Origin of the sequence: Streptomyces gobitricini (genome assembly GCF_039532985.1) — a bacterium.
Lineage (GTDB): Bacteria > Actinomycetota > Actinomycetes > Streptomycetales > Streptomycetaceae > Streptomyces > Streptomyces gobitricini.
This window is the reverse complement of sequence record NZ_BAAASR010000002.1, coordinates 226132-282179: the sequence shown is the minus strand read 5'-3', so window position 1 is coordinate 282179 and position 56048 is coordinate 226132. Positions and strand designations below refer to the sequence as shown.

Below are 56048 nucleotides of genomic sequence, written 5' to 3'. Positions count from 1 at the left end.
CCGTGGCCCCGGGCTGGAGCGCCGCCCTGCGCAGACACCGGGTGCCGCCCCGGCTCGCGGAGGCACTGGCCGCGACGGCCGCGGCGCAGGCGGTGTGCGCCCCCGTGGTGGCCGTCTTCGCCGCGCGGGTCAGCCTGGTGGCGATCCCGTGCAACCTGTTGGCCGAGCTCGCGGTGGCCCCGGCGACCGTGCTCGGTTTCGCCGCCCTGGCCGCGGCACCGGTCGCGATGCCGGTGGCCGGGCTGCTCGCCGCCTGCGCGGGATGGCCGGCCGGCTGGATCGCGGCCGTCGCGCGCGAGGGAGCCGCGCTGCCCGGGGCCGAGGCCCAGTGGCCCGGCGGCTGGCGCGGAGGGCTGCTGCTCGCCGCCGTCACGGGACTGCTGGTGGTGTGGGCCCGCCGGGCGCGGCACCGGGCGTGGCTGGCCGGAGCGTGCACCGTGCTGTTGATGCTCGCCGTGGTGCGGCCGCCGCCGCTCACCCGGCTGGTCACCGGGTGGCCACCACCGGGCTGGGTGTTCGCGATGTGCGACGTCGGCCAGGGGGACGCGACGGTTCTCGCGGCAGGCGGCGGCTCGGCGGTGGTGGTGGACGCCGGCCCCGATCCCGCCCTCGTGGACCGGTGTCTGCGCTCGCTCGGCGTCAGCCGGGTGCCGCTCGTGGTGCTCACACACTTCCACGCCGACCATGTGGCAGGCCTACCCGGCGTCCTGAGGGGCCGGGACGTGGGGGCGATCCAGACCACGCCTCTCCATGACCCGCCGGATCAGGCGGCGTTCGTGCACAGGACCGCCGCCGGGGCAGGGGTGCCGGTCGTTCGGGCGGGAGCCGGTGAGCGCCGGCGCCTCGGGCCGCTCGACTGGCGTGTGCTGTGGCCGGGCTCCGCAATCGCCGGCGCGGCGCCGGAGGGGCCCAACGACGCCAGCGTCTCTCTCCTCGTCCGCACCGGCGGCGGCACGACCCTGCTGCTCCTCGGCGACCTGGAGCCGCCGGCCCAGCAGGGCCTGCTGCGGGCCCACCCGGACCTGGCGCCGGTCGACGTCCTGAAGGTCGCCCACCACGGCTCGGCCCATCAGGACCCGCGCCTGCTGAGCAGGGCCCGGCCACGGCTGGCCCTGGTGTCGGCCGGACGCGACAATCCGTACGGCCATCCGTCACCGCGCACGGTCGGCGCCCTGCGGGCCGGGGGAGCGGTGGTGCTGAGCACCGACAGGCACGGCGCGATCGCCGTGACGGGGAGGGGGCGGGAGCTGCGTGCCACCACGGAGGAGGAGCGGGGGCCGGGGCCGGAACCGTAGGGGGGCGCGGGAACAATGGCTGGTGTGAGCGATGTGAGACATGTGCTGGTGCTGCCCGACCGGGACGCGGCCGAGGAGGCCGCCGAGGAGCTCGGTGAGCGTTTCGGGATCACGGAGGAACCTCAGCTGGTGCGGGACGCCCTGGCCGGCGAGGACGACGCCGAGGACGCCCAGTGGCTGGTGGTGGTCGAGGACCCGGACGGCCGACTCGCGGCCGCCGAGCTGGACGAGTTCGCGGCCCGGTGGGAGGGGTGGCGGGAGGCGCCGTAGGGAGGTCGTGGGGAGGTCGCCGGACAGGGCTTTCCGGTCGTGTACGCGTTGTCGGTGGGCCGTGCGATGCTGGTTCGCGATGGCCACCAGAAAGAACCAGACCGACGACCTCCTCGCGCCCGTCACCCTCGCCGTGGGGCAGGAGGACCTGCTCCTCGACCGCGCGGTGCAGCAGGTGGTGGCGGCCGCCCGCGCGGCCGACGCCGACACGGACGTCCGTGACCTGACGCCCGACCAGCTCCAGCCCGGGGCGCTCGCCGAGCTGACGAGTCCCTCGCTCTTCGCCGAGCGCAAGGTGCTGGTCGTGCGGAGCGCCCACGATCTCTCCGCCGACGCGATCAAGGACCTCAAGGCGTACTTCGGCTCGCCGGTGGAGGACATCAGCATCGTCCTGCTCCACGCCGGCGGCGCCAAGGGCAAGGGGCTGCTGGACGCGGCGCGGAAGGCGGGGGCGCGGGAGGTCGCGTGTCCGAAGACCACCAAGCCGGCGGAGCGTCTGACGTTCGTGCGCGGCGAGTTCCGGGCGCTGGGGCGGTCGGCGACGCCGGAGGCGTGCCAGGCGCTCGTCGACGCGGTCGGCAGCGATCTGCGGGAGCTCGCATCCGCGGTGTCGCAGCTGGCCGCGGACGTGGAGGGCACCATCGACGAGGCGATCGTCGGGCGGTACTACACGGGCCGCGCCGAGGCCTCCAGCTTCAACGTCGCCGACCGGGCGGTGGAGGGCCGGGCGGCCGAGGCGCTGGAGGCGCTGCGGTGGTCCCTGTCGACCGGAGTCGCGCCCGTGCTGATCACGAGCGCGCTGGCGCAGGGTGTGCGGGCGATCGGCAAGCTGTCGTCGGCGCGTGGCGGACGTCCCGCGGACCTCGCCCGCGAGCTCGGTATGCCGCCGTGGAAGATCGACCGCGTGCGTCAGCAGATGCGCGGCTGGACGCCGGACGGCGTGGCCGTCGCGCTGCGCGCGATCGCCGAGGCCGACGCGGGGGTCAAGGGCGGGGGCGACGACCCCGGATACGCCCTGGAGAAGGCGGTCGTCACCATCGCCCGGGCGGCCCGTTCCCGCCGCTGAGCCGCTGAGCCGCTGAGCCGCTGAGCCGCTGAGCCGCTGAGCCGCTGAGCCGCTGAGCCGCCGAGCGACGCCCGTGCCCGGGTGGTACCTGGTCGGGGGCGATGCTTGTCCTCGGGCGGTGGGTGCCTGGTCGGGCGGGCGGTGCATGCCTCCGGGCTGTGCCGCCCCCGGTGGTGCCCGTCACCGGGTCCCTTGCCCTCCGGGTGGCACCCGTCCCTGGATGGCCGCGTGTCCGTGGCGCGTGGCCAGGGTGGTGGCCGCGCCCGGGTGTCGCCCGCGTCCGGGTGGTTTGGCCCGCTGAGCGATGCCCCCCGGGTGGTGCTCGTCTCCGGATGGTGCCCGTCCCCGGGTGGAGCTTGCCTCCAGGCGGAAGATCGTCCCTCAGTGGCCCCGTGCTCGGGTGGCCGCATCCCTGGGTGACCGACTGCGCGGGTGGCGCTGACCCTCCGAGCGATGCCGGGTGTGCCCGTCTCCGGGTGGTGCCCGCGTCCGGGTGGCGCTGACCCGCCGAGCGACGCCCGCGCGGGGCGGTGCCTGGTCGCGGGTGGTGATGCCCACGGGGTGGTCGGCCCGGATGGTGCTCGGCTCCCGCAGGGCGCGGTGCCTGCCTCCGGTGAGGTGCCTGCCGTCATGGTGGTGGCCCTGGGCGGCGCCCAGGCCTGGGGCGGCGCCCAAGCCGAGGGTGCCCCGTCCTCGGGGCCGCACCCGGCTAGTGCCGGCCCGTCCGGCTCCGTGCCCGTCCCGGGGCCCCGAGGGCCGGCCCGTCCCGGGGCCCAACCCGTCCCGGCCCCCAGGGCCCCCCGGCGCCCAGGGCCCAGCCCAGCCCAGCCCGTCCCGGGGCCCGGCATGGCGAAGGCCCCGGTGCCGTGTCCTGGGGAAGAACGGGCGACGGGGCCTTCGGGTGATGCGTTGGTGAGCTCGTACCCGCGTGGCGAACGCAGGCCGCGTACGGGCTCGGGGTGCCGGTCAGGAGCGGAAGAGAGGGCCCGCTGGATCCGTCCCGGCGATCAAATCAAGAGCACTCAGCCCTGGAGGGAGGCAACCTTGGTGGCCAGCGCCGACTTCTTGTTGGCGGCGGCGTTCTTGTGGATGACACCCTTCGAGACAGCCTTGTCGAGCGCACGGGAGGCGGCGCGAGCGGCCACGGTGGCCTTCTCGACGTCACCCGCGGCGGCGGCCTCACGGGCCTTGCGGATCGCGGTCTTGAGCGACGACTTGACGGCCTTGTTGCGCAGGCGCGCCTTCTCGTTGGTCTTGTTCCGCTTGATCTGGGACTTGATGTTCGCCACGAAAGAGCCTTTTCAGGTTCGTAAGGATTTCTCTGATGCGTGCCACGTCTCCCCCGTAGCCCTTCGGACACGGGAGACGACCCGGAGAGGGCCACGAGACACAGCTGCCCAGGCTACCAGCCGCCCTCCGAGCGGCCCAAACCGAGCGCCCGTCCCCGTCCGTGGGACCATGGAGCCTACGTATCGATCCGACGTCGACCCGAGCAGAGACGCCCGGCGTCTCGAGAATCAGGACCCTGCGTGCCCGCGACCCCTATCCACGTGCCCGAGCCGAGCCGTACCGACCCGGCGCTGATCCGCAACTTCTGCATCATCGCGCACATCGACCACGGCAAGTCCACCCTTGCCGACCGGATGCTCCAGCTGACCGGTGTGGTCGAGCAGCGGCAGATGCGCGCTCAGTACCTCGACCGCATGGACATCGAGCGCGAGCGCGGCATCACGATCAAGTCCCAGGCGGTGCGTCTGCCGTGGGCCCCCACCGAGGGGCCCGGCCAGGGCAGCACTCACATCCTCAACATGATCGACACCCCTGGTCACGTCGACTTCACCTACGAGGTGTCGCGCTCCCTGGCCGCCTGCGAGGGCACCATCCTCCTCGTCGACGCCGCCCAGGGCATCGAGGCGCAGACCCTCGCCAACCTGTACCTGGCGATGGAGAACGACCTCGCCATCGTCCCCGTGCTCAACAAGATCGACCTGCCGGCCGCCCAGCCGGAGAAGTTCGCCGAAGAGCTGGCGAACCTGGTCGGCTGCGACCCCGACGACGTACTGCGGGTGTCCGCCAAGACCGGTCTCGGGGTCGAGGCGCTGCTGGACCGCGTCGTCAGGGAGGTCCCGGCCCCGGTCGGCGTCAAGGACGCCCCCGCCCGCGCGATGATCTTCGACTCGGTCTACGACTCGTACCGCGGTGTCGTCACCTATGTGCGGGTCATCGACGGCCAGCTCAACAAGCGCGAGCGCATCCGCATGATGTCCACCGGCGCGACCCACGAGCTGCTGGAGATCGGGACGAACTCGCCCGAGATGCTCCCGGCGGACGGCCTCGGCGTGGGCGAGGTCGGGTACCTGATCACGGGTGTGAAGGACGTCCGGCAGTCCAAGGTCGGTGACACCATCACCACCCTGCACAAGGGCGCCACCGAGGCCCTGGGCGGCTACAAGGACCCCAAGCCCATGGTGTTCTCCGGCCTCTACCCGCTGGACGGCTCCGACTACCCCGAGCTGCGCGACGCCCTCGACAAGCTCCAGCTCAACGACGCCGCGCTCGTCTACGAGCCGGAGACCTCCGCGGCGCTCGGCTTCGGCTTCCGCGTGGGCTTCCTGGGCCTCCTGCACCTCGACGTGATCCGTGAGCGGCTGGAGCGCGAGTTCGGGCTCGACCTGATCGCCACCGCCCCCAACGTGGTCTACCGCGTCCTCATGGAGGACGGCACCGAGCACACGGTCACCAACCCGAGCGAGTTCCCCGAGGGCAAGATCAGCGAGGTGTACGAGCCCGTCGTACGCGCCACGATCCTCGCCCCCAGCGAGTTCATCGGCTCCATCATGGAGCTGTGCCAGACCCGCCGCGGCACCCTCCTCGGCATGGACTACCTCTCCGAGGACCGGGTGGAGATCCGCTACACCCTCCCCCTCGCCGAGATCGTCTTCGACTTCTTCGACCAGCTGAAGTCCAAGACCCGCGGCTACGCCTCCCTCGACTACGAGCCCACCGGCGAGCAGGCCTCCAGCCTCGTCAAGGTCGACATCCTGCTGCACGGCGACAAGGTCGACGCCTTCTCCGCCATCACCCACAAGGACGCGGCGTACGCGTACGGCGTACGGCTCGTCGCCAAGTTGCGCGAGCTGATCCCGCGGCAGGCCTTCGAGGTGCCGATCCAGGCGGCCATCGGCTCGCGCGTCATCGCCCGCGAGACCATCCGCGCCATCCGCAAGGACGTCCTCGCCAAGTGCTACGGCGGTGACATCTCCCGTAAGCGGAAGCTGCTGGAGAAGCAGAAGGAGGGCAAGAAGCGGATGAAGATGGTCGGTTCCGTGGAGGTTCCGCAGGAGGCCTTCATCGCGGTGCTGTCCAGCGACGACTCCGCCGGCGGCAAGTCCAAGAAGTGACGGCCGGTATCACCCGGAAGCAGTAGCGCCCGCAGAGCGCCCGTTCGGTTCACGGACGGGCGCTTTTGCGTGCTTGCGACGTGCCGAGAGGCGCCCCAGTCGTTATGAAGCGGGTATGAACCGTGGGGCCGTAGCCCCTTACGTGGCGGAGCGCGGCGCTCTAACCTGATCCCGCCCGAGGGTTACTCGCCAGTTAAACAATCATCCCGTCGTGCAGCCCTGCCGCAAGCCGCCCGGAGGACGTCGTGAGCGACACACACACCCCGATCGAGACCCGCCCGCCCTCCGTGGCCAACCTCTTCCTGGAGCGGGTGGCGAAGACGCCCGACGCGGAGGCCTACCGCTACCCCGTCCCCGCGCCCTCCGGCCAGGGCCCCGACGACTGGAAGTCCCTCAGCTGGGCGCAGGCCGCGGAGCGCGTCTACGCCATCGCCGCAGGCCTGATCGACCTGGGCGTGCGGGCCGAGGAGCGGGTCGCCCTCGCCTCCGCCACCCGTGTCGAGTGGATCCTCGCCGACCTGGGCGTGATGTGCGCCGGTGCCGCCACCACGACGGTCTACCCGCAGACCAACGCCGAGGAGTCCGCGTACATCCTCGCCGACTCGGGCAGCCGCGTCCTGATCGCCGAGGACGCCGCCCAGCTCGCCAAGGCCCGCGAGCGCCGCGCCGACCTGCCGCACCTCGCCCACGTCGTGGTCGTCGACCCGGCCGGCGTCGAGGCGGACGCGGCCGACCCCGAGGGCTGGGTCCTCTCCCTCGCCGAGCTCGAGGAGCGCGGCCGCGCGTACCTGGAGAAGCACCCCGACGCCGTCAAGGACCGGGTCTCCGCCATCACCGCCGACCAGCTCGCCACCCTCATCTACACCTCCGGTACCACCGGCCGCCCCAAGGGCGTACGGCTGCCGCACGACAACTGGTCGTACATGGCCAAGGCCATCGCCGCGACCGGCCTCGTCGCGGCGGAGGACGTGCAGTACCTCTGGCTGCCCCTCGCGCACGTCTTCGGCAAGGTGCTGACCTCCGGACAGATCGAGGTCGGTCACGTCACGGCGGTCGACGGCCGCGTCGACAAGATCATTGAAAACCTGCCGGTCGTCCAGCCGACGTACATGGCCGCCGTGCCCCGCATCTTCGAGAAGGTGTACAACGGGGTCGCCGCCAAGGCGCGCGCCGCGGGCGGCGCCAAGTACAAGATCTTCAAGTGGGCCGCCGAGGTCGCCCGCGAGTACGCCAGGACCAGCCAGGACAACTTCCGGCGCACCGGCAACGCGAGCGTCCCCTTCGGCCTGAACGCCAAGCACAAGATCGCCGACGCCCTCGTCTACTCCAAGCTCCGCGAGGCCTTCGGCGGCCGGCTGCGCGCCGCCGTCTCCGGATCGGCCGCCCTCGCGCCCGACATCGGCTACTTCTTCTCCGGCGCCGGCGTCCACATCCTGGAGGGCTACGGCCTCACCGAATCCAGCGCCGCCTCCTTCGTCAACCCGGGCGACGCCTACCGCACCGGGACCGTCGGCAAGCCGCTGCCCGGCACCGAGGTGCGGATCGCCGACGACGGCGAGATCCTGCTGCGGGGCCCCGGCATCATGGAGGGCTACCACGGGCTGCCGGAGAAGACGGCCGAGGTCCTGGAGCCGGACGGCTGGTTCCACACCGGGGACATCGGCGAGCTGTCGGTCGACGGCTACCTCCGCATCACCGACCGCAAGAAGGACCTGATCAAGACGTCCGGCGGCAAGTACGTCGCGCCCGCCGAGATCGAGGGGCGGTTCAAGGCCGTCTGCCCGTACGTCTCCAACATCCTGGTCCACGGCGCCGACCGGAACTTCTGCACCGCCCTCATCGCCCTCGACGAGCCCGCGATCCTCGGCTGGGCGCAGGAGCACGGTCTCGCCGGCAAGTCCTACGCCGAGGTCGTGGCCACCCCCGAGGCCGAGCAGCTCGTCCAGGGCTACGTGGACCGGCTCAACGAGGGCCTCCAGCGCTGGCAGACCGTCAAGCGCTTCCGGCTCCTGCCGCGCGACCTCGACATCGAGCACGGCGAACTGACGCCCAGCCTCAAGCTCAAGCGCCCCGTGGTGGAGCGCGAGTACAAGCACCTGATCGACGAGATGTACGCGGGGGCCAGGGAGGACTGACACCCGGGACGTGGTGACGGGGCCGCGCGGAGGCGCGCGGCCCCGTTCGCATGGGCGAGTTCGATGACTCCGCGCTTATGAGCGTGCTCGATCTGTCACCCTGTCGGTGTCCGACCACGAGCCGACCCAGGAGCCGACGAGGAGCCGCACGTGGGGTCCTTCCCGACACAGCGCGCGACCACGGGCGAGTTGCCGCTGCCGCCCCACCATCCGCCGCCGAGCCAGTCCGTCACGCGCACCAGCCTGCCGGGCAACCCCCTCGCGCCGTCCGCCGCCCGCCGCTTCGTCCGTGCCGCGCTCGCCGACTGGACCGGCCTGGCGCTGCCCGCCGCAGCGGCGATCACCGACCGGGTCGCCCACGACGCGGTCCTGGTCGTCGGCGAGCTCGTCACCAACGCGGTCGTCCACGCGGGCACCACCGTCGAGCTGCTCTTCCGCCTGGAGGACCCGGCCGACGGCCGGCCCGCCGCCGTCGTCCTCGAGGTCTCCGACCACCACCCCACCCGCACGGTCCGCCACGAGCACGTCTCCCAGGAGGACGCGGACGGCCTCGACGAGTACGGTCGCGGGCTCCGGCTCGTCGCCGCCCTCGCCGAGTGCTGGGGCATCACCTACCGGCCCGGCCTCAAGACGGTCTGGGCCCGGCTCCCCCTCGACGGCTGGGACGCCTGCCCCGTACCCGGGCCCGAACCGGCGATGCGGCGCGGACTGCGCGCCGCCGAGATCCTCACCCCCGCCCCGCGCCGGGTCGTCCGCGACGACCACGAGTGGGCCGGCCGCGGAGCGCTGTCGTTTCTCGCCGAGGCGTCCGACCTGCTCGCCGGCCAGCTCGACGAGGACCTGGTCGCCGCGCTCGCCGGCCAGCTCCTGGTACCGAGGCTGGCCGACTGGTGCGCCTTCTGGCTGGAGGGCGACGGCACGGAGGGCGGCGGGCCGAGGCTCGCCCGGGTGTGGCACGCCGACGAATCGGCGCTGGAGACGCTGCGTACGGTGCTGGAGAAGGAACCGCCGCGGATGCCGGAGCCGCCCCGTACCGGGCCGGTGCCGATTCCCTGGCCCTCGGCCGAAGGAGTCCATGGCGGCGGCGGTGGAGGGCACCGGAGCCCGGACGGCCCCGAGGGCCCGGACGGTGACGGTGCCGCGCGTGGTGACGCCGGCGCGGGCGGCGGCCACGCGCCGTACGGCGACAGCGGCACGGGAGGCGACACCGGCGTCGCGGGCGGCAGGGTGCCGGACGGCTTCGGCGGTCCGGACGGGCCCGGGGGTCCGGGCGGTGACGGTGCCGGGGCGGCGGGGGACGGACCGTGCGGTGACGCGGACGCGGGTGGTACGGCGCTCGCGTACCGGCTCGTCGTCGGCGGCCACGGGCTCGGCACGCTGATGCTCGGACGGCGCGGGCGGGCCCGTATCCCCGACGCGGTCACCACGCTCGTGGAGGACTTCGCGCGCCGCGTCGCCCTCGCCGTCGGCGCCGCCCGCCGCTACACCCGGCAGGTCACCATCAGCCGGATCCTCCAGCGCGGGCTGCTGCCCAGCCAGGTGGCCCAGATCCCGGGCGTCGAGAGCCGCGTCGTGTACGAGCCCAGCGACGACGGCCTCGCGGGCGGCGACTTCTACGACGTGTTCCAGGCCGGACCCGGAGCCCGCCGCTGGTGCTTCATGCTCGGCGACGTCCAGGGCAGCGGCCCCGAGGCCGCCGTCGTCACCGGGCTCGCCCGCCCGTGGCTGCGGCTGCTCGCCCGCGAGGACCACCAAGTGGGCCAGGTCCTCGACCGGCTGAACCGGCTGCTCCTCGACGACGCCACCGAGGCCGCCGAAGCAGCCGCCTCCATGGTCGCCGCGGCCGGTGACCTGCCCGGTGGACCGCAGCCCGCCGCCCAGCCCCAGTCGCGGTTCCTGTCACTGCTGTACGGCGAGCTCGTGCCACTCGCCCCCGACGAGGGCGGCGGGGCCCGCTGCACCCTGGCCTCCGCCGGTCACCCCCTGCCGCTCCTCCTGCGCCCCGACGGCTCCGTGACACCCGCCGCGGCGCCCCAGGTGCTGCTGGGCGTCGTCGACGACGTCGGGTACGAGAGCCACACCTTCCACCTCGCACCCGGTGACACCCTCCTGTGCGTCACGGACGGTGTCACCGAGCGCCGCTCGCGCACGGGCCGGATGTTCGACGACGGCGACGGCCTGGCCGAGGCCCTCGCAGGGTGCGCCGGGCTGCCGGCGCACGAGGTCGCCGAAAGGATCAAGCGGGCGGTCCACGCCTTCGGCGAGACACCCGTGTGCGACGACCTCGCGCTGCTGGTCCTCCAGGCCCGGTAGGCGCGGCGGTGAAGGACAATGGGCGGTATGCCTTCCGTACTGCCCGATGGTGAGCCCATGCCCGAGGACGGCGCGCTGCCCGCGTCCGCCCTGTCCGGGTCCGGTGAGCGGCCGCTCGGGTTCTATCTGCACGTGCCGTACTGCGCGACCCGCTGCGGCTACTGCGACTTCAACACCTACACCGCCACCGAGCTGCGCGGCTCCGGCGGTGTCCTCGCCTCCCGCGACAACTACGCCGCGACGCTGACCGACGAGGTGCGGCTCGCGCGGAAGGTGCTGGGCGACGACCCGCGCCCCGTGCGGACCGTGTTCGTCGGCGGCGGCACGCCCACGCTGCTGGCCGCCGCCGACCTCGTGTCGATGCTGGGCGCCGTCCGCGAGGAGTTCGGGCTCGCCGACGACGCCGAGATCACCACCGAGGCCAATCCGGAGTCCGTCGACCCCGCGTACCTGGCGGAGCTGCGCGAGGGCGGCTTCAACCGGATCTCCTTCGGGATGCAGAGCGCCCGGCAGCACGTCCTGAAGGTGCTCGACCGCACGCACACCCCCGGGCGGCCGGAGGCATGTGTCGCCGAGGCCCGCGCGGCCGGGTTCGAGCACGTCAACCTCGACCTGATCTACGGCACGCCGGGGGAGAGCGACGACGACTGGCGCGCGTCGCTCGACGCGGCGATCGGCGCGGGGCCCGACCACGTCAGCGCGTACGCCCTGATCGTGGAGGAGGGCACGCAACTGGCGCGGCGCATCCGGCGCGGAGAGGTGCCCATGACGGACGACGACGTCCACGCGGACCGGTACCTGATCGCGGAGGACATGCTGTCCGGAGCGGGCTTCTCCTGGTACGAGGTGTCCAACTGGGCCACCTCGGAGGCGGGCCGGTGCCTGCACAACGAGCTCTACTGGCGCGGCGCCGACTGGTGGGGCGCGGGGCCCGGCGCGCACAGCCACGTCGGGGGCGTGCGCTGGTGGAACGTGAAGCACCCCGGCGCGTACGCCGCCGCGCTGGCCGGGGGGCGCTCGCCCGGCGCGGGGCGCGAGGTGCTGTCGGACGAGGACCGGAGGGTGGAGCGGGTGCTGCTGGAGCTGCGGCTGCGGGAGGGGTGCGAGCTGTCGCTGCTCCGGCCCGCGGGCCTGGCCGCCGCCGAGCGGGCGGTAAGGGACGGGCTCCTGGACCCCGGTCCTTACGCCGTCGGGCGGGCCGTGCTGACGCTTCGGGGACGGCTGCTCGCCGACGCGGTGGTACGGGACCTCGTGGACTAGACCGGCCCCGGGCCGGGCGTGGCGTGTCACGACCCCGGCGCCTCGCCGCCGCACCTTCGTCCCGCCGCCGGACCCCTGCCCCCGCCGCCGGACCCCCGGCCGCCAGGGCCCCCGTCCCGCCGCCGCGCCCCGGCGCCCCGGCGGGGGTGTGCCGCCTCGTTCCGCGCCGGGCGCGGTCACTCGTCCGCGACGCCGACCGTCACATGGTCGATCAGCTGCTCCACGGCGCCCAGCAGCGCCGGCTCCAGGTCCTTGTACGAGTGGACCTTCGACAGGATGTGCTGCCAGGCGGCGCCCGTGTTCTCCGGCCAGCCCAGGGCGCGGCACACGCCCGTCTTCCAGTCCTGGCCGCGCGGGACCGTGGGCCACGACCGGATGCCCACCGACGAGGGCTTCACCGCCTCCCAGATGTCGATGTACGGGTGCCCCACCACCAGGGTGTGCGCGTCCGTGACGGACGCCGCGATGCGGGACTCCTTGGAGCCCGCCACCAGGTGGTCCACCAGGACCCCCAGGCGGGCGTCCGGGCCGGGGCCGAACTCCCGGACGATGGCCGGGAGGTCGTCGACGCCCTCCAGGTACTCGACGACCACGCCCTCGACGCGCAGGTCGTCGCCCCACACCCGCTCCACCAGCTCCGCGTCGTGGCGGCCCTCCACATAGATCCGCCCCGCACGGGCGACACGCGCGCGTGCGCCGGGAACGGCGATCGAACCCGACGCGGTACGCGACGGGCGCGAGGGGCCGGCCGACGGGCGCACCAGCGTCACCGTGCGCCCCTCCAGGAGGAAGCCGCGGGGCGCCAGCGGGAACACCCGGTGCTTGCCGAACCGGTCCTCCAGGGTCACGGTGCCCGCCTCGCAGCCGATCACCGCCCCGCAGAAGCCGGTGCTCACCTCCTCGACCACCAGGTCCGGTTCGGCGGGTACCTCCGGCACCGGGGCCGAACGCTTCCAGGAGGGCGTCAGGTCAGGGTCGTAAGCGCGCATCCGCCAGACGCTACGACACGCCGAACCGTCGGGCCAGTTCATCGCGTTGGGCGCGTACGAAGCCGGCGCCGACGACGGCCCCGTGCCCCGGGACGTACACGGCGGCCTCACCGCCCAGCTCCAGCAGCCGGTCCAGGGCGGCCGGCCAGCGCGACGGGACGGCGTCCGGCCCCGCCTGGGGGTCGCCCGACTCCTCCACCAGGTCCCCGCAGAGGACGACATCCCGGGAGCCCGGCACCAGCACGGCCAGGTCGTGACCGCTGTGGCCCGGGCCCGCGTCGGCCAGCAGCACCTGCCGCCCGCCCAGTTCCAGCGTCCACTCGCCGCACACCAGGTGGTGCGGGACCACCAGGACGTCCGCCGCCTCCACCGCGTCCGCCTCGGCCACCCCGTGCCGTACGGCGTCGTCCCGCAGCCCGTCCCGGTCCCGTGTCAGGACGGTGTCGATGCCGACCGCGCCGTACACCTCCGTGCCGGAGAACGCCGCCGTACCGAGCACATGATCGAAATGGGGATGGCTCAGTGCGATATGCGTCACTCTCCGGCCGCCCATCAGGGCCTGCGCCTGCGCCCGGATCCCGGCCCCCTCACGGAGCGTCGCGCCCGTGTCGTACAGCAGGGCGCCGTCCTCACCGACCACCAACGCGGTGGTCGCGTCCCACACCGGCAGCCTCCTGCGGCCCACTCCGTCGGCGAGACGCTCCCATCCGAAGTCTTCCCAACAGACGTCCATACCGCGACGCTATCGGCAACCACCGGCGTCAGCGCGCGGTAGCGTGGTCGGCCGCCCTTGCTAGGGGTCAGCCCCGGCGCCGTACACTTGCCGGGGAAGGTTGGCACTCGGGCATCGCGAGTGCCAGCGGAGCAGAAGGAACCACGGCCAGCTGGAGGTGCGCGCGGTGCTCAGTGAACGCAGGCTCGAAGTGCTGCGCGCCATCGTCCAGGACTATGTGGGCACCGAGGAGCCGGTCGGTTCCAAGGCGCTCACGGAGCGCCACAACCTCGGCGTCTCGCCCGCCACCGTGCGCAACGACATGGCCGTGCTGGAGGACGAGGGCTTCATCGCCCAGCCCCACACCAGCGCGGGCCGCATCCCCACGGACAAGGGCTACCGTCTGTTCGTCGACCGGCTCGCCGGCGTCAAGCCGCTGTCGTCGCCGGAGCGGCGCGCCATCCAGAACTTCCTGGACGGCGCGGTCGACCTCGACGACGTCGTCGGTCGTACGGTGCGGCTGCTGGCGCAGCTGACCCGGCAGGTCGCGGTCGTGCAGTACCCGTCCCTGACGCGGTCCACCGTGCGTCATGTGGAGCTGCTGTCGCTGGCCCCCGCCCGGCTGATGCTCGTCCTGATCACCGACACCGGGCGCGTGGAGCAGCGCATGGTCGACTGCCCGGCGCCGTTCGGCGAGACGTCCGTGGCCGATCTGCGGGCGCGGCTGAACAGCCGTGTCGTGGGGCGGCGCTTCACGGACGTGCCCCAGCTGGTGCAGGACCTCCCCGAGTCCTTCGAGGCGGAGGACCGGGGCACCGTCTCCACGGTGCTGGCCACACTGCTGGAGACCCTGGTGGAGGAGACCGAGGAACGGCTGATGATCGGCGGCACCGCCAATCTCACCCGCTTCGGGCACGACTTCCCGCTGACGATCCGGCCGGTGCTGGAGGCGCTGGAGGAGCAGGTGGTGCTCCTGAAGCTGCTCGGCGAGGCCAAGGACTCGGCCATGACCGTACGTATCGGGCACGAGAACGCCCATGAGGGCCTCAACTCCACGTCCGTCGTCGCGGTCGGCTACGGTTCGGGCGACGAGGCAGTCGCCAAACTCGGCGTGGTCGGACCGACCCGCATGGACTACCCCGGAACGATGGGAGCGGTACGCGCAGTGGCACGTTACGTCGGACAAATCCTGGCGGAGTCGTAAGTGGCCACGGACTACTACGCCGTACTCGGCGTACGCCGCGACGCGTCCCAGGACGAGATCAAGAAGGCGTTCCGGAGGCTCGCCCGCGAGCTGCATCCGGACGTCAACCCCGATCCCAAGACGCAGGAGCGGTTCAAGGAGATCAACGCCGCCTACGAGGTGCTGTCGGACCCGCAGAAGAAGCAGGTCTACGACCTCGGCGGTGACCCGCTGTCGACCTCCGGCGGCGCGGGCGCGGGTGGCTTCGGTGCGGGCGGCTTCGGCAACTTCTCCGACATCATGGACGCCTTCTTCGGTACGGCGTCCCAGCGCGGGCCCCGGTCGCGCACCAGGCGCGGCCAGGACGCGATGATCCGCCTGGAGATCGACCTCAACGAGGCGGCCTTCGGTACGACCAAGGACATCCAGGTCGACACGGCCGTCGTCTGCACGACCTGTTCCGGCGAGGGCGCCGCGCCGGGTACGTCGGCCCAGACCTGCGACATGTGTCGCGGCCGTGGCGAGGTCTCCCAGGTCACCCGGTCCTTCCTGGGCCAGGTCATGACCTCCCGCCCCTGCCCCCAGTGCCAGGGCTTCGGCACGGTCGTCCCGACGCCCTGCCCGGAGTGCGCCGGCGACGGCCGGGTCCGGTCCCGCCGGACGCTGACGGTCAAGATCCCGGCCGGTGTCGACAACGGCACCCGCATCCAGCTGGCCGGCGAGGGCGAGGTCGGCCCCGGCGGCGGCCCGGCCGGCGACCTGTACGTCGAGATCCACGAGCTCCCGCACACGGTGTTCCAGCGGCGCGGCGACGACCTGCACTGCACGGTGACCATCCCGATGACGGCGGCCGCGCTGGGCACGAAGTGTCCGCTGGAGACGCTGGACGGGCTGGAGGAGGTCGACGTCCGGCCCGGTACGCAGTCGGGCCAGTCGATCCCGCTGCACGGGCGCGGCGTCACGCACCTGCGGGGCGGCGGACGCGGTGACCTCATCGTGCACGTCGAGGTCCAGACGCCGTCGAAGCTCGACCCGGAGCAGGAACGACTGCTGCGGGAGCTGGCGAAGCTGCGGGGCGAGGAGCGGCCGACCGGCCAGTTCCAGCCGGGGCAGCAGGGGCTGTTCTCCCGCCTCAAGGACGCGTTCAACGGGCGGTGACCGGGGGCGGTGCCCCCGAAAAGGGGGCTCGACCCCCGGACCGCCTGACAGGGGGACGTTGGTCGTACGCGGTGGCCGACGCCCCCGCCCCCGGGTCGCGGCAGCTTCGCGCCGCGCGGGCGTGCACGGCCGCCGGACCGGCACCCCAGCGGCTTCGCGCTCGCGTCGGTGCCCGGGCCTCGGCTCGGCCCCGAAGGCACGCGTACGCGCACGGGCGACCGTCGAAGGCACGCCCCGCCGGGACGGTGACGGCCCGGCGGGGGTACGCGGGCGCGCATGGGCAGGCCCGTGTGGCGGCGCCGTGGGGGCGTGACACCATGCCTGCATGTCCTCCGCACTGACCGATCTCTGCCGGTACCCGATCGTGCAGGCCCCCATGGCGGGTGGCGCCTCCTGTCCGCAGCTCGCCGCGGCCGTGTCCGAGGCCGGCGGCCTGGGTTTCCTGGCCGCCGGGTACAAGACCGCCGACGGCATGTACCAGGAGATCAAGCGGCTGCGCGGGCTGACCTCGCGGCCCTTCGGCGTCAACCTGTTCATGCCGCAGCCCGGGCACGCCGACCCCGCGGCCGTCGACGTGTACCGGCACCAGCTCGCCGGTGAGGCCACCTGGTACGACACGCCGCTCGGCGACCCCGACGCGGGGCGCGACGACGGTTACGAGGCCAAGCTGGCCATCCTGCTGGACGATCCGGTCCCGATGGTCTCGTTCACCTTCGGGTGCCCCACCCGCGACACGGTCGCCGCGTTCGCACGCGCCGGGACGCTCACCGTCGTGACGGTCACCTCGCCCGAGGAGGCCGAGGCCGCGCAGCAGGCGGGCGCCGACGCCGTGTGCGTCCAGGGCGTCGAGGCGGGCGGCCACCAGGGCACGCACCGCGACGACCCGGAGACCGGCGGGTCGGGCACGGGCCTGCTGTCGCTGATCGCGCTGGTCAAGGAGGCCGTGCCGCTGCCGATCGTCGCCGCCGGCGGCCTGATGCGCGGCAGCCAGATCGCCGCGGCCCTCGCGGCGGGCGCCGAGGCCGCGCAGCTCGGCACCGCGTTCCTGGTGTGCCCCGAGTCGGGCGCGCAACCTCTGCACAAGCAGGCCATGACCAACCCCCTGTTCGTCCGCACCGAGCTGACGCGGGCGTTCTCGGGACGCCCGGCCCGGGGCCTGGTCAACCGGTTCATGCACGAACACGGCCCCTATGCCCCGGCCGCGTACCCCGAGGTGCACCACCTGACGAGCGGGCTGCGTAAGGCCGCCGCCGCGGCGGGCGACCCGCAGGGCATGGCGCTGTGGGCCGGGCAGGGCCACCGGATGGCGCGCGAGCTGCCCGCCGGACGGCTGGTGGAGGTCCTGGGCGCCGAACTGGACGCCGCGGTGTCGTCCCTCGCGCTGCGGGGCGTGGCCTCGTGACCGCCCCCGTCTTCCTGGTCGGCCACGTCACCGGCGGGACCGTCACGCTCGAAGGGCCCGAGGGGCGGCACGCGGTGTCGGTACGGCGGCTGCGCGTCGGTGAGGAGATCGTCCTGACGGACGGCGCGGGCTCCGGCGCGTACGGCACGGTCGAGGCCGTCGAGGGCAAGGACCGCCTCCGGGTGGCGGTGGCCGAGGTCCGTACGGAACCCGAGCCCGCCCCTCGTATCACCGTCGTCCAAGCCCTCCCCAAGGGCGACCGGGGCGAGCTGGCGGTGGAGACCATGACCGAGACGGGCGTCGACGCGATCGTGCCGTGGACGGCGTCCCGCTGCGTCACGCAGTGGAAGGGCGACCGCGGCATGAAGGCGCTCGGCAAGTGGCGGGCCACCGCGCGGGAGGCGGGCAAGCAGTCGCGCCGGCTCCGCTTCCCGGACGTCGCGGACGCGGCGTCGACCAAGCAGGTCGCCCAACTGCTCGCCGGGGCCGACTTCGCCGCCGTCCTCCACGAGGAGGGCGCCGAGCCGCTGGCCACCGCCGAACTGCCCGCCGCCGGACGGATCGTGCTCGTCGTCGGCCCCGAAGGGGGCGTGTCGCCCGACGAGTTGGCGGCCTTCGCCGAGGCGGGCGCGAAGCCCTACCGGCTGGGCCGCAGCGTCCTGCGCACCTCCACCGCCGGGACGGCCGCCACCGCCCTGCTGCTGGGGCGCACCGGCCGCTGGTCCTGACCCGGGGACGCCCGGACGGCCAGCGCGTCGAACAGCGGCCAGCCGTCCACCTCGTGGACGCCGTGCGCGGTGGGCAGCAGCCCGCGCGCCGAGGCCTCGTCGAGGAAACGGCGCACCACGCCCGGCTCGTGCAGGTTCAGGTTGTTGCCGTGGGTGTCGCCCAGCGCTCCTGACGGCCAGTAGGCGTCACGGATCAGCCGGCCGGGCACGGCCCGGAAGACCAGCCGCAGTTGGGCGTGGGGGGCGTCGGCGCGGCGCAGGGTCAGCGACTCGCGGCAGTCGTCGTGCCGGTTCCGGTGCCGGTGCCGGACCGACCACAGCCACGTCGTGCCGTCCACGACCAGCCGGCGCGGCACCCGGTCTCGTCTCATCGCCCCACAGTAGGGGCCCAGCGGACCGGTTGTCGTACCGGATCCGTAAGGTTGCCGCATGTCCGACGAGTCTCCTCTCATTCGCAGTCTGCGCGCCGCCGTCGCCGCCGCACCCGGTGACGTCCCCCTGCGGCTGCACCTCGCCGAACTCCTCCTCCAGGCGGGGCGCGTCGACGAAGCCGTGACCGAGGCGGCCGTCGCCCTCCAGCACGCGCCCGGCGACGCGGACGCCCGCGCGCTGATGGGCCGCGCCATGGGCATGCCGCCCGCACCCCAGGCCGCACCCGGGGCCACACCCCACCCCGCGCCCCAGACCTCCCAGCCGCCCCACGCCCTGGCCGCGCCCCAGCCCCCGCAGGACGGCGCCGGCTTCGACTGGGCGGCCGCCGAGCAGGAGGTCGGCGACATCGTCCCGCCCCGGTTCGCCGACGGCACCGAGGCGCCCCTCACCGTCGACGGCCTCGGCGACGACCCCGGGGACGCCGGCGCCTGGGACGTCGACGCGCCCGGTGCCGTACGGCTCGCGGACGTCGGCGGCATGCAGGAGGTCAAGGACCGCCTGGAGGCCGCGTTCCTGGCGCCCATGCGCAACCCCGAGCTGCGCAAGCTGTACGGCAAGAGCCTCCGCGGCGGTCTCCTGCTGTACGGGCCGCCCGGCTGCGGCAAGACGTTCATCGCCCGCGCGGTCGCCGGTGAGCTCGGCGCGAGCTTCCTGTCGATCTCGCTGAGCGACATCCTCGACATGTACATCGGCGCCTCCGAGAAGAACGTCCACGACATCTTCGAGACCGCCCGCGCCCAGGCCCCGTGCGTCGTCTTCCTCGACGAGCTGGACGCGCTGGGCGCCAAGCGCAGCCGCAGCCACCACAGCGGGCTGCGCAACGTCGTCAACCAGCTGCTGACCGAACTGGACGGCATCGCCGCCGACAGCAACGACGGCGTGTTCGTCCTCGCCGCCACCAACGTCCCCTGGGACGTGGACATCGCGCTGCGCCGCCCCGGGCGCCTCGACCGTACGCTGCTCGTCCTGCCGCCGGACGCCACCGCGCGGGACGCGATCCTCCGTTACCACCTCCGCGACCGGCCCATCGAAGCCGTCGACATGGGCAAGCTCGTCAAGGCCACCGAGGACTTCTCCGGCGCCGACCTCGCCCACGTCTGCGAGAGCGCCGCCGAGACCGCGCTGCTCGACTCGGCCCGCACCGGCACCGTACGGATGATCAACACGAAGGACCTGCTGGGCGCGGTCAAGCAGATACGGCCGTCCACCGACCCGTGGTTCTCCGCCGCCCGCAACGTGGCGACGTTCGCCAACGACGGCGGCATGTACGACGACCTCCTCGCGTACCTGAAGAGGAAGCGCAAACTGTGACCACCCCGCAGCCCCAGCCGCAGCCGATGACGCTCGACCGGGCCGAAGCGCTCCACGACCTGGAGCGCTACGACCAGGCCGCGGCCCTCACCGCCCAGCACCTGGCCCAGCACCCGGACGACGCCCGGGCGCTCGCCCTCCTCGCCCGCTGCCGCCGCCACCTCGGCGACCGCGCGGAGGCGCTCCGCCTGGCCGACGAGGCGTTGCGCGCCGACCCCGAGCTGCCGTCGGCGTGGTTCCTCCGCGCCGACCTGCTGGCCCACGGGCCGGCCGGCGGACCCCAGTGGGCCGCCGCGGAGGACTCCGCCCGGCGCGGCCTCGCCCTCGTACCGCACCACTGGAGCGGTTACCACGTGCTCGGCACGATCCTGGTCCGCTCGGAGAACCCGGCGCGGCGCCGCGAGGCGTACGCGCTGGCCCTCCGCTCGGTGGAACTGGGCCCCGAGGAGGACGCCACCCACTTCCTGCTCGGCCTGGTCGCCTACCAGCTCAACGACTACGCCACCGCCGAAAGGGCGTACGAGAACGCCCTGCGCCTCAACCCGGAGAGCAGCGAGGCGCACAACAACCTGTCCCTGCTGCACCTGCGCCGCCGCTGGTACCGGCGCGGCGCGTGGACCAGGGCGGCCGAGGGGTTCGTCGACTCGGCCGCGCTCGACCTGGACGACCGCGAAGCCCGCTTCAACCTGGAGACCATGGCCTGGGGCACCGCCGCGGGCGCGCGCTGGGTGGCGCTCGCCGGGTTCCTGGCCGCCAGCATCGGTTCGGTCCAGCTGCGCACCGGGCGCCCGGGGACGGGCGCGGTGGTGGCCCAGCTCATCGGCGTCGCCGTCTTCCTGGCGCTGTGGGCGGGGTGGTTCCTGTGGATGCGGCGGCGCGTGCCGCCGCGGCTGCGGCGCCCCCTGCTGCTGATCTCCCGGAAATGTCCCCCGGTGCTGTGGATGGCCGGCGCCGTGGGGCTGCTGGGTCTGCACTCGGCGGTGACCCTGGCGCTGCCCACGGCAGGCGCGGGGGTCGTCGCCGGGCTCGGCGGACCGCTGTTCTGGGCCGTGGTCATCACGTACTGGGTCAGCAGGTCCGCCCTCAAGAGGCGCGCACCCGGCCGCCGATAGAGTGCCCCCGTAAGCAGACGGTGACAGAAAGGACCAGGACATGGCCGGAGAGGCGCAGAGCGACTGCCTGTTCTGCAAGATCGTGGCGGGGGAGGTCCCGGCCACCATCGTGCGCGAGTCGGAGACGACCGTCGCCTTCCGCGACATCAACCCGCAGGCACCCACGCACGTCCTGGTCATCCCCAAGGCGCACTACCCCGACGCCGCCTCCCTGGCCGAAGGGGCGCCGGAGATCGCCGCGGACGTGCTGCGCGAGGCCGGTCGGGTCGCCGCGGACGAGAAGGCCGACGGCAGCGGCTACCGCATCGTCTTCAACACCGGCGCCGGAGCCGGGCAGACCGTCTGGCACGCGCACGCCCACGTGCTCGGCGGCCGCGGCCTGAACTGGCCTCCCGGATAGTCAGGCCGGCCATGTCCGTACGGGAATTCGTCGTGCTGGGCACCGCGAGCCAGGTGCCCACCCGACACCGCAACCACAACGGCTACCTGCTGCGCTGGGACGGCGAGGGCATCCTCTTCGACCCGGGCGAGGGCACCCAGCGCCAGATGCTGCGCGCCGGGGTCGCCGCGCACGACATCGACCGCATCTGCGTCACCCACTTCCACGGCGACCACTCCCTGGGCCTCGCCGGGGTGATCCAGCGCATCAACCTCGACCAGGTGCCGCACCCGGTCACCGCGCACTACCCGGCGAGCGGACAGCGCTTCTTCGACCGGCTGCGGTACGCGACCGCCTACCGCGAGACGGTGAAACTCGTCGAGGCGCCGGTCGCCGACGACGGCGTGCTCGCCTCGACCCCCGCGTACACCCTGGAGGCGCGCCGCCTCTCGCACCCGGTCGAGTCGTTCGGCTACCGGCTGACCGAGCCCGACGGGGTCCGGATGCTGCCCGAGAGGCTCGCCGCACACGGCATCAAGGGTCCGGAGGTGGGCCGGCTCCAGCGCGAGGGCGCGCTGGGCGCGGTGCGGCTGGAGGACGTCAGCGAGGTACGGCGCGGCCAGCGGTTCGCCTTCGTCATGGACACCCGGCTGTGCGACGGTGTCCATGTGCTCGCCGAGGGCTGCGACATGCTGGTCATCGAGTCGACGTTCCTCGACGAGGACGCCGTGCTCGCCGAGGACCACGGCCACCTGACGGCCGGGCAGGCGGCCGCGGTGGCCCGCCGGGCGGGCGTACGCCACCTCGTCCTCACCCACTTCTCGCAGCGCTACAGCGACCCCGGCCTCTTCGAACAGCAGGCGCGGGCGGCGGGTTTCGACGGCGAGCTGACCGTCGCCCACGACCTCGTCCGCGTCCCCCTCCCCAAACGCCAGTAAGGCATACGCGCCATGCACCTCCCCGAAGCACTCCCCAAAGCCGAGCTGCACCTCCACATCGAGGGCACCCTCGAACCCGAGCTCGCCTTCGCGCTCGCCGCGCGCAACGGCGTCGAGCTGCCGTACGCCGACACCGAGGCGCTGCGCGAGGCGTACCTCTTCAGCGACCTGCAGTCCTTCCTGGACCTGTACTACGGGCTGATGGCCGTCCTGCACACCGCCGACGACTTCACGGAGCTCGCCGACGCCTACCTGGAGCGGGCCGCCCGGCAGGGCGTACGGCACGCCGAGATCTTCTTCGACCCGCAGGCGCACACCGAGCGCGGTGTCCCCATCGGCACGGTGATCGAGGGGCTGGCGCGGGCGCTGGACCGCGCCGAGGAGCGGCACGGCGTCTCCACGCAGCTGATCATGTGCTTCCTGCGCGACCGGCCGGCCGAGTCGGCGATGGAGACGCTCCGGGCGGCGGAGCCGTACCTGGAGCACATCGTGGGCGTCGGCCTGGACTCGGCGGAGGTGGGCCACCCGCCCTCGAAGTTCGCCGAGGTGTACGCGGCGGCCGACGCGCTCGGCCTGCGGAAGGTCGCGCACGCGGGCGAGGAGGGCCCGCCCGCGTACGTCCGCGAGGCGCTGGACGTCCTGGGCGTCGAGCGGATCGACCACGGGCTGCGTGCCTTGGAGGACCGGGAGCTGGTGGAGCGGCTGGTACGGGAGCGGGTGCCGCTCACCCTGTGCCCGCTGTCGAACGTCCGGCTGCGCGCCGTCGACGTCCTGGAGGACCACCCGCTGCCGTCGATGATGGCGGCGGGGCTGCTGGTGACGGTGAACTCCGACGACCCGGCGTACTTCGGCGGGTACGTCGGCGACACCTTCCACGCCGTGCACGAGGCGCTGGGCATCGGGCAGGAGCAGCTGCGGGAGCTGGCCCGCAACTCGTTCCTGGCGTCGTTCCTGGACCACGACGAGGACCGCCGGGCGCGGTACCTCGCCGAGGTCGAGGCGTACGAGTTCGACTAGGGCCTCCGCGTCCGGGCGGCGCGCCGGCCGTCAGCCCTGCGGACCGGACGGGCCCGCCGTGCGGTAGGCGCGCCGGCGCACCAGGAGGGGCACCACGGAGCGGACCGGGAACTCGGTGACCGGCTGCTCCGGCGCGCCGATCTGCGGGGCGGCGAGACCGGCCGCCGCGCCCGCGGTGCCGGCGACGACCGCCGCGGGGGCTCCGCCGCGGCGGCGGACCGCGCCCGGCACCAGCGGGCGGCCCGAGGTGTGCAGGGCCACGGCGGTCAGCGGAACGGCGAGCAGCAGCAGGGCGCCGCCCAGCAGCATGCCCATGCCGGGGTAGCCCGCCCGCTCCGACAGCACGCTGCCGACGACGGGGCCGCAGGCCACGCCGAGCGAGGACGCCGAACCGGCGAGGACCGCCCAGCGGCCGCGCGGGTCCAGGGAGGCGGCCAGGCCGATCAGGTAGGACAGGACCACCGGATAGCAGGCGTTCCACAGGATCTCGCCGGCCGCGAAGGAGGCCAGGCCCTCGGCCGAGGAGCTCAGGCCGACGCAGCCGGCGATCGCCACCGTGCCGAGACCGATCGGCACCGCCCGCCCGAGCCGGGCACCCAGCGCGCCGGCCGCCGTGACACCCAGCAGCCCGGCGCCGAGCGCCGCCGCGAACACCGCGCCGACCGTCACCTCGCTCAGCCCGGCCTGGGTGACCCCGATCCGGCCGCTGACGCCCCACAGGGCGTTCTGCGCCATCGACCAGCACACCATCGCGCCCGCCAGCACCAGGCCGGCCCGCGGCCGGGGCAGCGGCGTCCCCGCCTCCCGGGCCGCGTCCGTGTCGTGGCCGCTCTCCAGCCGTCCCGTCGTCGGCCACACGGCGGCGGCGACCAGCGCGAGCGACGCGAACGGCAGCGCGTGCCCGCCGCCGAGGTGTGGAAGCGTCAGGTACAGGGCGCCGGCCGTGGCGGACACCGACAGCAGGCCCAGCGTGGAGGCGCGGTGCGGATCGCGCCGCCCCGCGATCCCGGCCGCGGCGACCGCCGTCGCCGTACCGGAGCCGTAGCCGCCGGCCATCGCGCCCGCCACGACGAGCGGTACGGCGGAGGCGAGGGCGGCGCAGCCGTAGCCCGTGACGGCCAGCAGCAGTCCCGCGCGGGCCAGCCGGCGCGGGCCGTGGCGGTCCACGCGCGACGCGAGCGTGAAGCCGGCGGCGGCGGAACCCAGGAGCAGGCCGGAGCCGACCAGACCGGCCTGGGCCGGGGTCAGTCCGAGTCCGGCGGAGAGACGGCCGACGACGGTCGGCAGCAGGTACGCGGCGAGGTAACCGGCCGTGAACAGGGCGACGAGCGGCCACAGGGCGCGCGGGCGCGAGGGCATGGGCGTTCCCGAACAGGGAGAGAGGGAGGAGGGGGAGCGCCCGGTGTCGTACGGGAACGTGCACGGGAACGCGGGGCAATTTGTATCAAGCGGGCCGGTCGAACGAGAAGGCAGGTCGCTGTGATCTGAGACACATAACGTTTGCGAGGCTTGGAGGCGGGTAGTCGCAGCCGTTCCGCCCTGGGTGACGGCCTTCGTGTGCGACGAGAATCGGGCACACTGTCCTGATCCGTACCGCGACCGGGGAGCCCGCCGTGACCACATCCCGAGGAGAGCAGCAGCAACGGCAACACACGGCCGGAGTCGACCCCTTGGGCGCGCTGCGCACGCCCGCCGATCCGGAGTGCGACGTCTTCCTCACCGGCACCGTCTTCCTCGACATCATCTTCACCGGCCTGGACAGCGCCCCCGTGCGCGGCACCGAGACCTGGGCGCGCGGCATGGGCTCCAGCCCCGGCGGCGTCGCCAACATGGCCACCGCCCTGGCTCGCCTCGGGCTGCGGACCTCCCTGGCGGCCGCCTTCGGGGACGACCACTACGGCGAGTACTGCTGGGACGCCCTGGAGCACGGCGAGGGCATCGACCTGTCCCGGTCGCGCACCGTGCCCGGCTGGCACTCGCCCGTGACCGTCTCCATGGCCTACGAGGGCGAACGCACCATGGTGTCGCACGGCCACGAGGCCCCGCCGCTGCACGGCTCCCTGCCCGCGTCACCGCCACGCGCGCGTGCCGCCGTGGCCTCCCTGACACCCGGCCGCCCCGAGGAGTGGGTCGCCGACGCGGCCCGCCGGTCCACCCGGATCTTCGCCGACGTCGGCTGGGACGACACCGGGCGCTGGGACCTGTCCGCCCTGCCCGACCTGGGCCACTGCGAGGCGTTCCTGCCCAACGCCGAGGAGGCGATGCGCTACACCCGCACCTCCTGCCCGCGCGCCGCCGCCCGCGCGCTCGCCGGCAAGGTGCCGCTCGCCGTGGTCACCCTCGGCGCCGAGGGCGCGTACGCCGTCGACGCCGCGACCGGTGAGACCGCCGAGGTCCCGGCCATCGAGGTCGCCGCCCTCGACCCGACCGGTGCCGGGGACGTCTTCGTCGCCGGGTTCGTCACCGGCACGCTCGCCGGGTGGCCGCTCGCCGACCGGCTCGCCTTCGCCGGGCTCACCGCCGCCCTGTCGGTGCAGGAGTTCGGCGGGTCGCTGTCCGCGCCGGGGTGGGCGGAGGTCGCCGCCTGGTGGAACCACGTCCAGGGCTGCTCCGGCCAGGACCGTGAGGCCCTGCGCCGGTACGCGTTCCTGGAGTCGCTGCTGCCCGCCCCCCTCAGGCCGTGGCCGCTGCGGCGGGCCGTCCCCACGATCGGCTTCGGCCGCTCGGCGTAGGGCCGGTGAGGGAAAAGCCTTCTGGGTTGTCAGCGCCACGACGTACGCTGGATGTCCAGAGGTTGTCGAGCAGCGAGAACCCTGCAGCGGGAGGTATGTGCAGGCCTGAGAGCCGGCCCATGACGCAGACACCCACAGCCCAGACCCAGCAGGCACGAGCCCACTTCACCGTCCCTGCCAAGCACCCCATGGTCACCGTGCTCGGCTCCGGCGACGCCCTGCTGCGCGTGATCGAAGAGGCGTTCCCGGCCGCCGACATCCATGTCCGGGGCAACGAGGTCAGCGCGGTCGGACCGGCGGGGGAAGTCGCCCTGGTCCAGCGCCTGTTCGACGAGATGATGCTGGTGCTCCGCACCGGGCAGCCGATGACGGAGGACGCGGTGGAACGCTCGATCGCCATGCTCAGGGCGACCGAGAACGGCACGGCGGAGCCGGGGCAGGAGAGCCCCGCCGAGGTGCTCACCCAGAACATCCTCTCCAGCCGCGGCCGCACCATCCGCCCCAAGACGCTCAACCAGAAGCGGTACGTCGACGCGATCGACAAGCACACGATCGTGTTCGGCATCGGCCCGGCCGGCACCGGCAAGACGTACCTGGCCATGGCCAAGGCGGTCCAGGCCCTGCAGTCCAAGCAGGTCACCAGGATCATCCTGACCCGGCCGGCCGTCGAGGCGGGCGAGCGGCTCGGCTTCCTGCCCGGCACGCTCTACGAGAAGATCGACCCGTACCTGCGGCCGCTGTACGACGCGCTGCACGACATGCTCGACCCCGACTCGATCCCGCGCCTGATGGCCGCGGGCACGATCGAGGTCGCGCCGCTGGCGTACATGCGCGGCCGGACGCTCAACGACGCGTTCATCATCCTCGACGAGGCCCAGAACACGAACCCCGAGCAGATGAAGATGTTCCTCACCCGGCTCGGGTTCGACTCCAAGATCGTCATCACCGGTGACGTCACCCAGGTCGACCTGCCGGGCGGCACCAAGAGCGGTCTGCGCCAGGTCCGGGAGATCCTGGAGGGCGTCGATGACGTCCACTTCTCGATGCTCACGTCGCAGGACGTCGTACGGCACAAGCTCGTCGGCCGTATCGTCGACGCGTACGAGAAGTACGACAACCAAAACGGGAAGTAGAGCGCACGAGCACCATGTCGATCGACGTCAACAACGAGTCCGGTACCGAGGTCGACGAGCAGGCGATCCTCGACGTCGCCCGCTACGCGCTCACGCGGATGCGCATCCACCCTCTCTCCGAGCTCTCGGTGATCGTGGTGGACGCCGAAGCGATGGAGCAGCTGCACATCCAGTGGATGGACCTGCCGGGCCCCACGGACGTCATGTCCTTCCCGATGGACGAGCTGCGCCCGCCGAGCAAGGACGACGAGGAGCCCCCGCAGGGGCTCCTCGGTGACATCGTGCTCTGTCCGGAGGTCGCCGCCCAGCAGGGCCAGGACGCCCCGACGCGGCACTCCATGGACGAGGAGCTCCAGCTCCTCACCGTCCACGGGGTGCTGCACCTGCTCGGGTACGACCACGAGGAGCCCGACGAGAAGGCCGAGATGTTCGGGCTCCAGGCGGCGATCGTCGATGGCTGGCGGGCGGAGAAGGGCCTGACGGGTCCCTCCCCGGCGCCGACCGTCTCATGACCGCACAGCTGATCCTCGGCGCGGTCGCGCTGGTCGTGGTCGCGTGGCTCGCGGCGTGCGCCGAGGCCGGCCTCGCCCGCGTCACCAGCTTCCGCGCCGCCGAGGCGGTACGGGCCGGGCGGCGGGGCGCTGCCAAACTGGTCCAGGTCGCCTCCGACCCCACGCGCTACCTGAACCTGGCGCTGCTGGTCCGGGTGGCCTGCGAGATGGCGGCCGGCGTCATGGTCACGTACGTCTGCCTCAGCGAGTTCGACGAGACGTGGTCGGCCCTGCTGGTGGCGATAGGCGTCATGGTGCTCGTGTCGTACGTCGCCGTCGGGGTGTCGCCCCGCACCATCGGCCGTCAGCACCCGCTGAACACGGCGACCGTCGCCGCGTACGTCCTGCTGCCGCTGGCCCGTGTCCTGGGCCCGGTGCCGCAACTGCTGATCCTCATCGGCAACGCGCTCACCCCCGGCAAGGGCTTCCGCAAGGGCCCCTTCGCCTCCGAGGCCGAGCTGCGCGCCATGGTCGACCTCGCCGAGCAGGAGTCCCTCATCGAGGACGACGAGCGGCGCATGGTCCACTCCGTCTTCGAGCTCGGCGACACGCTCGTACGCGAGGTCATGGTCCCGCGCACCGACCTCGTCTCCATCGAGCGGTACAAGACCATCCGCCAGGCCCTGACCCTGGCGCTGCGCTCCGGCTTCTCCCGCATCCCGGTGACCGGGGAGAACGAGGACGACGTCGTGGGCATCGTCTACCTGAAGGACCTCGTCCGGAAGACCCACATCAACCGGGACTCCGAGTCCGACCTGGTCTCCACGGCGATGCGGGCGGCCGCCTTCGTGCCCGACACGAAGAACGCCGGCGACCTGCTGCGGGAGATGCAGCAGGAGCGCAACCACTGCGCCGTCGTCATCGACGAGTACGGCGGCACGGCCGGCATCGTCACGATCGAGGACATCCTGGAGGAGATCGTCGGCGAGATCACCGACGAGTACGACCGGGAACTGCCTCCGGTCGAGGAGCTGGGCGACGGCCGTTTCCGGGTGACCGCCCGGCTCGACATCGGCGACCTGGGTGACCTGTTCGGCCTGGACGAGTACGACGACGAGGACGTCGAGACGGTCGGCGGACTGCTCGCCAAGGCCCTCGGCCGGGTTCCGATCGCCGGCGCGTCGGCGGTGGTCGACCTGCCGGACGGCCGGGCCCTGCGCCTGACCGCCGAGTCCCCGGCGGGCCGTCGCAACAAGATCGTCACGGTGGTCGCGGAGCCGGTGGCATGACCCCCGGCCGGCTGCGGACGTTCTGCCTCGCGTTCGACGGCGCGGTGGAGGACTTCCCGTTCGGCCCGGAGACCTCGGTCTTCAAGGTCGAGGGCAAGATGTTCGCCCTGTCCGCCCTGGACGCCCGGCCGCTCACCGTAAACCTCAAGTGCGACCCCGAGATCGCGCTCCGACTGCGTGCCGAGCACCCGGCGATCGTGCCGGGCCGGCACATGAACAAGCGCCACTGGAACACGGTCACGGTCTCCGGCCTCCCCGACCGCACGGTCCGCGAACTGATCGAGGACTCCTACGACCTCGTCGTCGCGGGCCTGCCGAAGGCCGCCCGCCTCCGCCTGAACCACCCGTAGCGCCCGCCCGCGCCACGGCTCCCCGGCGCCCCCGCCCCCGGACCGGCCCCGCACCCCCGTGACGCGGCCCCGTCCGGGAGGGCCGTGTCACGGGGGTGCGGGCGCCAGGCCCACCCCGCCCCGGCCGAGGACCACGGGACATGCGCGCCGGGCTGCGGCGGCTGATCGGCGCGTGGACGCCGTGCCCCCGCGCGAGTGGCTCCCGAGCCCGGCGGGACGGAGCGTGGACGCCGTGCCCCCGGGCGGCCTGAGGACAGTTCCGTTCCCGCCCTGTGATCTTCCTGTGTGTATCCTCAGCGCGGCCGATCATGGCGGGGAGGGGGGAACCATCGACTCCCCAGAGACATTCACTTCTAGGGAGCACACACCCTCATGCGTACTCGCATACGTCGCGGCGCCGCCGTCGCGCTCACCGTTTCCGCCCTCACCCTCACCGCCGCGTGCGGTGGCTCGTCCGACAAGGGCGGCGACAGCGCGGCCAAGGACAAGGCCGCCGACAAGCCGGCGGCCGCCACACCGCTCACCGCCGCGCAGATGAAGGCGGGCATCCTGGAGGCCAAGGACCTGCCCGCCGGCTGGAAGGCCGAGAGCGCCCCCAGCACGGGTGACCAGGCCAAGGCGGAGAAGCCCGAGTGCGAGCCGCTCGCCCGCATCATGTCCGACAAGATCGACGGCGCGACCATGGGCGGCAACCAGGAGTTCGCCCACGGCGGTGGCGCCAGCCTTCTCGCTCAGCAGATCTTCTCCCTCCCGGGCACCGGCGCCGCCGACTTCGTCAAGGACGTCACGACCGCCGTCGGCGCGTGCGGCACCTTCACCATCGTCCAGGACGGCGAGAAGGTCCCGGTCAAGGCCGCCGCCCTGCCAGTCGCCAAGGCCGGTGAGTCCTCCCAGGGCGTGCGCCTGACCATGGAGATCGCCGAGCTCAAGATGAAGATCGAGTCCGACGTCCTGATCGCCCAGCAGGGGTCCGGCGTCATGCGGCTCGCCTACGTCCCGATGAGCGGCGAAGGCCACAAGAGCTTCGACGACCTCGCCAAGCGCGCGGGCGACAAGTTCGTCAAGGCCGTCCAGGGCTGATCCGGGGTCGCCGTCGGCCCCGACTTATGCTCGGGGCATGACACAGACCACCGACCTCGGTCCCGAGGACCGCAAGATCATCACGCTGGCGCGCAGCGCCCGTGCCCGTAACGGCGTGCCCGAGGGCGCGGCCGTGCGGGACGAGACCGGGCGTACGTACGTCGCCGGGACCGTCGCTCTGGAGTCGCTGAACCTCAGCGCGCTCCGGACGGCGGTGGCGATGGCCGTGGCCAGCGGGGCGAAGTCGCTGGAGGCCGCGGCGGTCGTCACCGACGCCGACGCCGCCTCGGAGGCGGACCGCGCCGCCGTCCGCGACCTGGGCGGCCCCGACACCCCCGTGCTCGTCGCCGGACCAGACGGCGAGCTGCGCGTCACGGTCAGCGCCGGCTGATGGCGCGCACGGGGGAGGCCCGGGCGTCGACCCAGGCCCGGCTCATTCTGGCGATCGGCGCCATCGGTCTCGTCATCAACGTCGTCGACTGGTTCGTCGGGGGCAGCCCGCAGCCGTACCACGCGTTCCCGTTGCTGCTCGTGCTGTGGGGGGCCGCCGACCTCCTGCGGGCGGCCCGGCCCGCCGCGGCGCGGGTGGTGCGGGGCGCGGCCGGGGTGCTGATGGTCGCGATCGGGCTCGCTGTCGGAGTCCCGGCCGCCGTCGCGCTCGTACGGGGCGAGCCGGTCGAGTGGCTGGACCTTCTCGTCGGCGTCGTCGTCGCTCTCTACGCCGCCTCGGCGGCCGCCGGTCTGGCCGCCCGGCGACAGGCCTCGCGGGCCTGAGGGAGGCCCTGCGGTACGTGGGCGGTGCCCGCATCGGGGAGAATGGCCGACATGAGCGCTCGTAACCCAGAAACCGAAACCGCCCACCGGGCCGGTTTCGCCTGCTTCGTCGGCCGCCCCAACGCGGGCAAGTCCACCCTCACGAACGCTCTGGTCGGCCAGAAGGTGGCGATCACCTCCAACCGGCCGCAGACCACCCGGCACACCGTGCGCGGCATCGTGCACCGCCCGGAGGCGCAGCTGATCCTGGTCGACACCCCTGGCCTGCACAAGCCCCGCACCCTGCTCGGCGAGCGGCTCAACGACGTCGTGCGCACCACCTGGGCCGAGGTCGACGTGATCGGTTTCTGCCTGCCCGCAAACGAGAAGCTCGGCCCCGGTGACCGGTTCATCGCCAAGGAACTGGCGGAGATCAAGAAGACCCCGAAGGTCGCGATCGTCACCAAGACCGACCTGGTGGACTCCAAGACCCTCGCCGAGCAGCTCATCGCCATCGACCAGCTCGGCAGGGAACTGGGCGTGGAGTGGCGGGAGATCGTCCCGGTCTCGGCGGTCGGCGACAAGCAGGTCCAGCTCGTGGCCGACCTGCTGATCCCGCTGCTTCCCGAGAGCCCGCCGCTCTACCCGGAGGGCGACCTCACCGACGAGCCGGAGCAGGTCATGGTCGCGGAGCTGATCCGCGAGGCCGCGCTGGAAGGCGTACGGGACGAGCTGCCGCACTCGATCGCGGTGGTCGTCGAGGAGATGATCCCGCGCGAGAACCGCCCGGCGGACAAGCCGCTGCTGGACATCCACGCCAACGTCTACATCGAGCGCCCCAGCCAGAAGGGCATCATCATCGGCCCGAAGGGGCAGCGCCTGAAGGAGGTCGGCACCAAGTCGCGCAAGCACATCGAGGCGCTGCTCGGTACACCGGTCTTCCTGGACCTGCACGTGAAGGTCGCCAAGGACTGGCAGCGCGACCCCAAGCAGCTGCGCAAGCTGGGCTTCTGAGCGCGCTGGGCGCGCTGGGCGCCGCGGTCGCCGGTACGCCCGCCGCGCACGGGCCGTACACGGGCGGCGGCCCGGGGTGCGGGCGAAGGCGGCCGAGGGCCGGCGGACCGTTCCCGGCGGCCGCGTGAGCCGGGCCGTCCGGTGCGTGGGCGCGGCGACGCTCATGCCTCCGGCACGCGGGCGCGGCGACGCTCACGCCCCTTCCCTGAGCACCCGGGAGACCAGCTCCCGCTGCTCCTCGGTCAGCCCGGGGTCGGCGCAGTGGACCGTACGCCCGTCCACGGTGATCTCGTAGCCGAACCCGTCCGGCACGCCCACCGGCCGCTGCCCGCGCCCGTCCTTCAGTGCCGCCTCGGCCAGGGCGTGCCAGTCGTGGGCGTCGGGCAGTCCCGAGGTGTCCACCTCGGCCCGCCGCTCGATGCCCGCGAACCCGCCCGTACGGATGACCCGAATACGCATGGGCCCTGTCTACTCCGTCGGGAGCCCCACCGTCGACCAGGCCTTCACCACCGCGTCGTCCTCCGCGCCGCCCGCGCCGAACCGCTCACGGGCCGCGGCCACCGTCAGCCGGGAGAAGTCGGCGAACTCCGCGTCCACCGCCAGCCGGCCACCGGTCAGCACGTCGTACCAGACCCGCCCGGCCCGCTCCCAGGCGTTGCCGCCCAGCTCCTTGGCGAACAGGTAGAAGGCGTGGTTCGGGATGCCGGAGTTGATGTGCACGCCGCCGTTGTCGGCGCCCGTGTGCACGTAGTCCTCCATCTTCGCCGGCTGCGGGTCCTTGCCGAGGACGTCGTCGTCGTACGCCGTTCCGGGGGCCTTCATCGAGCGCAGCGCCACGCCCTGGACCTCGGGCGCCAGCAGACCGGCGCCGATCAGCCAGTCGGCCTGCTCGGCGGTCTGGCCGAGCGCCTTCTGCTTGACCAACGAGCCGAAGACGTCCGACATCGACTCGTTGAGCGCCCCGGGCTGGCCGAAGTACGCCAGGTTCGCGGTGTACTGCGTGACCCCGTGGGCCAGCTCGTGGCCGATGACGTCCACCGCGACGGTGAAGTCCAGGAAGATCTTGCCGTCTCCGTCGCCGAAGACCATCTGGTCGCCGTTCCAGAAGGCGTTGTTGTAGTCCCGGTCGTAGTGGACGGTCGCGTCCAGCGGGAGCCCCGACCCGTTGATCGAGTCGCGTCCGTACGCGTCGCGGAACAACTCGAACGTGGCGCCGAGACCGGCGTACGCGCGGTTGACGGTCGCGTCCCCCGAAGGGTCCTCGCCCTCGGCGCGCACCTTCTTGCCCGGCAGGGCGGTCTTGTGCCCGGCGTCGTAGACGGTCCGCTTCGGCCTGCCCTCGGCCGCCTCCCCGTCCGGGGGTCCGGAGGCGGCGCCGGCGACCGTGGTCAGTCGGCGGGCGGTGCGGTTCGCGGCGTCGGTGACCAGGGTGCGGCGGGCGGCCGCGGCGATCACGGGGTCGGAGGCGCGGGACAGGTGGTCGAGGAGGTGCGGCGGGACGATCGCGCAGAACGCGTGAGTGGTGGCTGTCATATTCCGCAATGTGGCAGCGCGTCACCGGACTGTCACTGGCTGCAACGACGATTCCCGAAAAAGAGTGATAGAGCACTCTTCGACGGTTGGCGCGCCGAATCCCGCATACTGAAACAGCACCTCCACTCACCGTGCCGCTCGGCTAGGCTTCCCCACATCATGCGTTTCGGGCTGCTTCTTCTTAGCTGCCGCGGCGAGGGCCTGTAGTCGTAGGCCGACCCCCTCCCCGCGGAGTCTGGTGCTGCTTCGACCCAGTCGGCCGTCCCTGTGAAGGACAACCGAGGAGCCCTACGCGATGTCCCAGCCCGTCGGCCGCCCCACGCCGGTCACCAACGCAACCCACACCCAGAAGCCGTCCGGGATGCCGATCCACAAGTACGGCCGCTACGAGGCCGTCGACATCCCCGACCGCACCTGGCCGGACAGGCGCATCACCAAGGCGCCCCGCTGGCTCTCCACCGACCTGCGGGACGGCAACCAGGCGCTGATCGACCCCATGAGCCCCGCGCGCAAGCGCGAGATGTTCGACCTGCTGGTACGCATGGGCTACAAGGAGATCGAGGTCGGCTTCCCGTCCTCCGGCGAGACCGACTTCAACTTCGTCCGCTCCATCATCGAAGAGGGCGCCGTCCCCGAGGACGTCACGATCTCCGTCCTGACGCAGGCGCGCGAGGAGCTGATCGAGCGCACGGTGGAGTCGCTGCGAGGCGCCCACCGCGCCACCGTCCACCTGTACAACGCCACCGCCCCGGTCTTCCGCCGGGTCGTGTTCCGCGGCTCCAAGGAGCAGGTCAGGCAGATCGCGGTCGACGGCACCCGTCTGGTGATGGAGTACGCCGACAAGCTGCTGGGTGACGAGACGGTCTTCGGCTACCAGTACAGCCCCGAGATCTTCACCGACACCGAGCTGGACTTCGCCCTGGAGGTCTGCGAGGGCGTCATGGACGTCTGGCAGCCCGAGGAGGGCCGCGAGATCATCCTGAACCTGCCCGCCACCGTGGAGCGCTCGACGCCCTCCACGCACGCGGACCGGTTCGAGTGGATGTCCCGCAACCTGTCCCGCCGTGAGTACGTCTGCCTGTCCGTCCACCCCCACAACGACCGGGGTACGGCGGTGGCGGCGGCCGAGCTGGCGATCATGGCCGGCGCCGACCGTATCGAGGGCTGCCTGTTCGGGCAGGGCGAGCGCACCGGCAACGTGGACCTGGTGACCCTGGGCATGAACCTGTTCTCGCAGGGTGTCGATCCGCAGATCGACTTCTCGCAGATCGACGAGATCCGCCGCACCTCCGAATACTGCAACCAGATGGAGGTCCACCCGCGCCACCCCTACGCGGGCGACCTGGTCTACACCGCCTTCTCCGGCTCCCACCAGGACGCCATCAAGAAGGGCTTCGACGCGATGGAGGCCTCCGCGGCCGCCGCCGGCAAGACGGTCGACGACATCGAGTGGGCCGTGCCGTACCTGCCGATCGACCCGAAGGACGTCGGCCGGTCCTACGAGGCGGTCATCCGCGTCAACTCCCAGTCCGGCAAGGGCGGCATCGCGTACGTCCTGAAGAACGACCACAAGCTGGACCTGCCGCGCCGGATGCAGATCGAGTTCTCGCGGATCATCCAGGCGAAGACCGACGCCGAGGGCGGCGAGGTCACGCCCGGGGACATCTGGTCCGTCTTCCAGGACGAGTACCTGCCCAACCCGGACAACCCGTGGGGGCGCATCCAGCTGCGTTCCGGCCAGACCACGACCGACAAGGACGGCACGGACACGCTGACCGTCGAGGCGGTCGTCGACGGCGCCGAGACGGTCCTGACCGGCACCGGCAACGGACCCATCTCGGCCTTCTTCGCCGCGCTGCAGGCCATCGGCATCGATGTGCGGCTGCTGGACTACCAGGAGCACACGATGAGCGAGGGCGCGTCCGCCCAGGCCGCCTCGTACATCGAATGCGCCATCGACGGCAAGGTGCTGTGGGGCATCGGCATCGACGCCAACACCACCCGCGCCTCGCTGAAGGCCGTCATCTCCGCGGTGAACCGCGCCGCACGCTGACCCGGACACCGACGAACCCCGCCCTTCCGCGGAAGATCCCCGGAGCGTTTCCGGAGGGCGGGGTTCAGCCATGTCGTGGCGATCTCACGCCGGGGTGCTGACGTGACATCACCGATGTGGCTAACATCACGCCAACGCGGCAAGGTGGCCGAGGCGTTTCGGAGGTGCGACGTGCTGCCAGCACGAGGATCACGCGAGCGAAGAGTGCGCATCTGCTCCATTTCCACCTCGTGGAACACCGTCGGGGACGGCCATTTCTTCTGCCCCGGATGCGGCGGCGACCGCAATTACCGCCGCCGCACGGGCCGTCGGCGCCTCACCCTCCTCGGTGTGCCGCTGCTGCCCCGCGGCCTCGCCGGACCGGTCGTCGAATGCGCCGCCTGCCACGGCCACTTCGGCACCGACGCCTTGGACCACCCCACCACCGCCCGCTTCTCGGCGATGCTCCGCGACGCCGTCCACACCGTCGCCCTCGCCGTCCTCGCCGCCGGCGGCGTCTCCTCCCGCCCGGTCCTCCGCACCGCCGTCTCCGCCGTCCGCGCCGCCGGGTACGAGGACTGCACCGCCGACAGCCTCACCGCGCTGATCGCGGCCCTCGAAGCCGACACCGGCCGCTTCGTCGCCGACACCGGGACCCCGTGCGGCGCCGCCCTCGCGATCGAGCTCCACGAGGCGCTGGAGCCGCTCACCCCGCACCTCGCACCCGCCGGACGGGAGTCGATCCTGCTCCAGGGAGCCCGCATCGCCCTCGCCGACGGCGCGTACACCCCCGCCGAGCGGGACGTCCTCACCACGGTCGGCGCCGCCCTGCACCTCCCCGCCGAGGACACGGTCCGCCTCATGGAGACGGCCAGGACGCCGTTCTAGGCCCTCCGTCCGGGCGTGTCGCCCCGGCGACCGCCCGGGCCGTGACGGACGCTGGGCGGATGCTGGTACTGGGACGCTCACAGGTCGAGGCACTGCTCGACATGGACGCGCTGATCGACGGACTCGGTCCCGCGATGGTGGACCTCAGCGAGGGCCGCGCCTCCGTGCCCGACCGGGTCGCCGCCATGGTGCACGAGCGGGACGGCTTCCTCGCGGCCATGCCGGCCTTCGTGCCGTCCGCCGGGGTGCTCATGACCAAGCTGGTCTCCCTCTTCCCGCACAACGCCGGAACCCCGCTCCCCACCCACCAGGCACTCGTCGCCGTGTTCGACCCGGAGACGGGCGCCCCCCGGGCGCTGCTCGACGGGACCGCCATCACCGCCGCGCGGACCGCCGCCGCCTCCGCCCTGTCGGCGCGGCTCCTCGCCCGCGACGACGCCACCGTCCTCGCCGTGCTCGGCACCGGCGTCCAGGCCCGGACGCACGCCCACGCCCTGTGCCGGGTACGGCCCGTCCGGCACATCCGGGTGGCCGGCCGTGACGCGGTCAGGGCCGGGGTGCTGGCCGAGGAACTGGGGGCCGCCCTGAGCGCCGAGGTGGTCGCCGTACCGTCCTACGCCGAGGCGCTCGACGGTGCCGACCTCGTCGCCGCCGCCACCCACTCCGTCGACCCGGTCGTACGGCGGGCCTGGCTGACGCCCGGCGCGCACATCACCTCCGTCGGCTTCAACCGGGGCGGGCGGGAGGTCGACGACGCCACCGTGGCCGACGCCCTGGTGTGCGTCGAGTCCCGGCGGGCCGTGCTGGCGCCGTTCCCCGCCGGCAGCAACGACCTGCTCTTCCCCATCCGCGACGGCGTGATCACCGCCGATCACATCCACGCCGAACTCGGCGAACTGCTCAACGGCAGCAGGCCGGGCCGCCGGTCGCCCGACGAGATCACCCTCTACAAGTCGGTCGGGGTGGCCGTCCAGGACGCAGCCGCGGCAGCACTGGTCATCGACGCCGCCCGCGAACAGGCGGTCGGCGACGACATCCCGCTGTACTGATGGCCGGAAATCTTCGTTGCGTGGGGCCATGCGTCATCGGTACGTTGACGCCGTGACTGCCGGGTCGGCCATGGGCCACACACGAGTAGGGCACCCGGCCTCGGCGTGACGCCGGGGCGGGCCAGAGCCCCGCCTTCTTCTGTTTTCTCTCCGCGTACATCCGTGCATCCGTGCACACAGCAGTCCCTCGCCCCGGAGCAGAAAGCAGAGAATTGCCCATCGATTTCAATCAGCCGGTCATCGAAGAGTTCCGCGCCAACCACGGCCGCGTGGGCGGATGGTTCGAGGGAGCCCGGCTCGTCCTGCTGACCACCGTCGGCGCCCGGTCCGGCAAGCCCCACACCACCCCCGTCGGCTACTACCCCGACGGCGACGGCCGCGTCCTCGTCATCGCCTCGGCCGCCGGCGCGCCCAAGCACCCGGCCTGGTACCACAACCTGCTGGCCAACCCCCGTGTGACGGTCGAGAGCGGCGTCTTCACGTACGAGGCGGAAGCCACCGTCCTCCGGGGCGAGGAGCGCGACCGCGCCTTCGCCCGCGCGGTCGAGGCGGACTCCGGGTGGGCGGAATACCAGGCCAGGACCAGCCGCGTGATCCCCGTGGTCGCCCTCACCGAGGTCCCCGGCCCGCCCAGCCTCAACGGGAAGTCCCTGGGGGAGTACATCAAGACCGTCCACGACGCCTTCCGGCGCGAACTCGGGCTCATCCGCAAGGAGATCGCCAAGTCCGGAACCGCCGCCGGCCTCGTCACGCAACTGCGCGTCAACTGCCTGACCGTCTGCCAGGGGCTGCACAACCACCACACCGGGGAGGACACGATGCTCTTCCCGATGCTCGCCGACCGCCACCCCGAGCTGGCCCCGGTGGTGGACCGGCTGAAACAGGAGCACGAGCGGATCGCCGTCCTTCTCGCCGGCCTCAAGGAGGCCGTGTCCGAGGAAGGGGCGGACCCCCGGCACGTGCTGCGCGAAGTCGAGCGGCTCACGGACGAGCTGGAGGCCCACCTCGTGTACGAGGAGGAGCGGCTCATCCCGCTGCTCGACGCGTGAGAAGGCGGGGCGCCCCGGATCCTCCGGGGTGCCCCGCCACCGTGCTCGCCGTGCTCGCCGTGCGGTTACTGCCCGGCGCTCGCCCGCAGCATGCCCTCGCGCTCCACGATCTTGACGCGCTCGCGGCCCTCGGCCTCACCCAGCGCACGCTCGGCGGCGTCCAGGCGGTACCAGCCCTCCCACGTCGTGTACTCCACGCCCTTGTCCCGCAGGTACGCCACGACGGCGTCCTCCTCCGGCGTGGCCGGGGTGAGGAGCCGGCCCTCGCGGTGGTCCTCCAGCAGGTTGGCGACCGTCTCGTTGGCATCGCCCTTGGTGTGTCCGATCAGCCCGACCGGACCGCGCCGGATCCACCCGGTGACGTACGTGGACGCCATGTGCTCGCCGCCCTCGATCACCCGGCCGCCCTCGTCCGGGACGGTGCCGCTCGCGAGGTCGAACGGCAGCTTCGGCAGTTCGTCGGAGAGGTAGCCCACCGCGCGGTACACGGCCTGGACGTCCCAGGTCGTGAACTCGCCGGTGCCCTTCACGTTGCCCGTGCCGTCCAGCTCGGTCCGCTCGGTGCGCAGTCCGGCGACCTTGCCGTCCTCGCCGACGACCTCGGCGGGCGACTCGAAGAAGTGCAGGAACAGCTTGTGCGGCCGGTTTCCGACGTCGCGGATCGCCCAGTTCTCCAGGGTCTTGGCGACCATGTCGACCTGCTTGTTGGAGCGCCGCGCCTCGATGGACCCCGCGTCGTAGTCGATGTCCTCGGGGTTGACGATGACCTCGATGTTCGGCGAGTGGTCCAGCTCGCGCAGTTCCATCGGGCTGAACTTGGCCTGCGCGGGACCGCGCCGCCCGAAGACGTGGATCTCCAGCGCCTTGTTCGCCTTCAGGCCCTCGTAAACGTTCGGCGGGATCTCGGTCGGCAGCAGCTCGTCGGCCGTCTTGGCGAGGATGCGCGCCACGTCCAGCGCCACGTTGCCCACACCCAGCACCGCGACCTTCTCGGCCTCCAGCGGCCAGGTGCGCGGCACGTCCGGGTGGCCGTCGTACCAGGAGACGAAGTCGGCGGCGCCGTACGAGCCGTCCAGGTCGATCCCCGGTATGTCCAGCGCCCGGTCCGCCGTCGCACCGGTCGAGAAGATCACCGCGTCGTAGAACGCGCGCAGATCGTCCAGGACGATGTCGGTGCCGTAGTCCACGTTGCCGAACAGCCGGATCTGCGGCTTGTCGAGCACCTGGTGCAGCGCGGTGATGATGCCCTTGATGCGCGGGTGGTCGGGGGCCACGCCGTACCGGATCAGGCCGAACGGCGCCGGCATCCGCTCGAAGAGGTCGATCGACACGCCGGGGTCGGCGGCGGCCTCGGACTTCAGCAGCGCGTCGGCGGCGTAGATTCCGGCGGGGCCGGCACCGACGATCGCGACCCGCAGGGGGCGGGGCATGGCGGATTCCCTTCGAGCGAGGAGTGAGCGGTCACGGGAGTGCTCATACGCACCCTAAGTAAGGCTCACCTCACCTCGGTACCCACCCCCCGCCTATGACCCCATAAGCGGGACTTATGCCTACTCTCGCCTCTTCGCACGAACCGCGCCACGCTGGAGGTATGAACGGTTCCACCGGCTGGGGCGGCAGGCTGATGAACAGCTCGATCACCGGGATGTCCCCGTGGATAGTGTTCTCCCTGGTGGTCGGCCCCGGCCGGTACGAACTGGCCGCCGCGCTGTCCCTCGCCGTGGCGGTCCTCCTCGTGGTGGTGCGGCACCGCCCGGTGTTCCTGGAGATCGCGGGGCTCGTCTTCTTCGCGGTCCTCACCGTCGCCGGCATGATCGCCCCACCGGACACGCTGCGGTGGCTGGAGACGTACGCCAACGAGTGCTCCAACCTCGCGATCGCCGCGCTCGCCGGCGCCTCGGTCGCGGCGAGGGTGCCGCTGACCGTCCCGTACGCCCGCAAGAAAGTCCCCCGCGTGTTCTGGCACACCCCGGACTTCCTCCGCGCCAACGCGGTCGTCACCCGCGTCTGGGGCCTGGCCTTCCTGGTGGCGGCCCTGGCGGGTGGCGTCGGCGACCTGGTGCTGCGCGACCCGGACAACCTCTGGACGGCCTGGCTGATCCAGGCCTCGGCGCTCATCATCGCCATGCGCTTCACCGAGTGGTACCCGGCCGTGCCCCGGCCACCCGTCCGGAGCCTGCTGATGCCGTTCGTCGGCCTGCTCATCCCCATGGGCGTGCTCGTCCTGATCTACGACGCCGCCCCCCGGTGGTTCGCGGTGGGCCTCCTCGTCGTGGGCGTCGTCCTCGCGCGGGCGCTCCGCAAGGAGGTCGCGGTGGCCCAGCAGGAGGGGCGCGAGCCCTAGCGCCTCACGAGACGAAGCCGACGACGCCCGAACCGGGGCGTGCCTGTACGTGGCGCAGCCAGCCGACGACGTCCATGACGGCGTCGACCACCTCCGGGTCCAGCGGCGGGGCGTGGCCGTCCCGCTTGGTCCGCTCGAACTGCTCCAGCGCCTCCAGGCACTCCTCGTGCGTCCACTCCCCGCAGCGCGGCAGGTCGTAGGACGGGATGCCCTCGGGCAGGCCGCCGTAGCCGAACTCCGCCACCGAGACCGAGGTGATCCGCAGCGCCCGCAGCCCCTCGTCCACGACCTCCAGCCAGTCGCCCCGGAACGGGCAGAAGGAGGAGTTGTCGAGGAAGGACCCCGTCAGGGAGCACAGGCGCTTGTAGGCGTAGCCGTACTGGAACGCGTACTGCTTCTCCTCGTGGAACGGCCCGCCGTGCACCACCGCGCGCAGCGCCTCGTACGCGGTGGGGGCGCCCTCCTCGATCTCGGAGGAGAAGTAACGGTCGTCCGACGCCATATCGGTGCCGAACCGGTCGCGTATGACACCGAGCAACTGGTCGTCACGCGAACCGACGAGGGCGCGGGCGGCCTTGAGGTCGAGCAGGTACACGCTCAGGGAAGAACTCATGTGATCACGTTAGCCACCGGCACTGACACCCAGACCGTCGACGAACGCCCGCCAGGCGGGGGCGGTGACGACCAGAACGGGGCCGGCGGGGTTCTTGCTGTCCCGGACGGGCACGACACCGCCGGGGGCGCCGTCGAGGACTTCAAGGCAGCTTCCGCCGTTGCCGTCGCTGTACGTGCTCTTCCGCCACGGGGCCGCGCCGGGGAAGGCGTGCGCTACTTCGACGCAGTTGCCGCCGTCACCGTCGCTGTAGGAGCCCTTGTGCCACTGGGCGGTACTCAGGTCGTCCTCGCGCATCGTCTGTGGTCCTCCGCCGCTGATTCGATCAGGGTCAGAGATGCCTCCTGGGGGAGTGCGCTGGCCCTGAGCAGATCGTAGGCCGCCTGTACCTGCTTCACCAGGGCTGGATCATCCAGCAAATTGCCCGAATACACGGCCTCTGTATAGGCCGTTGGCGGCGCGTCCTCAAACTCCATGAGCGTGACCATGCCGGTGAGGAGGGCGTATGCCCCGGCGTCGTACGGGATCACCAGGGGCAGGACGGTCCGTGCGTGTGCCAGCTTCACGATGTGCTCAAGCTGCTCGGCCATGATGGCCGCGCCTCCCACGGGCGTGCGGAGCACGTTCTCGTGCAGGATCGCCCAGTACACCGGCGGGGACGGCCTTTTGAGGATGTGGGCGCGGTCCATTCGGGCGGCGACCTTGCCCTTGACGTCGCCTTCCGGGGCGAACGGGTTCATCGCCAGTGTGACCGCACGCGCGTACGGGGCCGTTTGCAACAGGCCGGGCACCAACGTCGGGGCGAAGTCGCACAGCTTCGTGGCGAGCGCCTCCAGCTCCGCCGCTGCCGCGAAGTGCTCGGCGTACCGGGAATTATGGATGAGCTTGCGGCACATCCGCTCGAAAAAGCCATCGGTTTGCAGGACCTCGTCGATCCTCGCCGCCACGTCCAACTGCGGCTTACGAATCGCCTGTTCGAATTGGCCGATGTACCCGCCCGAAACGAAGACCTTCCGCCCCAGTTCCTGCTGCGTCATTCTCGCGGCTTCGCGCCGGTTCTTGAGCTCCGTGCCGTAGAACTCCCAGGCGGCCTGCCTGGACGAGCCAGCGTTGGCCATGGCTTAACACCCCAGTCCTGCCGTGCAGTTGTAGCGCGTGCGCAACCGCCAATGCTAGGCGGTCGGGTCCATCCTGGGGGCAGTAAGCGGGAAATGGATTCGGAAAGGACGGCGCTGGTGAAGGAAGAAACCGAGCGACAGCCGGTGGGGACCGTTCGGGACGCGGAGGAGGCGGTGGCGGAATTGCGCGCGGCGCTGGAAAGGGCGGGAATCACGTTGCCCTCGCTGGGGCTGGACCCCGTCACGTGCGCCGCCGAGGCCCCCCGGCCGCTCGTGGAACTGGGACGTTGCACGGTGGAGACGGCGCGCAGGCTGGCCGCCGCTCTGCCGGAGGAAGGTGGCCGCTCATGACTCTGCCCGTCGGGTCGTACGTCGTCGATGTCCGCAACGGACGCGTGGGCCGCGTCATGGGGCACGTGGGGCCGTACCTCCAGCTGCGGCCCATCGGGGGCGGGCGGGAGTGGGACTGCCCGCCGGACGGCACGCGGCCGGCGACGGACGCGGAGCGGATCAGGGCGGCGACGGCGTACGTGAACGCGCGCAGCCGGGGCGAGGTGCCATGACGCGGGACGGGGCACCAGGCGTGGTGCGTGTTGACGCCGTTCTTCAGCCGCTCCCGGTGGGCACTGGACCGAGCCGGGAACAGTGTCTCCAGTTCCGTGAAGTCGCAGATCGCGACGAGGCCGGCGCCGATCCTGGCGTCCCACTCCTCCGTGGCCCGGCCGGTCCGATGCGAGGGCGTCCGTCCGACCCGCCCCCGTGCGGGACAATGGCCCCATGACCCTGTTCCGCGACGACGGCATCGTGCTGCGCACCCAGAAGCTGGGTGAGGCGGACCGCATCATCACGATCCTCACGCGCGGGCACGGGCGCGTGCGGGCCGTCGCGCGGGGCGTGCGGCGTACGAAGTCGAAGTTCGGCGCCCGGCTGGAGCCGTTCAGCCACGTCGACGTGCAGTTCTTCGCGCGGGGAAGCGAGCTGGTGGGGCGCGGGCTGCCGCTGTGCACGCAGAGCGAGACGATCGCGGCGTACGGCAGCGGCATCGTGACCGACTACGCCCGGTACACCGCCGGTACGGCCATGCTGGAGACCGCCGAGCGGTTCACGGACCACGAGGGCGAGCCGGCCGTCCAGCAGTACCTGCTGCTCGTCGGGGGGCTGCGGACCCTCTCGCGCGGCGAGCACGCCCCGCACCTGATCCTGGACGCCTTCCTGCTCCGCTCGCTGGCCGTGAACGGCTACGCCCCCTCCTTCGACGACTGCGCCCGGTGCGGGCTGCCCGGACCGAACCGGTTCTTCTCGGTCGGGGCGGGCGGGGTCATATGCGGCGACTGCCGGGTTCCCGGGAGCGTCGTACCCTCTGCGGAGGCCGTCGGTCTGCTCAGCGCGCTGCTGACCGGCGACTGGGAGACGGCGGACGCGTGCGAGCCGCGCCACGTCAGGGAGGGCAGCGGACTGGTGTCCGCCTATCTGCACTGGCACCTGGAGCGAGGGCTGCGCTCCCTTCGGTACGTCGAGAAGTAGAAGCAGAATGAGGAGAGTGTGAGCCGCATGGCACGACGCGGATTCCTGGGCCGGTCCCGCCGCGACTACGAGGACCCCGAGCCGCACCCCTCCGGCGCGCGGCCGCCGAGGATCCCGGGCGAGCTGGTGCCGAACCACGTGGCGATCGTCATGGACGGCAACGGCCGCTGGGCGAAGGACCGCGGCCTGCCGCGCACCGAGGGCCACAAGGTGGGGGCCGAGCGCGTCCTGGACGTCCTCCAGGGCGCGATCGAGATGGGCGTCGGGTCCATCTCCCTGTACGCCTTCTCCACCGAGAACTGGAAGCGGTCGCCGGACGAGGTGCGCTTCCTGATGAACTTCAACCGCGACTTCATCCGCAAGACCCGCGACCAGCTCGACGAGCTGGGCATCCGGGTGCGCTGGGTGGGCCGTATGCCCAGGCTGTGGAAGTCGGTGGCCAAGGAGCTCCAGGTCGCCCAGGAGCAGACCAAGGACAACGACCGCCTCACCCTGTACTTCTGCATGAACTACGGCGGGCGCGCGGAGCTCGCGGACGCCATGCAGGCCATCGCCGAGGACGTGAAGGCGGGCAAGCTCGACCCGTCGAAGGTCGGCGAGAAGACGATCCAGAAGTACCTCTACTACCCGGACATGCCGGACGTGGACCTGTTCCTGCGGCCCAGCGGCGAGCAGCGCACCTCCAACTACCTGATCTGGCAGAGCGCGTACGCCGAGATGGTGTTCCAGGACGTGCTGTGGCCCGACTTCGACCGCCGCGACCTGTGGCGGGCGTGCCTGGAGTTCGCCCAGCGCGACCGCCGCTTCGGCGGGGCGATCCCCAACGAGGAGCTGCTGGCCATGCAGGGCCGTCCGGAGACCGAGCAGACGGCCGAGCAGGCGGCCGGGGAACCGGCTGTCTGACCCGGCCGCTACGATCACGGGCCGTCTCACTCACCACCGGGAGGGTCCGTGACCGAAGCAGTTCCCGAGACGGCACAGGACGCCGTGGAGCTGACCTATGTACCCGTCCTCGCCGACGCGGTCGGGGCGATCCGTGCCCGGGCGAAGCGCACCCCGGCGGGACGGTTGCAGAACGGCGTGCTGCTGGCGTGCGCGCTGTTCATGTTGGGCTCACTCGTCCTGAACCTCACCGGACCGAAGGGGCCGAGCGCGGGCGGGACGGTGCTCTGCCTCGTGGTGCTGCTCTTCATCCTCGGCGTGTACGTACTGGTGCCCGGCCTCCAGGGGCAGCAGGTGCACCGGATGTACGCCACCCAGGACGAGTTCCGGGCGATCGTGGACGAGGACGGCGTACGGCAGTTCTCGCGGGACCTGGACATGACGTACCGCTGGCCCTTGATGTCCCGGTACACCGAGACCGACGAGCTGTTCGTGCTGCTCACGGGCGACCGCTACGGGGTGGGCATCGCCTTCCTCCCCAAGCGGGGCATAGCCGGCCCGGAGGGCGTCGACCGGCTGCGGGCGATCCTGGACGCGAACATCAGCCGCATCTGACGCACACGTGGAAGGGGGCCCGCACCGGACGGGTCCGGTGCGGGCCCCCTTCGTCACGTCTCACATCACTTCGCGGCGCACTCCGCGCACGTACCGAAGATCTCCACCGTGTGCGCCACGTTCACGAACGCGTGCTCCGCCGCGATCGTCTCGGCCCACTGCTCCACCGCCGGGCCCTCCACCTCGACCGCCTTGCCGCACATGCGGCACACCAGGTGGTGGTGGTGCTCGCCCGAGGAGCAGCGGCGGTAGACCGCCTCGCCCTCACTGGTGCGCAGCACGTCGACCTCGCCGGCGTCGGCGAGGGACTGCAGGGTGCGGTAGACCGTCGTCAGGCCCACTGAGTCGCCGCGGTGCTTGAGCATGTCGTGCAGCTCCTGCGCGCTGCGGAACTCGTCCACCTCGTTCAGCGCCGCCGACACGGCAGCTCGCTGCCGGGTCGACCGGCCGCGCACGCCGGGGGTTCCAGCCATCGCCACAGGTGCCTCCTCAACACTCGGCCCGCTCACATGTACGTCGGGCCATTCTGCCAGGCCCCGGTGAGGGACCCGGCAGCCCCGCGTCAGACCTTCCCGACCCTGACGTCGTCGCCCGCCGGGCCGTGGGTGCCCGTGACGGCGACGTCGCAGCCGTCCACGGCCACCGGTTCGGCCGCCTTGGCGCGGCGCCGGGCCAGGGGTGTGGCCAGGGCGGTCAGCACGACGAACACCGCGATGGCCAGCAGGACAATCGTCGCGCCGGGCGGCACGTCCTGGTAGTAGGAGGTCGCCGTACCCGCCAGCGTCACTCCCGTACCGATCAGTACCGCCAGCGTGAACGTCATGCGGAAGCTGCGCGCCAGCTGCTGAGCCGCCGCGACCGGCACCACCATCAGGGCGCTGACCAGCAGCAGCCCGACCACCCGCATGGCGACCGTGACGGTCACCGCGGCGGTCACGGCGATCAGCAGGTTCAGCGCCCGCACGGGCAGGCCGGTCACCCGGGCGAACTCCTCGTCCTGGCTGACGGCGAACAACTGCCGCCGCAGTCCGAGAGTGACGAGTATCACGAAGGTCGCCAGCACGCAGATGGCGGTGACGTCCTCCTCGGACACCGTGGACAGCGAGCCGAAGAGGTACGAGTTGAGGTTGGCGTTCGAGCCGGTCGGCGACAGATTGATCAGCATCACACCGCCGGCCATACCGCCGTAGAAGAGCAGCGCCAGCGCGATGTCACCACGGGTGCGCCCGTACGCCCGGATCAGTTCCATGGTGATCGCGCCGAGGATGGAGACGGCCGCGGCCATCCACACCGGGTTGGTGGACAGCAGGAAGCCGAGGCCGACGCCGGTCATGGCGACATGGCCGATGCCGTCGCCCATCAGGGCCTGCCGGCGCTGCACCAGGTAGATGCCGACGGCCGGGGCGGTGATGCCGACCAGGACGGCCGCGAGCAGCGCGCGCTGCATGAAGGCGAGCTGGAGCATTTCCATGTCAGGTCAGCAGTCCCGTGCGGAGCGGCTCGTCCGCCGCGTGCGGATGTACGTGGTCGTGGCCGGGCAGCGCGTGCTGGCCGACGGCCCTGGGCGGCGGTCCGTCGTGGACGACGCAGCCGTCGCGCAGCACGACCGCGCGGTCGATCAGCGGCTCCAGCGGGCCCAGCTCGTGCAGCACCAGCAGGACGGTCGCCCCGTCCGCGACCTGCTCGCGCAGTGTCGAGGCGAGGATCTCCTGGCTGGCCAGGTCGACGCCCGCCATCGGCTCGTCCATGATCAGCAGCTCGGGGTCGGCGGCGAGGGCGCGGGCGATCAGCACCCGCTGGTGCTGTCCGCCGGACAGGGCGCTCACGGAGTCCTTGGCGCGGTCGGCGAGCCCCACGAGCTCGATGGCCCGCTCCACGGCCGCCCGGTCGGCCCGGGAGGGCCACCTCAGCTTCGTACGGGAGAGGCGGCCGGACGAGACGACCTCGCGGATCGTGGCCGGGACGCCGCTGGCCGCGGTGGTGCGCTGCGGTACGTAACCGATGCGGGACCAGTCGCGGAACCGCTTCAGCTCCGTGCCGAACAGGGAGATGGACCCGCCGGTGAGGGGGACCTGGCCGATCACGGAGCGTACGGCGGTGGACTTGCCCGAGCCGTTGGCGCCGAGCAGCGCGACGACCTCACCGTGGCGGACGGTGAGGTCGACGCCGCGCAGCACGGGGCGCGAGCCGAGCGAGGCGGTGGCCGAGCGGACGGATATGACGGGCTCGCTCCTGGCGGGTTCGCTGCTCACGGTGGTGCCTCCCATGCGGGTCACTTGGCGCCGAGGGCCTTCTGCAGCGCGGCGAGGTTGGCTTCCATGACCTCGATGTAGTCAGCGCCCTTGGACCGCTCGGTGATTCCCTCCAGCGGGTCGAGGACATCCGTCTTGAGGCCGGTGTCCCGGGCGAGGGTCTTGGCGGTCTTGTCGCTGGCCAGGGTCTCGAAGAACACGGTCGTGACGTTGTCCTTCCTGGCGGTGTCCTGGAGCTCCTTGACCCGCGCGGGGCTCGGCTCGGACTCGGGGTCCATGCCGGAGATGCCTTCCTGGTCCAGGCCGTACCGCTCGGCGAGGTAGCCGAAGGCGGAGTGGGTGGTGATGAAGGTCTTGGTGCTGGTGTTCTTCAGGCCCTGCTCGAACTTCGCGTGGAGGGCGTCCAGCTTCCTCACCAGCTCCGCGGTGTTCTTCTTGTACGCCGCCGCGTTGTCCGGGTCGGCCTTCTCCAGGGAGGCGCCGACGCCCTTGGCGACCTCGGCGTACTTCAGCGGGTCGAGCCAGATGTGCGGGTCGGCTCCGGCCTCCTCCCCGCCGTGCTCCTCGTGCCCGTGCTCGTCGTGTCCGGGCTCCTCTCCCTCGTGGGCGTGGCCGTCGGTCGCGGTGCCGTGCTCCTCCAGCTCGGTGAGGGTGGCGGCGTCCACGGTGTTCTTGACGCCCGCCTGCTTGATCGCGTCGTCGACGGCGGGCTGGATGCCCTTGAGGTAGAGGATGTAGTCCGCCTCGCCGAGCTCGCCGATCTGCTTCGGCTTGAGCTCCAGGTCGTGCGGCTCGACACCGGGCTTGGTGAGGGTGGTGACGGAGACGCGGTCGCCGCCGATCCGCTCGGCCAGGAACTGCATGGGGTAGAACGACGCCACCACGTCCAGCTTGCCGTCCTCCTTGGCGGGGGCGGAGGCGGCGGAGCCGGAGGAGCCGCCGCAGGCGGAGAGCGTGACCAGGCCGAGGGCCACGGCTCCGGCGAGGGCGGTGGTGGGTATCAGACGTCGTACGTTCATGGGATTCATTTTCAACAACAGTGGAAACGATTGTCAACAAAACGGGTAAGTGGCCCCGGCCACCCACCGATTTGATCCCAGGGGTGCGCGCGCCGGTAACCTGAAGCATTCGCCGTTCGCCATCGTCGTTATGAAGAGAGCACAGTGGCCGCCGACAAGATCGACACGATCGTCAACCTGAGCAAGCGCCGTGGCTTCGTCTACCCGTGCAGCGAGATCTACGGCGGTCAGCGCGCCGCCTGGGACTACGGGCCGCTGGGTGTCGAGCTCAAGGAGAACCTCAAGCGCCAGTGGTGGCGCTACATGGTCACCTCGCGCGAGGACGTCGTCGGTATCGACTCGTCGGTGATCCTGGCCCCCGAGGTCTGGGAGGCCTCCGGCCACGTCGCCACGTTCACCGACCCGCTCACCGAGTGCACCTCGTGCCACAAGCGTTTCCGCGCGGACCACTTGGAGGAGGCGTACGAGGAGAAGCACGGTCGCCTCCCCGAGAACGGCCTGAAGGACCTGGGCTGCCCCAACTGCGGCAACAAGGGCACCTTCACCGAGCCCAAGCAGTTCTCCGGCCTGCTCTCCACGCACCTCGGCCCGACGCAGGACTCCGGCTCCGTCGCCTACCTGCGCCCCGAGACCGCCCAGGGCATCTTCACCAACTTCGGCCAGGTGCAGCAGACTTCGCGCAAGAAGCCGCCGTTCGGCATCGCGCAGATGGGCAAGTCCTTCCGGAACGAGATCACTCCGGGCAACTTCATCTTCCGCACCCGCGAGTTCGAGCAGATGGAGATGGAGTTCTTCGTCAAGCCGGGCGAGGACGAGCAGTGGCAGGAATACTGGATGGAGCAGCGCTGGAACTGGTACCGCGACCTGGGTCTCCGTGAGGAGAACATGCGCTGGTACGAGCACCCGCAGGAGAAGCTCTCCCACTACTCCAAGCGCACCGCCGACATCGAGTACCGCTTCCAGTTCGGCGGCAGCGAGTGGGGCGAGCTCGAGGGCGTCGCCAACCGCACCGACTACGACCTGTCGGCCCACTCCAAGGCGTCGGGCACCGACCTGTCGTTCTTCGACCAGGAGGCCGGCGAGCGCTGGACGCCGTACGTCATCGAGCCGGCCGCCGGTGTCGGCCGCGCGATGCTGGCGTTCCTCCTCGACGCGTACAACGAGGACGAGGCCCCGAACGCCAAGGGCGTCATGGAGAAGCGCACCGTGATGCGCCTCGACCCGCGCCTCGCGCCGGTCAAGGTCGCGGTGCTGCCGCTCTCCCGCAATCCGCAGCTGTCGCCGAAGGCGAAGGGTCTCGCGACCGACCTGCGCAAGAACTGGAACATCGAGTTCGACGACGCCGGCGCCATCGGCCGCCGCTACCGCCGCCAGGACGAGATCGGCACCCCGTTCTGCGTCACCGTCGACTTCGACACCCTCGACGACAACGCGGTGACCGTGCGCGAGCGCGACACGATGAAGCAGGAGCGCGTCTCCCTGGACCAGATCCAGGGCTACCTGGGCAGCCGCCTGCTGGGCTGCTGACACCCCCGCCCCGCGCCTGTGGGAAGCCCCCGGCCCCTGATGGAGGGACCGGGGGCTTCCCGCGTGAGCGGCAGCATCGGGGGAGCGGTGGAGACCGGGCGTGCGGGCCGCGCGTCGGGAGGCGGGAGAAAAAGTGGATGCCGCGCCCTGCGGGGCGGGGTACCGTCACCGCATGCCGTTCCTTCCGATCTACGAGTGAGAGTGCGGCGGGCCCGACCACCCGCCCCCCACGCGCGTGTCGAATCACTTCTCACCACGATGGAGAACCCGTGGCCAAAAGCCGTAACAACCTGCTGGGCGTAGGCGGACAGCGGAAGAAGGTGTCCCGCGCCGACCAGCAGGGCTCCGCCCCCGCTCGCGCCGCCGACCGCAGGGCCGCCGCCGACCAGAAGCAGGAGCTGCTGCGCAAGATGCGGGAGCGCGCGCTCGGCGAGCAGCAGGAGAGCTGACCGCAGGCGGCCGCCTCCCCCGGACCGCGCACGGCGATATGTCGCACGGCGCGAAGCAGGGCCCGGGTCACCCCTCGACGGGTGGCCCGGGCCTCTGTCGTGCCGGGGTGGGGCGGGGGAGGGGGCCGGTCGCGCCGTTGCCCGTGGGCGCGCGTCCCAGGGGCCGGGGCGGGGGCGGTGGACCGGGGCGCGGGGGCGCGGGCATCCGGGGTGCGGGGCCGTCGCCGGGGTGGGCTCAGCGGGTGGCGGGGAGCGTCTCCGGGGCCTGTAGACGCCGTGCCGTCCGCTCGGCCGTGCCACGGGCCCAGGAGCCGCTGGTCGCCGCGCCCACCAGGAGGACGCACACGCCGCACCCGGCGATGATCCACCAGGCCGGGCGGCTCGCGGCGACGAAGCCGTCGGTGTGGGCGGCGGGCGAGACGCCGGCGGCCAGGACGGCGCCGATGACCGCGACGCCCAGCGTCTGGCCGATCTGCCGGCTCGTGGAGGCGACGGCGGCGGCGACGCCCGCCTGGCCGCGGGGCATGCCGGAGACGGCCGTGTTGGTGATGGGAGCGTTCACCATGCCGAAGCCGAGGCCGAACAGTACGTACCCGGTGAACAGCAACGGGGTGGACGTCTCCGCCTCGAACGCGGCGAACAGCACCCCGCTCGCGGTCATCGTCACGCCCGCGATCAGCAGCGGAGGGCGTGGCCCCCTACTGCCGACCAGCCGCCCGGACAGGGGCGCGCAGACGAAGGTGAGCGCCGCCATCGGCAGCATGTACAGCCCGGCGTGCAGGGCGGTGAGCCCCCGCACGTCCTGGAGGTACAGGGTGTTGACGAAGAGGAACCCGCCCAGGGCGGCGAAGGAGCACACCGCGATGACCGTGGCCCCGCTGAACGGGGCGCTGCGGAAGAAGCGCAGGTCGATCAGCGGTTCGGCGCGCCTGGGCTCGTACCGCAGCAGGGCGAGGAGCGCCAGGACGGCAGCCGCGGAGAAGCCCAGGATCAGCGGGGAGGTCCACCCGGCGACGGGGGCCTCGATGATCGCGTACGTCAGAGAGCCCAGGAGCGCCATGACCAGGAGCTGGCCGACCGGGTCCGCCCGGCGGGGCTTCGGGGCGCGGGACTCGGGGACGTACCGGAGGGTGAGGAACAGGGCGAGCAGGCCGATCGGCAGGTTGATCCAGAAGATCGACCGCCAGCCGACCGCATCCGTGAGCACCCCGCCGACCAGCGGGCCCGCCGCCATGGAGATGCCCACGACGCCGCCCCAGACGCCGATGGCGCGGGCACGCGCGCGTGGCTCGGTGAAGGTGTTGGTGATGATCGACATGGCGACCGGGTTGAGCATCGAGCCGCCCACGGCCTGGACCATACGGAAGGCGACCAGTGACTCCAGGTTCGGCGCCAGGGAGCAGAGCAACGAGCCGGCCGTGAAGAGGACGAGCCCGGCCATGAAGACCTTGCGGCGGCCGATCCGGTCGGCGGTGGAGCCGGCGAGCATCAGCAGGGACGCCAGGACGAGCGTGTAGGCGTCGATGGTCCACTGCATCCCGGCGACGTCCGCGCCCAGCTCCCGGCGCATCGAGGGCAGGGCGACATTGAGGACGGTGTTGTCCAGGCTGACGATCAGCAGGCTCATGCAGCAGATCGCCAGGACCAGCAGCCGTCGGCGGTGGGTGAGCTCGGGCACCTGTCCAAAGTACGCCTAACTAACGACCGGTCCGGCGCGTGGGCGACAATGGGGGGCATGACCGCGTTCAATCCTCTCGCCATCGGGCCGCACACCGTGCAGCCCCCGGTGGTGCTCGCGCCGATGGCCGGCATCACCAACGCCCCTTTCCGCACCCTCTGCCGTGAGTTCTCCGGCGGGAAGGGGCTGTTCGTGAGCGAGATGATCACGACACGGGCGCTGGTGGAGCGCAACGAGAAGACCATGCAGCTGGTCCACTTCGACGAGACGGAGACGCCCCGGTCGATCCAGCTGTACGGGGTCGACCCGGTGACGGTCGGCAAGGCCGTCCGGATGATCGTCGACGAGGACCTCGCCGACCACATCGACCTGAACTTCGGCTGCCCGGTGCCCAAGGTGACGCGCAAGGGCGGCGGTTCCGCCCTGCCGTACAAGCGGCCGCTGCTGCGGGCGATCCTGAACGAGGCGGTCTCGAACGCCGGGGACCTGCCCGTCACGATGAAGATGCGCAAGGGCATCGACGACGACCACATCACCTTCCTGGACGCCGGGCGCATCGCGGTCGAGGAGGGCGTGACGGCCATCGCCCTGCACGGGCGGACCGCCGCGCAGCACTACGGCGGCACCGCGGACTGGGACGCCATCGCGCGCCTGAAGGAACACGTCCCCGAGATCCCGGTGCTCGGCAACGGTGACATCTGGTCGGCGGACGACGCGCTGCGGATGATGCGCCGGACCGGCTGCGACGGCGTCGTGGTGGGACGCGGGTGCCTGGGTCGGCCGTGGCTGTTCGGCGACCTGGTGGCGGCCTTCGAGGGCAAGGGCGCGGCGGCGACGCCCACGCTGCGCGAGGTCGCGGACGTGATGGTCCGGCACGCGCGGCTGCTGGGGGAGTGGATCGGCGACGAGACGCGGGGCGTCATCGACTTCCGTAAGCACGTGGCGTGGTACCTCAAGGGATTCGCGGTCGGCTCGGAGATGCGCAAGCGGCTGGCGGTGACCTCGTCGCTGGACGAGCTGCGCGCTCAGCTGAGCGCGCTGGACCTGGACCAGGCGTGGCCGGCCGGGGCGGACGGTCCGCGCGGGCGGACGTCCGGGAACAACCGCGTGGTGCTGCCGGACGGGTGGCTGAAGGACCCCTATGACTCCGCCGCCGTCAGCGCTGACGCGGAACTGGACACGTCGGGCGGCTGACGGCGGGGGGCGCCCGCCAAGGGTGCGGAGGGCGTCCGCATGGAGTGCGGCGCCCGTCCGGATCGTGGAACCGGCCGCTTCGGCGGGGCGTGATTCTCGCCACCCCTGATAGGGGTTGCGCTCAGATGAGCGCCAGCGAGGCGGCTGCACTTCTCAAAGGGTGGCACTGAGTGCCACCCTTTTTGCGTTCAAGAGTTGAACTCACGTGGCCCGCTGAGCGCTCACATGAGCGAATACTCTCAGCTTTGAGTCAAACGTCATTCGGAGGCTGAAGGAGTCGAGCCGGAAAACCTACCGCGCGGTCACTTTCGATCTGCTGGCGGACGGGTGGTTAAGGCCGTATGACGGGTAGGCGTACGTACCCAGAAGCCTTCGATCTGGGTATGTTCCTCGCCGTCAGGGCAGCCACCGAGTCCTCGAGGAGTCGAGACCCGTGTCGGAAAACAAAGATCAGAAGTTCGTGTACGACTTCACCGAGGGCAACAAGGACCTGAAGGACCTGCTCGGCGGTAAAGGTGCCAACCTCGCCGAGATGACCAACCTGGGTCTCCCGGTGCCTCCCGGCTTCACCATCACCACCGAGGCTTGCAAGGTCTACCTCGACAGCGGTGACGAGCCCGTCGAGCTGCGCGACGAGGTCACCGCGCACCTCGACGCCCTCGAGGCGAAGATGGGCAAGAAGCTCGGTCAGGCCGACAACCCGCTTCTGGTCTCCGTCCGGTCCGGCGCCAAGTTCTCCATGCCCGGCATGATGGACACCGTCCTCAACATCGGACTCTCCGACAAGTCCGTCGAGGGCCTGGCCAAGCAGTCCGGGGACGAGCGGTTCGCCTGGGACTCCTACCGCCGCCTCATCCAGATGTTCGGCAAGACCGTCCTCGGCGTCGACGGTGAGCTCTTCGAGGAGGCCCTCGAAGACGCCAAGGCCACCAAGAAGGTCACGGTCGACACCGACCTCGACGCCGGTGACCTGAAGAAGCTCGTCAAGCACTTCAAGAAGATCGTCAAGACCGAGGCCGGCCGCGACTTCCCCCAGGACCCGCGCGAGCAGATGGACCTGGCCATCAAGGCCGTCTTCGACTCCTGGAACGGCGAGCGCGCCAAGCTGTACCGCCGCCAGGAGCGCATCCCGCACGACCTCGGTACGGCCGTCAACGTCTGCTCCATGGTCTTCGGCAACCTCGGCCCCGACTCCGGCACCGGCGTCGCCTTCACCCGCGACCCCGCCTCCGGCCACCAGGGTGTGTACGGCGACTACCTGCAGAACGCGCAGGGCGAGGACGTCGTCGCCGGCATCCGCAACACCGTGCCGCTGGCCGACCTCGAGTCGATCGACAAGAAGTCGTACGACCAGCTGATGCAGATCATGGAGACGCTGGAGAACCACTACAAGGACCTCTGCGACATCGAGTTCACCATCGAGCGCGGGCAGCTGTGGATGCTCCAGACCCGCGTCGGCAAGCGCACCGCCGGTGCCGCCTTCCGGATCGCCACGCAGCTCGTCGACCAGGGCCTGATCGACGAGGCCGAGGCCCTCCAGCGCGTCAACGGCGCCCAGCTCGCCCAGCTGATGTTCCCGCGCTTCGACGAGAAGGCGTCGGTCGCGCAGGTCGGGCGCGGCATCGCCGCCTCGCCGGGCGCCGCCGTCGGCAAGGCCGTCTTCGACTCGTACACCGCCGTCAAGTGGTCCCGGTCCGGCGAGAAGGTCATCCTCATCCGCCGTGAGACCAACCCCGACGACCTGGACGGCATGATCGCCGCCGAGGGCATCCTGACCTCGCGCGGCGGCAAGACCTCCCACGCGGCCGTCGTGGCGCGCGGCATGGGCAAGACCTGTGTCTGCGGCGCCGAGGAGCTGGAGGTCGACACCAAGCGCCGCCGGATGACCGTGCCCGGCGGGCACGTCGTCGAGGAGGGCGACGTCGTCTCCATCGACGGCTCCACCGGCAAGGTGTACCTCGGCGAGGTCCCCGTCGTGCCGTCGCCGGTCGTCGAGTACTTCGAGGGCCGTATGCACGCCGGCGCCGACGACGCCGACGAGCTGGTCCAGGCCGTGCACCGGATCATGGCGTACGCGGACCGGGTACGCCGGCTGCGCGTACGGGCCAACGCCGACAACGCCGAGGACGCCTCGCGGGCGCGGCGCTTCGGCGCCCAGGGCATCGGCCTGTGCCGCACCGAGCACATGTTCCTCGGCGACCGCCGCCAGTACGTCGAGCGGCTCATCCTCGCCGACACGGACGCCGAGCGCGACGAGGCCCTCAAGGCCCTGCTGCCGCTCCAGAAGGACGACTTCGTCGAGCTGTTCGAGGCGATGGACGGCCTGCCGGTGACGGTCC

At 72.0% G+C, this 56048-nt stretch carries 55 protein-coding genes (2 of these 55 only partly in view); 39 read left to right on the top strand and 16 right to left on the bottom strand.

Annotated features, from left to right (window positions below):
* From ABD347_RS02240 to holA, 3 genes are all read left to right on the top strand, one after another.
* Positions 1 to 1295, top strand: the 3' portion of a protein-coding gene (locus tag ABD347_RS02240; RefSeq protein ID WP_425575553.1) for a ComEC/Rec2 family competence protein. It extends 1183 nt beyond the left edge of the window; 1295 of the gene's 2478 nt are visible here — the last part of the coding sequence; its start codon lies beyond the left edge, outside the window; the stop codon is at positions 1293 to 1295.
* Positions 1296 to 1319: 24 nt separating this feature from the next.
* The gene (locus ABD347_RS02235) at positions 1320 to 1565 is read left to right on the top strand and encodes a hypothetical protein (protein ID WP_344355725.1); all 246 of its coding nucleotides are present in this window, start codon (positions 1320 to 1322) and stop codon (positions 1563 to 1565) included.
* 79 nt (positions 1566 to 1644) lie between these two features.
* Complete coding sequence (holA, locus tag ABD347_RS02230; RefSeq protein ID WP_344355722.1) at positions 1645 to 2631, top strand: DNA polymerase III subunit delta; 987 nt, start codon at positions 1645 to 1647, stop codon at positions 2629 to 2631.
* A 1022-nt stretch (positions 2632 to 3653) separates the two neighbouring features.
* Here holA and rpsT read toward each other — a convergent pair.
* Complete coding sequence (gene rpsT / locus ABD347_RS02225) at positions 3654 to 3920, bottom strand: 30S ribosomal protein S20 (protein ID WP_064069563.1); 267 nt, start codon at positions 3918 to 3920, stop codon at positions 3654 to 3656.
* Between the two features lie 240 nt (positions 3921 to 4160).
* Between rpsT and lepA the strand changes: the two genes are divergently transcribed.
* From lepA to hemW, 4 genes are all read left to right on the top strand, one after another.
* Positions 4161 to 6032 carry a translation elongation factor 4 gene (gene lepA, locus ABD347_RS02220; RefSeq protein ID WP_344355716.1) on the top strand — a complete coding sequence of 624 codons (1872 nt, stop codon included), beginning with the start codon at positions 4161 to 4163 and terminating at the stop codon, positions 6030 to 6032.
* 245 nt (positions 6033 to 6277) lie between these two features.
* Positions 6278 to 8167, top strand: coding sequence for an AMP-dependent synthetase/ligase (locus ABD347_RS02215; protein WP_344355714.1), 1890 nt, complete (start codon positions 6278 to 6280; stop codon positions 8165 to 8167).
* 150 nt (positions 8168 to 8317) lie between these two features.
* Positions 8318 to 10480: a SpoIIE family protein phosphatase gene (locus ABD347_RS02210; protein WP_425575552.1), complete on the top strand. Its 2163-nt coding sequence runs from the start codon at positions 8318 to 8320 to the stop codon at positions 10478 to 10480.
* Between the two features lie 27 nt (positions 10481 to 10507).
* Entirely contained in the window at positions 10508 to 11740 is a 1233-nt protein-coding gene (gene hemW / locus ABD347_RS02205) for a radical SAM family heme chaperone HemW (protein ID WP_344355712.1), read from the top strand.
* Between the two features lie 176 nt (positions 11741 to 11916).
* On the opposite strand, the gene ABD347_RS02200 is transcribed toward hemW, so the two are convergent.
* The gene (locus tag ABD347_RS02200) at positions 11917 to 12729 is read right to left on the bottom strand and encodes a DUF3097 domain-containing protein (RefSeq protein WP_344355710.1); all 813 of its coding nucleotides are present in this window, start codon (positions 12727 to 12729) and stop codon (positions 11917 to 11919) included.
* 10 nt (positions 12730 to 12739) lie between these two features.
* The gene (locus tag ABD347_RS02195; protein WP_344355708.1) at positions 12740 to 13462 is read right to left on the bottom strand and encodes an MBL fold metallo-hydrolase; all 723 of its coding nucleotides are present in this window, start codon (positions 13460 to 13462) and stop codon (positions 12740 to 12742) included.
* 166 nt (positions 13463 to 13628) lie between these two features.
* Here ABD347_RS02195 and hrcA point away from each other — a divergent pair, with 166 nt between their 5' ends.
* The 4 genes from hrcA to ABD347_RS02175 all read left to right on the top strand — a co-directional run bounded on the left by hrcA (position 13629) and on the right by ABD347_RS02175 (position 17912).
* Positions 13629 to 14645: a heat-inducible transcriptional repressor HrcA gene (gene hrcA, locus ABD347_RS02190; RefSeq protein WP_344355706.1), complete on the top strand. Its 1017-nt coding sequence runs from the start codon at positions 13629 to 13631 to the stop codon at positions 14643 to 14645.
* The gene (gene dnaJ / locus ABD347_RS02185; protein WP_344355704.1) at positions 14646 to 15782 is read left to right on the top strand and encodes a molecular chaperone DnaJ; all 1137 of its coding nucleotides are present in this window, start codon (positions 14646 to 14648) and stop codon (positions 15780 to 15782) included.
* A 325-nt stretch (positions 15783 to 16107) separates the two neighbouring features.
* Positions 16108 to 17184, top strand: a complete 1077-nt coding sequence (locus ABD347_RS02180; protein WP_344355702.1) for a nitronate monooxygenase — start codon at positions 16108 to 16110, stop codon at positions 17182 to 17184.
* Positions 17181 to 17912, top strand: a complete 732-nt coding sequence (locus ABD347_RS02175; protein WP_344355700.1) for a 16S rRNA (uracil(1498)-N(3))-methyltransferase — start codon at positions 17181 to 17183, stop codon at positions 17910 to 17912. The genes ABD347_RS02180 and ABD347_RS02175 overlap by 4 nt, the downstream gene beginning before the upstream one ends.
* Here ABD347_RS02175 and ABD347_RS02170 read toward each other — a convergent pair.
* Positions 17822 to 18283 carry a hypothetical protein gene (locus ABD347_RS02170; protein ID WP_344355698.1) on the bottom strand — a complete coding sequence of 154 codons (462 nt, stop codon included), beginning with the start codon at positions 18281 to 18283 and terminating at the stop codon, positions 17822 to 17824. The genes ABD347_RS02175 and ABD347_RS02170 overlap by 91 nt on opposite strands.
* A gap of 58 nt (positions 18284 to 18341) precedes the next feature.
* Here ABD347_RS02170 and ABD347_RS02165 point away from each other — a divergent pair, with 58 nt between their 5' ends.
* From ABD347_RS02165 to ABD347_RS02145, 5 genes are read left to right on the top strand one after another with little or no spacing between them, the layout of a single operon-like run.
* A complete protein-coding gene (locus ABD347_RS02165) occupies positions 18342 to 19655 on the top strand; it encodes an ATP-binding protein (RefSeq protein ID WP_344355695.1) in 1314 nt (437 codons plus the stop codon).
* Positions 19652 to 20767: a tetratricopeptide repeat protein gene (locus ABD347_RS02160; RefSeq protein WP_344355692.1), complete on the top strand. Its 1116-nt coding sequence runs from the start codon at positions 19652 to 19654 to the stop codon at positions 20765 to 20767. Before ABD347_RS02165 ends, ABD347_RS02160 begins: the two co-directional genes overlap by 4 nt.
* A gap of 40 nt (positions 20768 to 20807) precedes the next feature.
* Positions 20808 to 21167, top strand: a complete 360-nt coding sequence (locus ABD347_RS02155; protein WP_344355689.1) for a histidine triad nucleotide-binding protein — start codon at positions 20808 to 20810, stop codon at positions 21165 to 21167.
* 11 nt (positions 21168 to 21178) lie between these two features.
* Positions 21179 to 22084 (top strand): ribonuclease Z, encoded by a 906-nt coding sequence (locus ABD347_RS02150; protein WP_344355687.1) that lies wholly within the window; start codon positions 21179 to 21181, stop codon positions 22082 to 22084.
* Between the two features lie 12 nt (positions 22085 to 22096).
* Positions 22097 to 23101, top strand: coding sequence for an adenosine deaminase (locus tag ABD347_RS02145; protein ID WP_344355685.1), 1005 nt, complete (start codon positions 22097 to 22099; stop codon positions 23099 to 23101).
* 30 nt (positions 23102 to 23131) lie between these two features.
* Here the strand turns inward: ABD347_RS02145 and ABD347_RS02140 are convergent, their stop codons facing one another.
* Positions 23132 to 24460 (bottom strand): MFS transporter, encoded by a 1329-nt coding sequence (locus ABD347_RS02140; protein ID WP_344355682.1) that lies wholly within the window; start codon positions 24458 to 24460, stop codon positions 23132 to 23134.
* Positions 24461 to 24714: 254 nt separating this feature from the next.
* Here ABD347_RS02140 and ABD347_RS02135 point away from each other — a divergent pair, with 254 nt between their 5' ends.
* The 9 genes from ABD347_RS02135 (at position 24715) to era (ending at position 31943) form a co-directional block, all read left to right on the top strand.
* Positions 24715 to 25833, top strand: coding sequence for a carbohydrate kinase family protein (locus ABD347_RS02135; RefSeq protein ID WP_344355679.1), 1119 nt, complete (start codon positions 24715 to 24717; stop codon positions 25831 to 25833).
* Positions 25834 to 25952: 119 nt separating this feature from the next.
* The gene (locus ABD347_RS02130; RefSeq protein ID WP_344355676.1) at positions 25953 to 26966 is read left to right on the top strand and encodes a PhoH family protein; all 1014 of its coding nucleotides are present in this window, start codon (positions 25953 to 25955) and stop codon (positions 26964 to 26966) included.
* A 14-nt stretch (positions 26967 to 26980) separates the two neighbouring features.
* Complete coding sequence (gene ybeY / locus ABD347_RS02125) at positions 26981 to 27478, top strand: rRNA maturation RNase YbeY (RefSeq protein ID WP_344355673.1); 498 nt, start codon at positions 26981 to 26983, stop codon at positions 27476 to 27478.
* Positions 27475 to 28746 (top strand): hemolysin family protein, encoded by a 1272-nt coding sequence (locus ABD347_RS02120; RefSeq protein ID WP_344355670.1) that lies wholly within the window; start codon positions 27475 to 27477, stop codon positions 28744 to 28746. The genes ybeY and ABD347_RS02120 overlap by 4 nt, the downstream gene beginning before the upstream one ends.
* Complete coding sequence (locus ABD347_RS02115; RefSeq protein ID WP_344355668.1) at positions 28743 to 29096, top strand: MmcQ/YjbR family DNA-binding protein; 354 nt, start codon at positions 28743 to 28745, stop codon at positions 29094 to 29096. Before ABD347_RS02120 ends, ABD347_RS02115 begins: the two co-directional genes overlap by 4 nt.
* A gap of 372 nt (positions 29097 to 29468) precedes the next feature.
* The gene (locus tag ABD347_RS02110; protein WP_344355666.1) at positions 29469 to 30176 is read left to right on the top strand and encodes a hypothetical protein; all 708 of its coding nucleotides are present in this window, start codon (positions 29469 to 29471) and stop codon (positions 30174 to 30176) included.
* Between the two features lie 37 nt (positions 30177 to 30213).
* The gene (locus tag ABD347_RS02105) at positions 30214 to 30567 is read left to right on the top strand and encodes a cytidine deaminase (RefSeq protein ID WP_344355665.1); all 354 of its coding nucleotides are present in this window, start codon (positions 30214 to 30216) and stop codon (positions 30565 to 30567) included.
* Entirely contained in the window at positions 30567 to 30950 is a 384-nt protein-coding gene (locus ABD347_RS02100) for a hypothetical protein (RefSeq protein WP_344355663.1), read from the top strand. Before ABD347_RS02105 ends, ABD347_RS02100 begins: the two co-directional genes overlap by 1 nt.
* A 42-nt stretch (positions 30951 to 30992) precedes the next feature.
* The gene (gene era, locus ABD347_RS02095) at positions 30993 to 31943 is read left to right on the top strand and encodes a GTPase Era (RefSeq protein WP_344355661.1); all 951 of its coding nucleotides are present in this window, start codon (positions 30993 to 30995) and stop codon (positions 31941 to 31943) included.
* Positions 31944 to 32135: 192 nt separating this feature from the next.
* Here era and ABD347_RS02090 read toward each other — a convergent pair whose 3' ends face one another.
* Positions 32136 to 32402, bottom strand: coding sequence for a protealysin inhibitor emfourin (locus tag ABD347_RS02090; RefSeq protein ID WP_344355660.1), 267 nt, complete (start codon positions 32400 to 32402; stop codon positions 32136 to 32138).
* 9 nt (positions 32403 to 32411) lie between these two features.
* Entirely contained in the window at positions 32412 to 33476 is a 1065-nt protein-coding gene (locus ABD347_RS02085) for a M4 family metallopeptidase (protein ID WP_344355658.1), read from the bottom strand.
* Between the two features lie 295 nt (positions 33477 to 33771).
* On the opposite strand from ABD347_RS02085, the gene leuA reads away from it, so the two are divergent.
* From leuA to ABD347_RS02065, 4 genes are all read left to right on the top strand, one after another.
* On the top strand, positions 33772 to 35529 hold the full coding sequence (leuA, locus tag ABD347_RS02080) for a 2-isopropylmalate synthase (protein ID WP_344355656.1): 1758 nt from the start codon (positions 33772 to 33774) through the stop codon (positions 35527 to 35529).
* A 171-nt stretch (positions 35530 to 35700) separates the two neighbouring features.
* Positions 35701 to 36396 carry a TerB family tellurite resistance protein gene (locus tag ABD347_RS02075; protein ID WP_344355654.1) on the top strand — a complete coding sequence of 232 codons (696 nt, stop codon included), beginning with the start codon at positions 35701 to 35703 and terminating at the stop codon, positions 36394 to 36396.
* Positions 36397 to 36455: 59 nt separating this feature from the next.
* Positions 36456 to 37445 carry an ornithine cyclodeaminase family protein gene (locus ABD347_RS02070; RefSeq protein ID WP_344355652.1) on the top strand — a complete coding sequence of 330 codons (990 nt, stop codon included), beginning with the start codon at positions 36456 to 36458 and terminating at the stop codon, positions 37443 to 37445.
* Positions 37446 to 37657: 212 nt separating this feature from the next.
* Positions 37658 to 38494: a nitroreductase/quinone reductase family protein gene (locus tag ABD347_RS02065; RefSeq protein ID WP_344355650.1), complete on the top strand. Its 837-nt coding sequence runs from the start codon at positions 37658 to 37660 to the stop codon at positions 38492 to 38494.
* A gap of 65 nt (positions 38495 to 38559) precedes the next feature.
* Here the strand turns inward: ABD347_RS02065 and ABD347_RS02060 are convergent, their stop codons facing one another.
* A complete protein-coding gene (locus ABD347_RS02060; RefSeq protein ID WP_344355647.1) occupies positions 38560 to 39924 on the bottom strand; it encodes an FAD-dependent oxidoreductase in 1365 nt (454 codons plus the stop codon).
* Positions 39925 to 40085: 161 nt separating this feature from the next.
* Here ABD347_RS02060 and ABD347_RS02055 point away from each other — a divergent pair, with 161 nt between their 5' ends.
* A complete protein-coding gene (locus tag ABD347_RS02055; RefSeq protein WP_344355645.1) occupies positions 40086 to 40838 on the top strand; it encodes a hypothetical protein in 753 nt (250 codons plus the stop codon).
* A gap of 4 nt (positions 40839 to 40842) precedes the next feature.
* On the opposite strand, the gene ABD347_RS02050 is transcribed toward ABD347_RS02055, so the two are convergent.
* From ABD347_RS02050 to ABD347_RS02040, 3 genes are read right to left on the bottom strand one after another with little or no spacing between them, the layout of a single operon-like run.
* Complete coding sequence (locus ABD347_RS02050) at positions 40843 to 41451, bottom strand: DUF7691 family protein (RefSeq protein WP_344355643.1); 609 nt, start codon at positions 41449 to 41451, stop codon at positions 40843 to 40845.
* Positions 41452 to 41460: 9 nt separating this feature from the next.
* On the bottom strand, positions 41461 to 41748 hold the full coding sequence (locus ABD347_RS02045; protein WP_344355641.1) for a DUF397 domain-containing protein: 288 nt from the start codon (positions 41746 to 41748) through the stop codon (positions 41461 to 41463).
* Positions 41730 to 42569 carry a helix-turn-helix domain-containing protein gene (locus tag ABD347_RS02040; protein WP_344355639.1) on the bottom strand — a complete coding sequence of 280 codons (840 nt, stop codon included), beginning with the start codon at positions 42567 to 42569 and terminating at the stop codon, positions 41730 to 41732. Before ABD347_RS02040 ends, ABD347_RS02045 begins: the two co-directional genes overlap by 19 nt.
* A gap of 117 nt (positions 42570 to 42686) precedes the next feature.
* On the opposite strand from ABD347_RS02040, the gene ABD347_RS02035 reads away from it, so the two are divergent.
* From ABD347_RS02035 to ABD347_RS02015, 5 genes are all read left to right on the top strand, one after another.
* A complete protein-coding gene (locus ABD347_RS02035) occupies positions 42687 to 42920 on the top strand; it encodes a hypothetical protein (protein WP_344355638.1) in 234 nt (77 codons plus the stop codon).
* Positions 42917 to 43132: a hypothetical protein gene (locus tag ABD347_RS02030; protein ID WP_344355636.1), complete on the top strand. Its 216-nt coding sequence runs from the start codon at positions 42917 to 42919 to the stop codon at positions 43130 to 43132. Before ABD347_RS02035 ends, ABD347_RS02030 begins: the two co-directional genes overlap by 4 nt.
* A gap of 214 nt (positions 43133 to 43346) precedes the next feature.
* Positions 43347 to 44093: a DNA repair protein RecO gene (gene recO, locus ABD347_RS02025; RefSeq protein WP_344355634.1), complete on the top strand. Its 747-nt coding sequence runs from the start codon at positions 43347 to 43349 to the stop codon at positions 44091 to 44093.
* Between the two features lie 27 nt (positions 44094 to 44120).
* Entirely contained in the window at positions 44121 to 44996 is an 876-nt protein-coding gene (locus ABD347_RS02020; protein ID WP_344355632.1) for an isoprenyl transferase, read from the top strand.
* Between the two features lie 48 nt (positions 44997 to 45044).
* Positions 45045 to 45590 carry a YcxB family protein gene (locus tag ABD347_RS02015; RefSeq protein ID WP_344355631.1) on the top strand — a complete coding sequence of 182 codons (546 nt, stop codon included), beginning with the start codon at positions 45045 to 45047 and terminating at the stop codon, positions 45588 to 45590.
* A gap of 65 nt (positions 45591 to 45655) precedes the next feature.
* On the opposite strand, the gene ABD347_RS02010 is transcribed toward ABD347_RS02015, so the two are convergent.
* The 4 genes from ABD347_RS02010 to ABD347_RS01995 form a co-directional block, all read right to left on the bottom strand.
* Positions 45656 to 46063, bottom strand: coding sequence for a Fur family transcriptional regulator (locus ABD347_RS02010; RefSeq protein WP_344356341.1), 408 nt, complete (start codon positions 46061 to 46063; stop codon positions 45656 to 45658).
* Positions 46064 to 46152: 89 nt separating this feature from the next.
* Positions 46153 to 47061 (bottom strand): metal ABC transporter permease, encoded by a 909-nt coding sequence (locus ABD347_RS02005; protein ID WP_344355629.1) that lies wholly within the window; start codon positions 47059 to 47061, stop codon positions 46153 to 46155.
* A gap of 1 nt (position 47062) precedes the next feature.
* Positions 47063 to 47857, bottom strand: a complete 795-nt coding sequence (locus tag ABD347_RS02000) for a metal ABC transporter ATP-binding protein (RefSeq protein ID WP_344355626.1) — start codon at positions 47855 to 47857, stop codon at positions 47063 to 47065.
* A gap of 5 nt (positions 47858 to 47862) precedes the next feature.
* On the bottom strand, positions 47863 to 48861 hold the full coding sequence (locus ABD347_RS01995) for a metal ABC transporter substrate-binding protein (protein WP_344355623.1): 999 nt from the start codon (positions 48859 to 48861) through the stop codon (positions 47863 to 47865).
* A gap of 144 nt (positions 48862 to 49005) precedes the next feature.
* Between ABD347_RS01995 and ABD347_RS01990 the strand changes: the two genes are divergently transcribed.
* Together ABD347_RS01990 and ABD347_RS01985 are read left to right on the top strand one after the other, a co-directional pair.
* Positions 49006 to 50388 carry a glycine--tRNA ligase gene (locus ABD347_RS01990; RefSeq protein ID WP_344355620.1) on the top strand — a complete coding sequence of 461 codons (1383 nt, stop codon included), beginning with the start codon at positions 49006 to 49008 and terminating at the stop codon, positions 50386 to 50388.
* A 269-nt stretch (positions 50389 to 50657) separates the two neighbouring features.
* On the top strand, positions 50658 to 50837 hold the full coding sequence (locus ABD347_RS01985; RefSeq protein ID WP_344355617.1) for a DUF6243 family protein: 180 nt from the start codon (positions 50658 to 50660) through the stop codon (positions 50835 to 50837).
* Between the two features lie 235 nt (positions 50838 to 51072).
* Here ABD347_RS01985 and ABD347_RS01980 read toward each other — a convergent pair whose 3' ends face one another.
* Entirely contained in the window at positions 51073 to 52515 is a 1443-nt protein-coding gene (locus ABD347_RS01980; RefSeq protein WP_344355616.1) for an MFS transporter, read from the bottom strand.
* A gap of 57 nt (positions 52516 to 52572) precedes the next feature.
* Here ABD347_RS01980 and dusB point away from each other — a divergent pair, with 57 nt between their 5' ends.
* Together dusB and ppdK are read left to right on the top strand one after the other, a co-directional pair.
* Complete coding sequence (dusB, locus tag ABD347_RS01975) at positions 52573 to 53709, top strand: tRNA dihydrouridine synthase DusB (protein WP_344355613.1); 1137 nt, start codon at positions 52573 to 52575, stop codon at positions 53707 to 53709.
* Between the two features lie 433 nt (positions 53710 to 54142).
* Positions 54143 to 56048, top strand: the 5' portion of a protein-coding gene (ppdK, locus tag ABD347_RS01970; RefSeq protein ID WP_344355609.1) for a pyruvate, phosphate dikinase. The gene runs 806 nt beyond the window's last position; 1906 of the gene's 2712 nt are visible here — the first part of the coding sequence; it begins with the start codon at positions 54143 to 54145; its stop codon lies off the right edge, out of view.

What these genes read in the sequence shown, in the direction of transcription:
- holA (WP_344355722.1), top strand. Translation starts at nt 1,645, where the DNA reads ATGGCCACCAGAAAGAACCAGACCGACGACCTCCTCGCGCCCGTCACC.
- hemW (WP_344355712.1), top strand. Translation starts at nt 10,508, where the DNA reads ATGCCTTCCGTACTGCCCGATGGTGAGCCCATGCCCGAGGACGGCGCG.
- ABD347_RS02200 (WP_344355710.1), bottom strand. Translation starts at nt 12,729, where the DNA reads ATGCGCGCTTACGACCCTGACCTGACGCCCTCCTGGAAGCGTTCGGCC.
- ABD347_RS02195 (WP_344355708.1), bottom strand. Translation starts at nt 13,462, where the DNA reads ATGGACGTCTGTTGGGAAGACTTCGGATGGGAGCGTCTCGCCGACGGA.
- ABD347_RS02180 (WP_344355702.1), top strand. Translation starts at nt 16,108, where the DNA reads ATGTCCTCCGCACTGACCGATCTCTGCCGGTACCCGATCGTGCAGGCC.
- ABD347_RS02170 (WP_344355698.1), bottom strand. Translation starts at nt 18,283, where the DNA reads ATGAGACGAGACCGGGTGCCGCGCCGGCTGGTCGTGGACGGCACGACG.
- ABD347_RS02165 (WP_344355695.1), top strand. Translation starts at nt 18,342, where the DNA reads ATGTCCGACGAGTCTCCTCTCATTCGCAGTCTGCGCGCCGCCGTCGCC.
- ABD347_RS02155 (WP_344355689.1), top strand. Translation starts at nt 20,808, where the DNA reads ATGGCCGGAGAGGCGCAGAGCGACTGCCTGTTCTGCAAGATCGTGGCG.
- ABD347_RS02150 (WP_344355687.1), top strand. Translation starts at nt 21,179, where the DNA reads ATGTCCGTACGGGAATTCGTCGTGCTGGGCACCGCGAGCCAGGTGCCC.
- ABD347_RS02145 (WP_344355685.1), top strand. Translation starts at nt 22,097, where the DNA reads ATGCACCTCCCCGAAGCACTCCCCAAAGCCGAGCTGCACCTCCACATC.
- ABD347_RS02140 (WP_344355682.1), bottom strand. Translation starts at nt 24,460, where the DNA reads ATGCCCTCGCGCCCGCGCGCCCTGTGGCCGCTCGTCGCCCTGTTCACG.
- ABD347_RS02130 (WP_344355676.1), top strand. Translation starts at nt 25,953, where the DNA reads ATGACGCAGACACCCACAGCCCAGACCCAGCAGGCACGAGCCCACTTC.
- ybeY (WP_344355673.1), top strand. Translation starts at nt 26,981, where the DNA reads ATGTCGATCGACGTCAACAACGAGTCCGGTACCGAGGTCGACGAGCAG.
- ABD347_RS02120 (WP_344355670.1), top strand. Translation starts at nt 27,475, where the DNA reads ATGACCGCACAGCTGATCCTCGGCGCGGTCGCGCTGGTCGTGGTCGCG.
- ABD347_RS02115 (WP_344355668.1), top strand. Translation starts at nt 28,743, where the DNA reads ATGACCCCCGGCCGGCTGCGGACGTTCTGCCTCGCGTTCGACGGCGCG.
- ABD347_RS02110 (WP_344355666.1), top strand. Translation starts at nt 29,469, where the DNA reads ATGCGTACTCGCATACGTCGCGGCGCCGCCGTCGCGCTCACCGTTTCC.
- ABD347_RS02105 (WP_344355665.1), top strand. Translation starts at nt 30,214, where the DNA reads ATGACACAGACCACCGACCTCGGTCCCGAGGACCGCAAGATCATCACG.
- ABD347_RS02100 (WP_344355663.1), top strand. Translation starts at nt 30,567, where the DNA reads ATGGCGCGCACGGGGGAGGCCCGGGCGTCGACCCAGGCCCGGCTCATT.
- era (WP_344355661.1), top strand. Translation starts at nt 30,993, where the DNA reads ATGGCCGACATGAGCGCTCGTAACCCAGAAACCGAAACCGCCCACCGG.
- ABD347_RS02090 (WP_344355660.1), bottom strand. Translation starts at nt 32,402, where the DNA reads ATGCGTATTCGGGTCATCCGTACGGGCGGGTTCGCGGGCATCGAGCGG.
- ABD347_RS02085 (WP_344355658.1), bottom strand. Translation starts at nt 33,476, where the DNA reads ATGACAGCCACCACTCACGCGTTCTGCGCGATCGTCCCGCCGCACCTC.
- leuA (WP_344355656.1), top strand. Translation starts at nt 33,772, where the DNA reads ATGTCCCAGCCCGTCGGCCGCCCCACGCCGGTCACCAACGCAACCCAC.
- ABD347_RS02070 (WP_344355652.1), top strand. Translation starts at nt 36,456, where the DNA reads ATGCTGGTACTGGGACGCTCACAGGTCGAGGCACTGCTCGACATGGAC.
- ABD347_RS02060 (WP_344355647.1), bottom strand. Translation starts at nt 39,924, where the DNA reads ATGCCCCGCCCCCTGCGGGTCGCGATCGTCGGTGCCGGCCCCGCCGGA.
- ABD347_RS02055 (WP_344355645.1), top strand. Translation starts at nt 40,086, where the DNA reads ATGAACGGTTCCACCGGCTGGGGCGGCAGGCTGATGAACAGCTCGATC.
- ABD347_RS02050 (WP_344355643.1), bottom strand. Translation starts at nt 41,451, where the DNA reads ATGAGTTCTTCCCTGAGCGTGTACCTGCTCGACCTCAAGGCCGCCCGC.
- ABD347_RS02045 (WP_344355641.1), bottom strand. Translation starts at nt 41,748, where the DNA reads ATGCGCGAGGACGACCTGAGTACCGCCCAGTGGCACAAGGGCTCCTAC.
- ABD347_RS02040 (WP_344355639.1), bottom strand. Translation starts at nt 42,569, where the DNA reads ATGGCCAACGCTGGCTCGTCCAGGCAGGCCGCCTGGGAGTTCTACGGC.
- ABD347_RS02030 (WP_344355636.1), top strand. Translation starts at nt 42,917, where the DNA reads ATGACTCTGCCCGTCGGGTCGTACGTCGTCGATGTCCGCAACGGACGC.
- recO (WP_344355634.1), top strand. Translation starts at nt 43,347, where the DNA reads ATGACCCTGTTCCGCGACGACGGCATCGTGCTGCGCACCCAGAAGCTG.
- ABD347_RS02020 (WP_344355632.1), top strand. Translation starts at nt 44,121, where the DNA reads ATGGCACGACGCGGATTCCTGGGCCGGTCCCGCCGCGACTACGAGGAC.
- ABD347_RS02010 (WP_344356341.1), bottom strand. Translation starts at nt 46,063, where the DNA reads ATGGCTGGAACCCCCGGCGTGCGCGGCCGGTCGACCCGGCAGCGAGCT.
- ABD347_RS02005 (WP_344355629.1), bottom strand. Translation starts at nt 47,061, where the DNA reads ATGGAAATGCTCCAGCTCGCCTTCATGCAGCGCGCGCTGCTCGCGGCC.
- ABD347_RS02000 (WP_344355626.1), bottom strand. Translation starts at nt 47,857, where the DNA reads ATGGGAGGCACCACCGTGAGCAGCGAACCCGCCAGGAGCGAGCCCGTC.
- ABD347_RS01995 (WP_344355623.1), bottom strand. Translation starts at nt 48,861, where the DNA reads ATGAACGTACGACGTCTGATACCCACCACCGCCCTCGCCGGAGCCGTG.
- dusB (WP_344355613.1), top strand. Translation starts at nt 52,573, where the DNA reads ATGACCGCGTTCAATCCTCTCGCCATCGGGCCGCACACCGTGCAGCCC.